The organism is Polaromonas sp. (assembly GCF_030689685.1).
In the GTDB taxonomy this organism is placed as follows: Bacteria; Pseudomonadota; Gammaproteobacteria; order Burkholderiales; family Burkholderiaceae_C; genus Polaromonas.
The window spans coordinates 1-50780 of the sequence record NZ_JAUYEY010000091.1; the positions used below are offsets into that span (position 1 = coordinate 1).

47 protein-coding genes and 1 pseudogene are annotated in these 50780 nt (G+C 60.5%); 26 read left to right on the forward strand and 22 right to left on the reverse strand.

Features of this window, described 5'->3' with window-relative positions; translation table 11 throughout:
* Positions 1 to 160 precede the first annotated feature (160 nt).
* Positions 161 to 496, forward strand: coding sequence for a thioredoxin family protein (locus tag Q8O29_RS18925; protein ID WP_305565650.1), 336 nt, complete (start codon positions 161 to 163; stop codon positions 494 to 496).
* A 313-nt stretch (positions 497 to 809) separates the two neighbouring features.
* Positions 810 to 1670 carry a PA4780 family RIO1-like protein kinase gene (locus Q8O29_RS18930; protein ID WP_305565651.1) on the forward strand — a complete coding sequence of 287 codons (861 nt, stop codon included), beginning with the start codon at positions 810 to 812 and terminating at the stop codon, positions 1668 to 1670.
* A 16-nt stretch (positions 1671 to 1686) separates the two neighbouring features.
* Here the strand turns inward: Q8O29_RS18930 and Q8O29_RS18935 are convergent.
* Positions 1687 to 1794: pseudogene (locus Q8O29_RS18935) on the reverse strand (EamA family transporter); the annotation flags it as partial.
* 103 nt (positions 1795 to 1897) lie between these two features.
* On the opposite strand from Q8O29_RS18935, the gene Q8O29_RS18940 reads away from it, so the two are divergent.
* Positions 1898 to 2893 (forward strand): quinone oxidoreductase, encoded by a 996-nt coding sequence (locus Q8O29_RS18940; RefSeq protein ID WP_305565653.1) that lies wholly within the window; start codon positions 1898 to 1900, stop codon positions 2891 to 2893.
* Positions 2894 to 2908: 15 nt separating this feature from the next.
* Complete coding sequence (locus Q8O29_RS18945; protein ID WP_371134281.1) at positions 2909 to 3706, forward strand: NUDIX domain-containing protein; 798 nt, start codon at positions 2909 to 2911, stop codon at positions 3704 to 3706.
* Between the two features lie 24 nt (positions 3707 to 3730).
* Here the strand turns inward: Q8O29_RS18945 and Q8O29_RS18950 are convergent, their stop codons facing one another.
* The 6 genes from Q8O29_RS18950 to Q8O29_RS18975 all read right to left on the reverse strand — a co-directional run bounded on the left by Q8O29_RS18950 (position 3731) and on the right by Q8O29_RS18975 (position 12537).
* Positions 3731 to 4957 (reverse strand): multidrug effflux MFS transporter, encoded by a 1227-nt coding sequence (locus Q8O29_RS18950; protein WP_305565656.1) that lies wholly within the window; start codon positions 4955 to 4957, stop codon positions 3731 to 3733.
* 18 nt (positions 4958 to 4975) lie between these two features.
* Positions 4976 to 6640 (reverse strand): Na/Pi cotransporter family protein, encoded by a 1665-nt coding sequence (locus Q8O29_RS18955; protein WP_305565658.1) that lies wholly within the window; start codon positions 6638 to 6640, stop codon positions 4976 to 4978.
* Between the two features lie 13 nt (positions 6641 to 6653).
* Entirely contained in the window at positions 6654 to 7931 is a 1278-nt protein-coding gene (locus tag Q8O29_RS18960; RefSeq protein ID WP_305565660.1) for an ATP-binding protein, read from the reverse strand.
* A 41-nt stretch (positions 7932 to 7972) separates the two neighbouring features.
* Positions 7973 to 8470, reverse strand: coding sequence for a signal peptidase II (lspA, locus tag Q8O29_RS18965; RefSeq protein ID WP_305565662.1), 498 nt, complete (start codon positions 8468 to 8470; stop codon positions 7973 to 7975).
* 11 nt (positions 8471 to 8481) lie between these two features.
* Positions 8482 to 11394 (reverse strand): isoleucine--tRNA ligase, encoded by a 2913-nt coding sequence (gene ileS / locus Q8O29_RS18970; protein ID WP_305565664.1) that lies wholly within the window; start codon positions 11392 to 11394, stop codon positions 8482 to 8484.
* 108 nt (positions 11395 to 11502) lie between these two features.
* Positions 11503 to 12537, reverse strand: coding sequence for a bifunctional riboflavin kinase/FAD synthetase (locus Q8O29_RS18975; RefSeq protein ID WP_305565665.1), 1035 nt, complete (start codon positions 12535 to 12537; stop codon positions 11503 to 11505).
* A 160-nt stretch (positions 12538 to 12697) separates the two neighbouring features.
* On the opposite strand from Q8O29_RS18975, the gene Q8O29_RS18980 reads away from it, so the two are divergent.
* The 4 genes from Q8O29_RS18980 to Q8O29_RS18995 all read left to right on the forward strand — a co-directional run bounded on the left by Q8O29_RS18980 (position 12698) and on the right by Q8O29_RS18995 (position 15030).
* Positions 12698 to 13255 (forward strand): HNH endonuclease, encoded by a 558-nt coding sequence (locus Q8O29_RS18980; protein WP_305565667.1) that lies wholly within the window; start codon positions 12698 to 12700, stop codon positions 13253 to 13255.
* 94 nt (positions 13256 to 13349) lie between these two features.
* On the forward strand, positions 13350 to 13817 hold the full coding sequence (locus Q8O29_RS18985; RefSeq protein WP_305565669.1) for a GNAT family N-acetyltransferase: 468 nt from the start codon (positions 13350 to 13352) through the stop codon (positions 13815 to 13817).
* Between the two features lie 544 nt (positions 13818 to 14361).
* Positions 14362 to 14559, forward strand: coding sequence for a hypothetical protein (locus Q8O29_RS18990; protein ID WP_305565671.1), 198 nt, complete (start codon positions 14362 to 14364; stop codon positions 14557 to 14559).
* An 87-nt stretch (positions 14560 to 14646) separates the two neighbouring features.
* The gene (locus tag Q8O29_RS18995) at positions 14647 to 15030 is read left to right on the forward strand and encodes a DUF302 domain-containing protein (protein ID WP_305565673.1); all 384 of its coding nucleotides are present in this window, start codon (positions 14647 to 14649) and stop codon (positions 15028 to 15030) included.
* A 224-nt stretch (positions 15031 to 15254) separates the two neighbouring features.
* On the opposite strand, the gene Q8O29_RS19000 is transcribed toward Q8O29_RS18995, so the two are convergent.
* The 3 genes from Q8O29_RS19000 to Q8O29_RS19010 form a co-directional block, all read right to left on the reverse strand.
* Positions 15255 to 16634: an alpha/beta fold hydrolase gene (locus Q8O29_RS19000; protein ID WP_371134283.1), complete on the reverse strand. Its 1380-nt coding sequence runs from the start codon at positions 16632 to 16634 to the stop codon at positions 15255 to 15257.
* Between the two features lie 203 nt (positions 16635 to 16837).
* The gene (locus tag Q8O29_RS19005; protein WP_305565677.1) at positions 16838 to 17953 is read right to left on the reverse strand and encodes an acyl-CoA dehydrogenase family protein; all 1116 of its coding nucleotides are present in this window, start codon (positions 17951 to 17953) and stop codon (positions 16838 to 16840) included.
* Positions 17954 to 18048: 95 nt separating this feature from the next.
* Positions 18049 to 19251 carry an acyl-CoA dehydrogenase family protein gene (locus tag Q8O29_RS19010; RefSeq protein ID WP_305565679.1) on the reverse strand — a complete coding sequence of 401 codons (1203 nt, stop codon included), beginning with the start codon at positions 19249 to 19251 and terminating at the stop codon, positions 18049 to 18051.
* 152 nt (positions 19252 to 19403) lie between these two features.
* Between Q8O29_RS19010 and Q8O29_RS19015 the strand changes: the two genes are divergently transcribed.
* The 3 genes from Q8O29_RS19015 (at position 19404) to Q8O29_RS19025 (ending at position 21909) form a co-directional block, all read left to right on the forward strand.
* On the forward strand, positions 19404 to 20591 hold the full coding sequence (locus tag Q8O29_RS19015; protein ID WP_305565681.1) for an MFS transporter: 1188 nt from the start codon (positions 19404 to 19406) through the stop codon (positions 20589 to 20591).
* Positions 20592 to 20622: 31 nt separating this feature from the next.
* The gene (gene purN / locus Q8O29_RS19020; RefSeq protein ID WP_305565684.1) at positions 20623 to 21216 is read left to right on the forward strand and encodes a phosphoribosylglycinamide formyltransferase; all 594 of its coding nucleotides are present in this window, start codon (positions 20623 to 20625) and stop codon (positions 21214 to 21216) included.
* 138 nt (positions 21217 to 21354) lie between these two features.
* Positions 21355 to 21909: a fasciclin domain-containing protein gene (locus Q8O29_RS19025; RefSeq protein ID WP_305565686.1), complete on the forward strand. Its 555-nt coding sequence runs from the start codon at positions 21355 to 21357 to the stop codon at positions 21907 to 21909.
* Between the two features lie 91 nt (positions 21910 to 22000).
* Here the strand turns inward: Q8O29_RS19025 and mdeB are convergent, their stop codons facing one another.
* Entirely contained in the window at positions 22001 to 24682 is a 2682-nt protein-coding gene (gene mdeB / locus Q8O29_RS19030) for an alpha-ketoglutarate dehydrogenase (protein ID WP_305565688.1), read from the reverse strand.
* 101 nt (positions 24683 to 24783) lie between these two features.
* On the opposite strand from mdeB, the gene Q8O29_RS19035 reads away from it, so the two are divergent.
* From Q8O29_RS19035 to Q8O29_RS19045, 3 genes are all read left to right on the forward strand, one after another.
* Positions 24784 to 25251, forward strand: coding sequence for an Lrp/AsnC family transcriptional regulator (locus Q8O29_RS19035; RefSeq protein ID WP_305565690.1), 468 nt, complete (start codon positions 24784 to 24786; stop codon positions 25249 to 25251).
* A 71-nt stretch (positions 25252 to 25322) separates the two neighbouring features.
* Complete coding sequence (locus tag Q8O29_RS19040) at positions 25323 to 26702, forward strand: esterase-like activity of phytase family protein (RefSeq protein ID WP_371134282.1); 1380 nt, start codon at positions 25323 to 25325, stop codon at positions 26700 to 26702.
* Positions 26703 to 26807: 105 nt separating this feature from the next.
* Positions 26808 to 27725 carry a DUF3616 domain-containing protein gene (locus tag Q8O29_RS19045; RefSeq protein ID WP_305565692.1) on the forward strand — a complete coding sequence of 306 codons (918 nt, stop codon included), beginning with the start codon at positions 26808 to 26810 and terminating at the stop codon, positions 27723 to 27725.
* A gap of 150 nt (positions 27726 to 27875) precedes the next feature.
* Here the strand turns inward: Q8O29_RS19045 and Q8O29_RS19050 are convergent, their stop codons facing one another.
* The gene (locus Q8O29_RS19050) at positions 27876 to 28310 is read right to left on the reverse strand and encodes a type II toxin-antitoxin system VapC family toxin (RefSeq protein ID WP_305565694.1); all 435 of its coding nucleotides are present in this window, start codon (positions 28308 to 28310) and stop codon (positions 27876 to 27878) included.
* Positions 28307 to 28561 carry a type II toxin-antitoxin system prevent-host-death family antitoxin gene (locus Q8O29_RS19055; protein WP_305565696.1) on the reverse strand — a complete coding sequence of 85 codons (255 nt, stop codon included), beginning with the start codon at positions 28559 to 28561 and terminating at the stop codon, positions 28307 to 28309. Before Q8O29_RS19055 ends, Q8O29_RS19050 begins: the two co-directional genes overlap by 4 nt.
* Positions 28562 to 29001: 440 nt before the next feature.
* Between Q8O29_RS19055 and Q8O29_RS19060 the strand changes: the two genes are divergently transcribed.
* The gene (locus Q8O29_RS19060; RefSeq protein ID WP_305565698.1) at positions 29002 to 29478 is read left to right on the forward strand and encodes a hypothetical protein; all 477 of its coding nucleotides are present in this window, start codon (positions 29002 to 29004) and stop codon (positions 29476 to 29478) included.
* A gap of 182 nt (positions 29479 to 29660) precedes the next feature.
* Here Q8O29_RS19060 and Q8O29_RS19065 read toward each other — a convergent pair whose 3' ends face one another.
* From Q8O29_RS19065 to Q8O29_RS19075, 3 genes are all read right to left on the reverse strand, one after another.
* The gene (locus Q8O29_RS19065; protein WP_305565700.1) at positions 29661 to 30119 is read right to left on the reverse strand and encodes a hypothetical protein; all 459 of its coding nucleotides are present in this window, start codon (positions 30117 to 30119) and stop codon (positions 29661 to 29663) included.
* 67 nt (positions 30120 to 30186) lie between these two features.
* Positions 30187 to 31812 (reverse strand): peptide chain release factor 3, encoded by a 1626-nt coding sequence (locus Q8O29_RS19070; protein ID WP_305565702.1) that lies wholly within the window; start codon positions 31810 to 31812, stop codon positions 30187 to 30189.
* A 25-nt stretch (positions 31813 to 31837) separates the two neighbouring features.
* Positions 31838 to 32086 (reverse strand): DUF1653 domain-containing protein, encoded by a 249-nt coding sequence (locus Q8O29_RS19075; protein WP_371134285.1) that lies wholly within the window; start codon positions 32084 to 32086, stop codon positions 31838 to 31840.
* Positions 32087 to 32138: 52 nt separating this feature from the next.
* Between Q8O29_RS19075 and Q8O29_RS19080 the strand changes: the two genes are divergently transcribed.
* Positions 32139 to 33392 (forward strand): RsmB/NOP family class I SAM-dependent RNA methyltransferase, encoded by a 1254-nt coding sequence (locus Q8O29_RS19080; RefSeq protein ID WP_305565704.1) that lies wholly within the window; start codon positions 32139 to 32141, stop codon positions 33390 to 33392.
* Positions 33393 to 33591: 199 nt separating this feature from the next.
* Positions 33592 to 34791, forward strand: a complete 1200-nt coding sequence (locus tag Q8O29_RS19085) for a fatty acid desaturase (protein WP_305565706.1) — start codon at positions 33592 to 33594, stop codon at positions 34789 to 34791.
* A 300-nt stretch (positions 34792 to 35091) separates the two neighbouring features.
* On the opposite strand, the gene rpmG is transcribed toward Q8O29_RS19085, so the two are convergent.
* From rpmG to trxB, 3 genes are all read right to left on the reverse strand, one after another.
* On the reverse strand, positions 35092 to 35259 hold the full coding sequence (gene rpmG, locus Q8O29_RS19090; RefSeq protein ID WP_305565708.1) for a 50S ribosomal protein L33: 168 nt from the start codon (positions 35257 to 35259) through the stop codon (positions 35092 to 35094).
* 20 nt (positions 35260 to 35279) lie between these two features.
* Positions 35280 to 35513, reverse strand: coding sequence for a 50S ribosomal protein L28 (gene rpmB, locus Q8O29_RS19095; RefSeq protein ID WP_077593832.1), 234 nt, complete (start codon positions 35511 to 35513; stop codon positions 35280 to 35282).
* A 337-nt stretch (positions 35514 to 35850) separates the two neighbouring features.
* Positions 35851 to 36792 (reverse strand): thioredoxin-disulfide reductase, encoded by a 942-nt coding sequence (gene trxB / locus Q8O29_RS19100; protein WP_305565711.1) that lies wholly within the window; start codon positions 36790 to 36792, stop codon positions 35851 to 35853.
* Positions 36793 to 36960: 168 nt separating this feature from the next.
* On the opposite strand from trxB, the gene Q8O29_RS19105 reads away from it, so the two are divergent.
* The 3 genes from Q8O29_RS19105 to lolA all read left to right on the forward strand — a co-directional run bounded on the left by Q8O29_RS19105 (position 36961) and on the right by lolA (position 40852).
* Positions 36961 to 37638, forward strand: coding sequence for a Crp/Fnr family transcriptional regulator (locus Q8O29_RS19105; protein WP_305565713.1), 678 nt, complete (start codon positions 36961 to 36963; stop codon positions 37636 to 37638).
* Positions 37639 to 37707: 69 nt separating this feature from the next.
* Positions 37708 to 40041 carry a DNA translocase FtsK gene (locus tag Q8O29_RS19110; protein ID WP_305565715.1) on the forward strand — a complete coding sequence of 778 codons (2334 nt, stop codon included), beginning with the start codon at positions 37708 to 37710 and terminating at the stop codon, positions 40039 to 40041.
* Positions 40042 to 40219: 178 nt separating this feature from the next.
* Positions 40220 to 40852: an outer membrane lipoprotein chaperone LolA gene (lolA, locus tag Q8O29_RS19115; RefSeq protein WP_305565740.1), complete on the forward strand. Its 633-nt coding sequence runs from the start codon at positions 40220 to 40222 to the stop codon at positions 40850 to 40852.
* Between the two features lie 3 nt (positions 40853 to 40855).
* Here the strand turns inward: lolA and Q8O29_RS19120 are convergent, their stop codons facing one another.
* The 3 genes from Q8O29_RS19120 to Q8O29_RS19130 all read right to left on the reverse strand — a co-directional run bounded on the left by Q8O29_RS19120 (position 40856) and on the right by Q8O29_RS19130 (position 43851).
* A complete protein-coding gene (locus Q8O29_RS19120; RefSeq protein WP_305565717.1) occupies positions 40856 to 41545 on the reverse strand; it encodes a response regulator transcription factor in 690 nt (229 codons plus the stop codon).
* Entirely contained in the window at positions 41542 to 43215 is a 1674-nt protein-coding gene (locus Q8O29_RS19125; RefSeq protein ID WP_305565719.1) for a cell wall metabolism sensor histidine kinase WalK, read from the reverse strand. The genes Q8O29_RS19120 and Q8O29_RS19125 overlap by 4 nt, the downstream gene beginning before the upstream one ends.
* A 63-nt stretch (positions 43216 to 43278) precedes the next feature.
* A complete protein-coding gene (locus Q8O29_RS19130; protein WP_305565721.1) occupies positions 43279 to 43851 on the reverse strand; it encodes a hypothetical protein in 573 nt (190 codons plus the stop codon).
* Between the two features lie 196 nt (positions 43852 to 44047).
* Between Q8O29_RS19130 and Q8O29_RS19135 the strand changes: the two genes are divergently transcribed.
* The 6 genes from Q8O29_RS19135 (at position 44048) to Q8O29_RS19160 (ending at position 50382) form a co-directional block, all read left to right on the forward strand.
* On the forward strand, positions 44048 to 45385 hold the full coding sequence (locus Q8O29_RS19135; protein WP_305565723.1) for a replication-associated recombination protein A: 1338 nt from the start codon (positions 44048 to 44050) through the stop codon (positions 45383 to 45385).
* A gap of 265 nt (positions 45386 to 45650) precedes the next feature.
* Positions 45651 to 46580: a branched-chain amino acid ABC transporter permease gene (locus tag Q8O29_RS19140; protein WP_305565725.1), complete on the forward strand. Its 930-nt coding sequence runs from the start codon at positions 45651 to 45653 to the stop codon at positions 46578 to 46580.
* A gap of 16 nt (positions 46581 to 46596) precedes the next feature.
* Positions 46597 to 47706, forward strand: a complete 1110-nt coding sequence (locus Q8O29_RS19145) for an ABC transporter ATP-binding protein (RefSeq protein ID WP_371134287.1) — start codon at positions 46597 to 46599, stop codon at positions 47704 to 47706.
* 9 nt (positions 47707 to 47715) lie between these two features.
* Positions 47716 to 48483: an ABC transporter ATP-binding protein gene (locus Q8O29_RS19150; protein ID WP_305565730.1), complete on the forward strand. Its 768-nt coding sequence runs from the start codon at positions 47716 to 47718 to the stop codon at positions 48481 to 48483.
* A 14-nt stretch (positions 48484 to 48497) separates the two neighbouring features.
* Positions 48498 to 49214 carry an ABC transporter ATP-binding protein gene (locus Q8O29_RS19155; RefSeq protein ID WP_305565732.1) on the forward strand — a complete coding sequence of 239 codons (717 nt, stop codon included), beginning with the start codon at positions 48498 to 48500 and terminating at the stop codon, positions 49212 to 49214.
* A gap of 160 nt (positions 49215 to 49374) precedes the next feature.
* Complete coding sequence (locus Q8O29_RS19160) at positions 49375 to 50382, forward strand: tripartite tricarboxylate transporter substrate binding protein (protein ID WP_305565734.1); 1008 nt, start codon at positions 49375 to 49377, stop codon at positions 50380 to 50382.
* The last annotated feature ends 398 nt before the right edge of the window (positions 50383 to 50780 follow it).

Genomic DNA, 50780 nt, shown 5'->3' on the forward strand with positions numbered 1-50780 from the left:
AGCATCGCTTCCTGCGCCTGAGAAAGAATCAGTGCCGCACGTCCAGATTTCCTTGCCATAATCCGCCTCCGTCAAGAGTTGCAAATGAATTATGGCAATTATCTGCTATTATGTAACTTTATTGTTGGAACGAACTACTAGGGGCCTGGGCGGTTCGTGCATGGCTTTCACAAGCGTGATCACCGAGCCAGAACCCACGCGGGCCGAGATCGACGCCTTGCCCGGCCCTGCGGTGCTGGAGTTCGGTACCCCGCAGTGCCAGTTTTGCCGCGCGGCGCAGCCGTTTGTCGCGGCGGCTTTCGCCGGCCATGCGCTGGTTCATCACATCAAGGTCGAGGACGGTAGCGGGCGGCGTCTGGGCCGCTCCTTTGGCGTCAGGCTGTGGCCGACGCTCGTGTTCCTGCGTGACGGCCGCGAGCTGGCACGACTGGTGCGCCCGGCCGGCGAGGCGGTCATTGTTCAGGCGCTGGCCAGCTTAGAACTTGTCCGTAAATAATTGAGGGCCGCGTTGGGGCGCAATCGGGATGAGTTGCTCGCCAACATCACGCAGCATGGGCTGGGTGCCCATGCAAGGGATTTGGTGGGCAAATCGCCCGATTTCGCCCCAACCCGAAGGGCAAACGGATTTTCGGGCGGTCTGCGGCGTTGCAAATTCAGGCAAGGCCACCAGCCTTGCCTTGGATTTTGCGCCTTGCATCCCATCCCGAATATCTATTTGCGCGACCCTCAATTATTTACGGACAAGTTCTTAGACCCGCCCGCCTGACCCTGCCGTCCCGGCGCCTGAGCGGCGGGGCACAATGAGAGCCATGAAAGCACCCCCCAGACTGCAGTCCCTGATCGAAGAAGGCCTGATCGATACCGTTGTGCGCCAGCTCATGAGCGGCAAGGAAGCCATGGTTTACGTGGTGCGCTGCGGCGACGAGACGCGCTGCGCCAAGATCTACAAGGAAGCCACGCAACGCAGCTTCCGCCAGGCGGTGGACTACACCGAAAACCGCAAGGTCAAGAACAGCCGCCAGGCGCGCGCCATGGCCAAAGGCACCAAATTCGGCCGGCAGGCGCAGGAGGCCGCCTGGCAAAGCGCCGAGGTCGATGCGCTGTACCGCCTGGCCGCCGCCGGCGTGCGGGTGCCCACGCCCTACAACTTTCACGACGGCGTGCTGCTGATGGAGCTGGTGACTGATGAACACGGCGATGCCGCGCCGCGCCTCAACGATGTGCTGCTCTCGCGCGAACAGGCGCTGGCCCACCATGCCATGCTGATCCGGCAGGTGGTGCGCATGCTCTGCGCCGGCGTCGTGCATGGCGACCTGTCCGAATTCAACATCTTGCTGGGCCACCAGGACGGCGTGGACGGACCGGTGATCATCGACCTGCCGCAGGCCATTGATGCGGCCGGCAACAACCATGCCGCACGCATGCTGCTGCGCGACGTGGACAACCTGCGCCACTTCTTCGGCCGGGTTGCGCCCGAACTGCTGCCGACCGATTACGGCCTGGAAATCTGGGACCTGTACCAGCGCGGCGCGCTGCAGGTGGACACGCCGCTGACCGGCCGCTTCGAACGCCGGACCGCACCGGTGGACATGGGCAGCGTGCTGCGCGAGATTGACGACGCGCGCGCTGAAGAGGCAGCGCGCCGGGTGCGCATGCAGGTGGCGGGGTAAGGGACGAAAAGCCCGTTTAGCGCCGTGACGACACCACCATCCCGCCGACGATCAACAAAAATGCGATGCCGTGGTGCAGCCGGGGCCATTCGCCGAGGAAGGCGGCTGACATCAGCGCTGCAAACTGCAGCAGCGCGGCGGCGCTGCGCACGCGGCCTGCAAGCGCTGCGGTTTCGTGGCAGGATGCAGGCCGCACCCCTCTTCAACCGTATTTCAAGGAATTCACCATGGCCATGATCCGCTCCAAAGCCGTCCGTATTGACCAGCACGGGGGGCCCGAAGCGCTGAAGCTGGTGGACGTGGAGGTTGGTGAACCCGGTCCCGGCGAGATCCGCATCCGCCACAAGGCGGTGGGTTTGAACTACATCGACGTCTACCAGCGCAGCGGCGTGTACAAGCTGCCCATGCCGCTACAGCTCGGCATGGAGGCGTCCGGCGTGGTCGAGGCCATCGGCGATGGCGTGACCCACCTGAAGGCCGGCGACCGCGCCGCCTACGCCAGCCAGCCACCCGGCAGCTACTGCGAAGTGCGCGTCCTGCCGGCCAAGTGTGTCTGCAAGCTGCCCGATGACATTTTCTTCGACACCGGCGCCGCCATGATGCTCAAGGGCCTGACCGTGCAGTACCTGCTGCGCCGCACCCAGCCCCAGGGCGGGTTGCAGGCCGGCGACCATGTGTTGTTCCATGCTGCCGCCGGCGGCGTTGGCCTGATCGCCTGCCAATGGGCCAAAGCCATGGGCCTGCAGCTCATCGGCACGGCCGGATCGGACGAAAAATGCGCGCTGGCCAAAGAGCACGGCGCAGCTTTCACCATCAATTACACGACGGAAGATTTTGTCGCCCGCGTGAAAGAGATCACCGCAGGCCAGGGGGTGAAGGTGGTTTACGACTCGGTCGGCAAGGACACCTTTCTCAAGTCGCTGGACTGCCTGCGGCCCTTTGGCCTGCTGGCCAATTTTGGCAACGCCTCGGGCAAGGTCGAGCCGCTGGACATCGGCCTGCTGGCGGCCAAAGGTTCGCTGTATGTGTCGCGTCCCACGCTGTTCACCCACCTGGCCACTCGCGAGAGCACGCAAGCCATGGCCGATGAGCTGTTCGCCATGGTCAGCAGCGGCAAGGTCAACATCCGCATCGACCAGCGTTTTGCGCTGGCCGACGTGGCTGACGCGCACCGCTCGCTGGAAGCGCGCAAGACCACCGGTTGCACCATTCTGACGCTGTAGTCGCGGATGGCCGGGATGGACCCGCAATGGCTTGAAGCCCTGCGCGCCAGCGGCAGGCGGGCGCCAGTGCGGCTGCGGGTGCCGCTGCTGGCCGGCGATACGGTGATCGGCTCGGTGGAACCCGATTTTCTAAGCAAAATCAGGCTCCAGCCCATATCGGACGGGCGTGAACAGCTATCAAAAACAGAGCATTTGGGTAGCTCGGCCTGGCGTTTGCTGGGTGAGCCGACTGCCGCGCTGGGCGCGCTGGCGCTGGCCCTGCGCGAGGCCGGCCTGGCCCACGCCTGGCGTGACGAGCAGCTCGCGGTGACGGATCACCAAGGCCTGCGTATCGGCAGCGTGGAGCGGGCCGTGGTCCGCGTGCTGGGTATCTCCACCCCAGCGGTGCACCTGGTCGGACGGGCCGAGGACGGCCGCTTCTGGGTGCAGCAGCGGGCCTGGAGCAAGTCCAACGATCCCGGCATGTGGGACACGCTGATGGGCGGCATGATCAGCGGCGCCGACACCCTGGCCAGCGCACTCGGGCGCGAGACCTGGGAAGAAGCCGGCTTGCGTCTTGAGGACCTGCGCAACATCGTTCACGGTGGTCATGTCGACATCCACCGCCCCTGCGACGACGGCCACGGTGCCGGCTACGTGATCGAGCGCATCGACTGGTACCACGGCACCGTGCCGGACGGGCAGGTACCGGTCAACCAGGACGGCGAGGTTGAACGCTTCGTGCTGATGGATGCCGGCGAGATGCTGCAGAAGATGCACGCCGGTGAATTCACCCGCGAGGCAGCGCTGATCCAGGCTGCGCTGCTGGCATAAGCGCCAACGCCTCGGGTGGGGGCCTTAAGACACCGCGCGGCCTATTTCCGGCCAGCGGTGGTGCAGGTAAAGCCAGGCCACCAGCCCGATCAGCATCATCAGCAGCGAAACCGCTGCCAGCGCCACCGTGGAATGCATGATCAAAGGCGCAATCACGCCGGCCACGATGCCGTTGGCGGTGGAGCCGATAAAGGCCTGCAGCGACGAGGCCATGCCGCGCCGCTCGGGGTAAAGATCCAGCACCAGCAAGGTCACCACCGGCACCATCAAGGCCCAGCCGAACGCAAAGACAGCAATCGGAAACAGCGCCCAGGACACATGCGCCTTGAACAGCAGGTTGGCCAGCAGGTTCAGCACGGCGACCACCAGCATGATCACAAAGCCGTGGCGGATTTGCTGCTTGGGCGCGATCTTGCCGGCCAGGCGTCCGCTGAGCCAGGCGCCGGCCATGATGCCGGCAATCGTCAGCACGAAGAACCAGAAGAACTCGGTGGGGGCGAGCCCGAGGTGCCCCTCGAGGAATTCGGGCGCCGCCAGCACATAGAGAAACATGCCGTTGAAGGGCACACCGCTGGCCAGCGCCAGCAGCAGAAAACGCGGGCTGGAGCCGAGCTGCCAGTAGCCGCGCATCAGGTGCCTGACGTTGAAAGGCTGGCGCTGCGTAATATGCAGCGTCTCCGGCAACAGCCGGTAGTTGGCGGTCCACAGCAACACGCCGACGCCGGTCAGGAACCAGAAAATCGCGTGCCAGTCCAGGTGCACAAACAGCCAGCCGCCGATGATGGGCGCAATGGCGGGCGCCACGCCGAAATAAATCGTCACCTGGCTCATCACCTTTTGCGCCTGCGCTGGCGGAAACATGTCGCGGATCACCGCGCGCGAGACCACAATGCCGGCGCCGGTGGACAGGCCCTGCAGCGCCCTGAAAAACACCAGATGCTCAATGCTTTGCGACAGCGCGCAGCCGGCCGACGCCACGGTGAACATCGCAATCCCCCACAGCACCACCGGACGGCGGCCAAAGCTGTCGGCCAGTGCCCCGTGGAACAGGTTCATGAAAGCAAAGCCGAACAGGTAGGCCGACAGCGTCTGCTGCATCTCGACCGGCGTGGCGCCGAGCGAACGCGCGATGCCGGCAAACGCCGGCAGGTAGGTGTCAATCGAAAAAGGCCCCAGCATGCCCAGCAGCGCCAGCAGCACCGCCAGCATCCAGCGCGGCGCGCGCCATAACTGGTCGGCGTTGGGGTTCATGCCGGGCCTTGCTGCAGCTCAGCGGGGCAGATCATCAGTCAGCACGCTCTGGCGCAGGCGGTTCGGCGCCAGAGCGCCGGCAGAATCGAGGATCGGGTAGGCGATGGAGCAGATGTGCGAGTTGATGCGCTTCAAGTCGCTGATCAAATCAATATGCAGCGAGCTGGTTTCTATGCTCTGCATGGTGTTGTCCGAGAGCCGGCCCAGGTGGGTGGTGGCGTAGGCGCGTTCGAGGTCGCGAAAGCGCGCTTTTTCTTCCAGCAGTTTTTGCGCATCGCGCACGCTGCCGTTCAAAAACACGCTCATGCTCAGGCGCAGGTTGTCGATCAGGCGCTGGTGCAGCTCGCAGATTTCGGCCATGCCGGCGTCCGAGAAACTGCGACCTGGCTTGATTTTCTTGTCTTCAATGTCAATCAGCACGCGCTCGACAATGTCACCGATCTGCTCCATGTTGATGGTGAAACTGATGATATCGGTCCAGCGCCGGCTTTCTTCTTCGCCCAGTGCCTCGCGCGAGATTTTGGTCAGGTAGTACTTGATGGCAGAGTACAGCTCGTCCACCGTGTCGTCCAACTTGCGCAAGTCTTCGGCCAGGCGCAGGTCGTTTTTACGGATGACCTCCAGCATGCCGATCAACATGCTTTCGACCACATCGGCCTGGTGCAGGGCTTCGCGCGCCGCGCAGGAGATTGCCAGTGACGGCGTGGCCAGCGCCGACGGGTCCAGGTGCTGAGGCCTGCCGCCGGCTTTGCCTTTGACAGGAAGCGGCAGGAGCTTTTCGACCCAGCGTGCCACCCAACGGGTAGCGCCGATAAAAGCCAGGCCGACCGCCAGGTTGAAGGCCAGGTGGAACAGCACCACCATCGTCGCGGTTGCGCCGAGGTAGGGCGACACATGGCGCAGCCACAGGCCGATGAAGGGCGCGGCGATCAGCACGCCAAGCAGCTTGAAGATCAGGTTGCCCAGCGGCACCTGCCGCACCTCGATGGCCGAACGGGCCGTGGTCAGCACCGCCAGCAGGCCGCTGCCCAGGTTGGCGCCCAGCACCAGTCCCAGCGCCACGTCTGGCGGAATCACGCCCGAGCTGGCCAGCGTGGCCGTCAGCAGCACGATGGACAGGCTGGAATACGACACCACCGCCAGCACCGCGCCCACCGTGATTTCAAGCAGCAAATCGCTGCTGAGTGTGCCCAGCAGGGCCTTGACGGCCGGGTTGGCGGTGAGCACGCCGGTCGAGTCGGTGACCAGCCGCAGCGCCAGCAGCATCAGCCCCAGGCCGATCAAAATGCGCCCGACGCGCCCGACGTTGGTGGCCTGGCGCGAGATGAACAGCACCACGCCGGTAAAAATGAACAGCGGCGACAGCCAGGACAAATCGAACGAAAACAGCACGGCCATCAGGCTGGTGCCGATGTCGGCGCCCAGCATGACCGCCAGCGCCAGGGGCAGCGCGATCAGCCCTTTGCCGACGAAGGAAGAAACAATCAGCGCAGTGGCTGTGCTGGATTGCACCAGTGCCGTCACGCCAATACCCGACAGTGCGGCGGTGAAGCGGTTGCCGATGCTGCGCGACAGCACCTGGCGCAAATTGGCCCCGAACACGCGCAGGATGCCGGTGCGGACCAGATGGGTGCCCCAAACCAGCAGCGCTATGGCTGCCAACAGATTCAACAAATGCTTCATGGCTTCTCAGTCACTATACGCCGGCGTTGTGTGCGATCTTTGGCTCTGCAGGGACCGTCATGTTGCGCTTTCCAAAACCGCGCCAGGACATGACACGATTGCCAAGCACCTCAAAACTTGAGTCACCGCCATACACCACAAGACCTGGCGCGCTGCGTGCGCCAGCGTGGCGGCGAAAGCGTTCGCAGCCGCTTAACCAGTCGGTCGTGAAGGTAGTGCCGGACTTGATTTCTACCGGATGCAACAAACCCTGGTCCGCGTACAGCAGGTCAACCTCGGTGCCATGGTTGTCGCGCCAGAAGTAAATGTCAGCACTCAAGCCCTGGTTGAAGCGGTGCTTGAGGGTTTCGGCCAGCACCCAGGTTTCAAAAATGGCGCCGCGCAGGGCGTGGGTTGCCAAAGCAAGTGGACTTTCCACGCGCAGCAGGTGGCACAACAAACCGCTGTCCAGAAAGTACAGTTTGGGCATTTTGACCAGGCGCTTGCCAAAATTTTCATGCCAGGGCTGCAACAGGCGAATCACATAACTGGCCTCCAGCACACTGAGCCATTGCCTGGCGGCACTGGTGCTGATGCCGCAGTCTGCGCCCAGCGCCTGAATATTGAGTAGCTGGCCTGAGCGTGCGGCGCACATCAGGATGAAGCGCTCAAAACTTGCCAGATCGCGGACCCCCAGCACCTGCCGCACATCGCGTTCAATGTAAGTGGACAGGTAGGCCCGGTGCCAGTCAGCGGGCTCAATGCCCCGGCTACTGAGGCTGCGCCTGCGCTGGTCGTAGAGCGCCGGGTAGCCGCCCCTGAACATCAAGTCGTTCAACAAGAAGTTGGGAAGGTTGGGGGCAGTCGTCATTTCAGCCAGTGAAAGTGGCAGAAGCTCTACCAAACCGACGCGCCCGGCCAGCGACTGTGAAATGGATTCGAGCAAGCCAAATTGTTGCGACCCGGTGATGATGAAATCGCCCATGATGCCCCGGTGATCCACCGCACCTTGCAGGTAAGACAGGAGTTCGGGCGCGCGTTGTATTTCGTCAAGCACGGCACCGTGGGTGAACTGCCCCAGAAAGGCGCGCGGATCGGCCTGTGCGATGCGTCGTGTATCGACGTCTTCCAGCGTCCAGTAGAGTTTGTTTGGAAAGACTTGGCGAGCCAGCGTGGTTTTGCCGGACTGGCGTGGGCCGGTGACTGCCAGCACCGGAAAGCCATGGGCCAGGCGCTGCACAGTTGAAAGGGCAAGTCTGGGAAGAACCGCCTCAGGCGATTGGGTAACTTGGCTCGTTTCGAGAATGTTCACTTGTACAATATGACTTTTAGAAAGCTATATTGTACAACTTGTCAGGTACGCCGCACTCTCATGAGCTCATCCAGTATCAGGCAGACGGCACCGATGGTGATGGCGCTGTCGGCAATGTTGAACGCCGGAAAGTGCCAGCCCGCATAGTGAAAGTCCAGAAAGTCCACCACGTAGCCGTGCAGCATGCGGTCCACCACGTTACCGACGGCACCACCCAGAATGCATGACAGGGCAAATGCAAACAGTTTTTGCCCGGGGTGCGACTTGAGCATCCAGACAATAAAGAGCGCGGCGGCAATACCTATGCCGGTAAAAAACCAACGCTGCCAACCGCCCGCATTGGCCAGAAAAGAAAACGCGGCGCCGCTGTTGTGCACCCGCACCACGTTGAAAAAGCTGGTCACGTAGGTCGCGTCACCGAGCTGGTAATAACCCAGGATCAGCACCTTGGTGAACTGGTCGGCGATAAAAAGAATCAGCGCCAGGCCGAGCCAGGGCAACATCGCGGCAGAGGTTCTGGAGAAGGTGGTTTTGGGCATGGTGAATCTGCTTAAACAAACTGGCGGTCTTCGCCGGTGCCGAACAAGTTGCTGGTGCAGCGGCCGCAAATGGTCGGGTGTGCCGGGTCATGCCCGACATCGACCCGGTAGTGCCAGCAGCGCTCACATTTTGTATAAAAACTGGCTTCGACCCTTATAGATTGTGCGTCGCCAGCTATTAATTTGATAGCAGATGTGATGAAGACAAACTTCAAATCAGCACCCAGGCTGGCCAGCAGCGTGTGGTCAGCCTGCGCCACTTCGAGCGCCACATTGGCTTGCAGTGAAGAGCCGACCTTGCCGTCGGCACGCAGGGCTTCGATGTCTTTGTTGACGGCATCACGCAGCTCGCGGATGCGGCTCCATTTCGCCAGCAGGGCGTCATCGGGCGCAGCCAGATCGGCATAGGTTTCCATGAAGATCGACTCGGAGCTGCCAAACACCGTCCACGCCTCTTCCGCCGTGAAGCTCAAAAACGGCGCCATCCAGCGCAGCATGGCGTGTGTGATCTGGTGCAGCGCGGTCTGCGCGCTGCGCCGGGCCAGCGACTTGGGAGCCGTGGTGTACAGCCTGTCTTTCAGGATGTCGAGGTAGAACGAGCCCAGGTCTTCGCTGCAATAGATTTGCAGTTTGGAGACCACCGGGTGAAACTCATACACCTCGTAGTGCGCCAGAATGTCGGCCTGCAGCTGCGCCGCACGGCTCAGCGCATAACGGTCGATCTCCAACATCTGCTCATACGGCACGGCGTCTTTCGCCGGGTCAAAGTCGCTGACATTGGCCAGCAGAAAACGCAGGGTGTTGCGGATGCGGCGGTAGGCGTCCACCACGCGCGCCAGGATTTTGTCGTCGATGGCCAGGTCCCCCGAGTAGTCGGTGGATGCGCACCACAGGCGGATGATCTCGGCGCCCAGCTTGCCAGACACCTCTTGCGGCGCCACCACATTGCCTTCGCTCTTGCTCATCTTGCGGCCCTTGCCGTCCACCGTGAAGCCGTGTGTCAGCAGCCCCTTGTAGGGCGCATGGTCGTACATCGCGCAGGAGGTGAGCAGCGAGGAATGAAACCAGCCGCGGTGCTGGTCGTGGCCTTCCAGGTACAGGTCAGCCGGCCATGTGGATTGCGCCGCATGGCTGTGCTTGAGCACATGGTCATGCGTGGTACCCGAGTCAAACCAGACGTCCAGGATGTCGGTGCTCTTGATGTAGTCGGGTGCATCGGCACCGATGATGGACTCGGCCGTGGCCTTGCTCCAGGCCTCCACGCCGCCGGCCTCCACCATGCGGGCTGCCTGGTCCATGATTTCCATGGTGCGTGGGTGCAGCTCGCCGGTGGCGGTGTGGATGAAAAACGGCAGGGGCACGCCCCAGTTGCGCTGGCGGCTGATGCACCAGTCGGGCCGGCCGGCGATCATGCCCTGCAGCCGGGTTTTGCCGTTTTCCGGGTAGAAGCTGGTTTCCTCGATGGCGTTCAGCGCGAGCTTGCGCAGGGTTTGCGCTGCCTTGTCTTTGGTGAACACGCCTTCGCCTTCGTCCATGCGCACAAACCACTGGGCCGCAGCGCGGTAGATCACGGGCGTCTTGTGGCGCCAGCAGTGCGGGTAGCTGTGCGTGATGTTCTCTGTGGCAAACAGGCGGCCGGCGTCGCGCAGGGCGTCGATCACCAGCGGCGCGGCCTTCCAGATGTTGAGGCTGCCAAACAGCGGCAGCTCATCAACATAACGGCCGTTGCCCTGCACCGGGTTCAGGATGTCATCGTAGGCAATGCCATTGGCCACGCAGGAGTTAAAGTCTTCCACCCCGTAGGCGGGGGACGAATGCACGATACCCGTGCCGTCGTCTGCGGTGGCGTAGTCGGCCAGAAACACCGGGCTCAGGCGGCGGTAACCGGCATCGACGTCATACAGCGGGTGTTTGAAGTTGAGTAGCGCCAGGTTTTTGCCGACCGTGGTGGCCAGCACGGTGCCGGTGAGTTGGTAACGCGCCATGCATTTTTCCACCAGCACAGCAGCCAGCAGCAAAATGCCGCGTTCGGTATCGACCAGTGCGTACTCGAGTTCAGGGTTCAGGTTGAGCGCCTGGTTGGCCGGGATGGTCCAGGCAGTGGTCGTCCAGATGACGGCGTAGATGGGTTTGGCGGCGCTGCCCCTCACCCCAGCCCTCTCCCCGGAGGGGCGAGGGAGCAGGTCGTCTCGACGCCCTCTCTCGCCTGCGGGAGAGGGCGGGGGTGAGGGCTCCCCTATTCCAAACGCCGCCAGCAACTTGTCCGGCTCAGCACATTCAAACCCCACATCCAGCGTCTGCGATTTCTTGTCGGCATATTCGATCTCGAACTCGGCCAGCGAAGAGCCGCAGTCGAAACACCAGTACACGGGTTTCAGGCCGCGGTACACAAAGCCGCGTTCCATGATGCGTTTGAGCGCACGGATTTCATCGGCTTCGTTGCCGGGGTTCATGGTCAGGTAGGGGTTGGCCCATTCACCGAGCACGCCCAGGCGCTTGAAGTCCTCTTTTTGCGCCGTGATCTGTTCGGTGGCAAAAGCGCGGCTTTTGGCCTGCACGTCGTCTCTTGAAAGATTGCGGCCATGAAGTTTTTCAATGGCGTTTTCGATCGGCAGGCCGTGGCAGTCCCAGCCGGGCACATACACCGCATCCAGCCCCTTGAGCTGGCGTGCTTTGACAATCATGTCCTTGAGGATCTTGTTGGCAGCGTGGCCGATGTGGATCTGGCCGTTGGCATAGGGCGGCCCGTCGTGCAGCACAAACTTCGGTTTGCCCGCACGCACGTCGCGCAGCTTTTTATAAATGCCCTTGTCGTCCCATTCCTTGACCCAGCCCGCTTCGCGTTTGGGCAGGTCGCCGCGCATGGGAAAAGGCGTGTCGGGCAGGTTCAGGGTGCTGCGGTAATCTGTTTTGCTGTCGGACATGGGATGCTTTTGTTGATGCGGCCTGATCAGGCAGGGCCGCCGGAATGCGGATCGGGAAGACAAGCCGTTTGCCCTGGAAGGGGCAGGGGCCAGAGGCGACGAGATCGTCTAAATTCGGTCGCGTGTGGTCTGGCGGCTGGTTTCCGTGTGCATGGACGCTGAAAACGACTTGGACGCCTGGGCAAAAAATGCCCGTGCGTCCTCGCAGTCCCTGGTGATGCCCGCCTGGAGGGCATCCAGACCGTCGTATTTCAGTTCGTCGTGCAGTTTGTGTAGCAGTTCCACACGGATGATTTTACCGTATGCCTCCTCGGGGCCGAGGCTGTCGGGCCAGGCCAGGCAATGGGTCTCCAGCAGCACCCGCCCGCCGTTGACGTCATCGGGGTCCAGCGAGGGCCGGATGCCGAGGTTGGCCACGCCGGGCAGGGGGTCGGGCCCCAGGCCGAAGACCTGCACCGCAAAAATCCCGCTGGCAGCCGGCTTCCAATGCGAAAAGCGCAGGTTCAGTGTGCGAAAACCCAGGTCGCGCCCGAGTTTGCGGCCATGCACCACATGGCCGGAGATGCTGTAGGGCCGGCCCAGCAGGCTGGTCACGCGGCTCATCTGGCCCTGGGCCAAGGCCTCGCGTACGGCCGAACTCGACACCCGCGTACTGCTCACTTCGTAGCTGTTCATGCGGGCGACATCGAAACCCAGGCGTTCGCCGGCGGCATCCAGCATGGCGTAATCGCCCGTGCGTTTGGCGCCGAAGCGAAAATCGTCGCCCACCAGCACGTAACGTACACCGAGGCCCTTGACCAGCACATCATCGATGAAGGCGTCGGCCGGCTGAGCCGCCAGCCGCGCATTGAAGGGCAGCACCACACACTGGTCAATACCGCAGCGCGCCAGCTCGGTGAGTTTGTCGCGCAGGGTGGCAATACGCGCCGGCGCCAGCTCGGGTTTGCGCGCAACGGCAGCAAAGTAGTCGCGCGGATGCGGCTCAAAGCTCATCACGCAGCTTGGCACGCTGCGGTGCTGGGCCTCGTTTTTCAGCAGCGCAAGCATGGCCTGATGGCCGCGGTGCACGCCATCGAAGTTGCCGATGGTCAGCGCGCAATGCGCCGCAAGCCGGGGATGGTGGTAACTGCGGAAGATTTCCATCCTCCCGATTATCGTTTTAATAGCGCCGCGAGTCGGTTTGGCGCGGGTTGAAGGGGCCAATGGCGCCTGCGGAAGAGCTTTGTCATGAAATCACGGTATATTGAGGCGTCAGACAGTTTGAGTCCGGTTTCCATGCGTTTTTACAATGTTGGAGGTTCGTTTGAAGGTCTTGAAGCTCTCAGCCCAGGGGTTGCCGCAATCGTGGATCAGCCTCGAACAAGCCGTGTTGCACTATGCCTCGGATGAAGTGCGCTGGGAGATGGGTGCGCGGGTGGCGACCTTTCATGGCGGGCACAACGCCATCACCGGTAACCAGTCCATCATCACGGTCAACAGCATCATCGGCACCAAGGGTGTGCCCAACATCAACCCCTTCAACCTCAAGCCCGGCCTGACCAACGGCAAGCTGTTTGCGCGTGACCGCAATGTGTGCGCCTACTGCGGCGACCATTTTCACGAAGAAGACCTGACGCGTGAACACATCATCCCGTTTGCACAAAACGGCATCGACACCTGGATGAACGTGGTCACCGCCTGCCGCGCCTGCAACCACCGCAAGAGTAGCCGCACACCCGAGCAAGCCAATATGCCGCTGCTGTACACGCCGTATGTGCCCAGCCTGTGGGAAGACTTCATTCTGCGCAACCGCCGCATCCTGGCCGACCAGATGGAGTTTTTGATGGCGCATGTGCCGAGGACTTCGCGGTTGTTGGTTTGATTTTTGACGGGCTGCTGCCCACACTCGCCTGCGACCGCTGCGGGCGTGCTGGTGATTGAAGTCCAGTTTGATAAAACGCTGAAACACATATCACATGAGCAAGATCACAGTTCGCCAGGCCGATATGTCTGATCTCGACGAACTTGCGGTGCTTTTCAGTCAATACCGGGAGTTTCAGGGCAAGGCCCCCGACCTGTTGGCGGCGCGCGATTTTCTTCAGGCCCGGCTCAACAATGACGAGTCCGCCATGTTCATTGCTCAGGAAGAACACTCTCCTGTCGGATTCGCGCAGGTGTATCCGAGCTTCTCATCGGTTGCCTTGGCGCGGATATTCATACTTAACGACCTCTTCGTGCCCGAATCAGGCAGGCGCAAGGGCGTCGCATCGCAGCTGCTGGCATTTGTCGAAAGTTATGCCTGGTCGCGTGACGCCGTACGGGTCACACTGAATGTCGACCGCAACAACGTGCAAGCGCAAGCGCTCTACGAGGCACGAGGCTGGAGTCTGGATCAGCAGTTCCGCATGTACCACTGCTTTCCCGGCGACCACCGCGTGGCCTGATCTTTTGCAGCGACCTTTTGAATAACCCAAGGCTCAATAGGTCAGCTCCAGCACCACCAAATGGTTCTCGGCCACAGGCCACGTCCGGCCGGTGATTTTTTCGCCGTTGAACTCTGCTGAAATCGGGCGCATGCCGTCAGTTGATGCTTGCACCGACTGGACACCACCACCGTTGATAGCGCACAACTACAGCCATCGTTCGTATCCTTGATCCGACTCGGGATGCCACGCTACAGATATTTCGTGACCGCGCCAGCAGGCCAAGGCGCCTTTACTCTGCCGTAGCAACGCGGTTTGGCCAATACGGGGCCGACCGCTGAAATAAGGCTGCGTGTGCTGCCGCACAGACGTCGGCAATATGCAGGCGTAATTTCAACGAGTCGAATTCCGAACTGTTGCGTCCGATGCGGCCGCAGCGTATCGTCCGATGGTGCCTGAGGGGTTTGGATTACGTAACCCCAATTCACTTGGACGAATGATGGCCTTTCGGCCTCATGCGCTCTTTGCCGAATAGTCCAATTCTCCATTTCACTAAGGAAAATCCATGAAAAATTTACTTGCCATCGCTGTTGGTACGGTGCCCCTGTTGACCACAGGCGTCTCTTTTGCACAGAGCGGAAACATGATGGGTGGCACGTGGGGCTACGGCTGGATGGGCGGCTACGGCGGCATATGGATGCCGATTTTGATGGTTGTCGTGGTTGCCGCTCTCGTGGTGTGGATCGTCAAGCAAAAGAAGTGATCGAGGTCGGGAAGTCGGCAGAGCACTGCAAAGCGTCTTCTCTGGGCCAAGGTATTGTTTGTCCATCACAAAGGTCAAGGTAACTTCATGTATTACATCGTTGAAACTGAAAAATCATTCGACCAAGCGTCAATAGACCTGGACTTAGCTGTTAAGGACCATGGCTTTGGGGTACTTCATGTTCACGACTTGGGGGCCACACTTCGCAGTAAGGGCATTGCATTTGATGAGGAGTGCAAGGTTTTTGAAGTCTGCAATCCGGCGCAAGCTGCCAAAGTTTTGGCCACCGATATGCGCCTGAACATGGCCTTGCCGTGTCGCATCTCGGTGTTTACCGACAAAGGCACAACGAAGATCGGTCTGATCAAACCAGTGCAAATGCTTTCGGCGCTGTCGCAGGATGCCGCGCTGGTTCAAGTGGCCAAAGAGGTTGAGGAAAAAACCATCCAGATGGTTGACGAGGCGAGGTAATCGCCGCCATCGCGAAAAGCGCCAAACCGCACCGCGAAGCGCGCTCAGTCCTGCCTATTGATCTTTTCCAAATACACGACAGTGATTTGGACGGCTCTCACCCTCGCCTTTGGGGAGAGGGGTGGGGTGAGGGATTGAGCGTTCCGACTGTCATGAGTTTTGAAACGCACAATAGCGCGCATCCTGCTTGATCAAGGTACGCCTGCGCCCGGCCAACCAAAATCTCAGTAAGTCAACTCCAGCACCACCACATGGTTGCTGGCGACAGGCCACGTCCGCCCGGTGATTTTTTCGCCGTTGAACTCTGCCGCAATCGGGCGCATGCCGTCTTGCGCGAGGTTGATCTTGGACGCTGAAACGCCGGCGCCTGAGGGCGGCACGCCGGGCAGCACGGTGTTTCCGTCAAAACGGAGGGTGTCGCGTTGCGCGTCGAAGTAGCCGCGTGGGCGGGTCAGGGTGATGCTGGATTTGGCGGTTTTGTCGGCCTCAGCCAGGCGTTCTGCGCGAAAGTTCACAAACTTGCTCGAGCGCGGGAAGGGGCTGCGGTAGATGTGGGTGGTGGCATAACCCGTGGCCTGAATCGCGAATTCGTATTGAACACCGGGCTGTGCGGTGAACGGGCCCCACAGGCCGTCGGTGCCCACGGTTTTGCTGTGGACGGCATTGCCGATGCGTGCGCCGGTGGCGGGGTCGGTGGCGAACACCATCAGTTGCGCGCCGGGCAGCGGCAGGTTGTTGGCATAGTTACCGGAGGCCGGATCGGTCGGGGTCAGGCCCAGACTGCTGATCTTGCCGTTGAGCACGATGGGCGCTTCCGGCTGGATGGCGAGGGTTTGCGGATTTTTGCCGGTGATGAAGCGGTAGGTGGCCTCAAAGGCGGCGGGCGAGAACGAGGTTTCGCGGTGATCGACGCGCGGCAGCACCATATTGGTAGCGCCCTTGAGCGCCGGGCCTTCGAAGGTCACATTGGTGGGTGTACCTTTCGCGCCTATCCACAGGCCATCCGGCTGGGCGAACTTGTCGTTGTTGTCCGAACGCAGGGTCAGCCATTTCACCGGGCCGGTGACTTCGTCGCCAGCCGCATTTTTCGGCGCATTGAGCGCGGTCAGGAAAGGCCCGGTGCCTGCAAACTCATTGACTTCGCGAAAGCCCTTGATGGCCCAGACGCCGTGATTCGGCGTGCCGCCCAGGATGGCGTGGCTCACCCGAGCCGCGCCGCCGCCATTGTAGATGTAGTTGCGAATCGCATTGCCGCCGCGCGAGTTGCCGACCAGCACGACCTGGCGGGCGCCGGTGGCCTGCAGCACCTTGTCCACCTCGGACTTGAGGAAGGCCATGTGGTCTGCCGTGGAGGTGCGGCCGGGCTGGGCCTTGCCGTCGTCGTCGCGCGCCAGCGGGTAGGGCAGGTCGATGGCGTGCAGGCGCGCGCGCGGCCACCCGTTGGACTCAAAGCGCCAGATGCTGGTCTGCCACAGCGCGGCGGTGTCGCCGTTGCCGTGCACAAAAACAATCGGCGGGTGCTGTTCGGGCGCGGGCGCGGTGGCGCAACCGGCGAGCGTCAGGCCGGCGGCAGCAATCACGAGAAGAAGGCGGCGTTGCATCATCATGGTTTTGTCTCCCAACAGTTGTAACAGTGACTAGTGACTATGCGGCATGTCCTTCGACAAGCTCAGGATAAACGGAGGTGCTCGCGGAGGCATCTCACTTCAAACAGGGGCTGCGGATCTGGCTCTGCCAGTCCGCAGGCGCAGCGGCCCCCTTGGGGGGCAGCGTAGTACGCGAAGCGACAAGCGTGGGGGCCACATCTCTAGGCGAAGACGCCCGCAGTGTCCTGCATGCGGGCCGAAACCTCGCCGAGGTGATGCAGCGAGTCGCCGAAACTCATCTCCATCTGCGTCAGTTTCTTGAAGTAGTGGCTGACGATGTATTCATCCGTCACGCCAATGCCGCCGTGCAGTTGCACCGCCTGCTGGCCGACAAAACGCATGGAGTTGCCCAACTGGTATTTGGCGCGCGCCATCGCGGCGCGGCGCTCTGCAGCCGGTGCGTTGAGCTTGAGCGAGGCGTAATAACTCATGGAGCGGGCCAGCTCCAGCTGCATCTTCATGTCGGCCACGCGGTGCCGCAGGGCCTGGAAGCTGCTGATCACCACACCAAACTGTTTGCGCGTGTTCATGTACTCGACGGTGATGGCCAGGGTCTTGTCCATCACGCCCACGGCTTCGGCGCAGGTGGCGGCGATGCCGATGTCTACCGCATGTTCGAGCGCGGTCAGGCCGTCCAGCGTGATCAGCGTGGCGGGTGCGTCCTGGAGCACCACGTCGGCGGCGCGGCCACCGTCCTGCGTGCCGTAGCCGCGGGTGCTGACACCGGTGGCCGTGTGTTCCACCAGAAACAGCGCGATCTTGCCCTTGGCCTGCGCCGGCACGATGAAGGCGTCGGCGTTGTCACCAGCGGGTACTACGGTTTTTGTAGCAGACAATGTCCAGCCAGCATGGGCTGAGGCCGCTTTTGCTTCGCAAACATCGAGCTGGTAGCGGGCAGCGCGCTCCTGCGACGCGAGCACCACCAGCGCGTCGCCGCTGGCAATTTTCGGCAACCAGGCGGCCTTGACATCTCCCGGCGCGTAGCTGGACAACACGCCGCTGGCGATCAGGGTCTGGGCAAAAGGCTCGGCCACAATGCCGCGGCCCAGTTCTTCCATCACCACCATGCCCTCAACCGGGCCCATGCCCAGGCCGTCGTTGGCTTCGGGAATGTAGAGGCCGCACAGGCCGAGTTCGGCGAGCTGGCCGTAGGCTTCGCGCGAAAAACCGCCGGCTTTGGCGATGCCGCGGCGGCGCTCCAAGTCATAGGCCTTGTCGACCCATTTGCGTACCGCGTCGCGCAACTGTTCCTGGTCGTCAGTGAAATCAAAATCCATGCGTACTCTCCAAAATGTGGCCGTTCACCCTGAGCTTGTCGAAGGGTATGTGATGTACGTGCAGGGCTTGGACAGGCTCAGCCCGAACGGCTCCGTTAACCCAGAACAAACTGCGACACAATGTTGCGCTGCACTTCATTGCTGCCACCATAAATTGTGGTCTTGCGCAGGTTGAAATAAGTCGAGGCCAGCGGCGCATTGGCAGCCACGCCGCCGGGGAAGTCGCCTTGCCAGCCGGCTTCCATGGCTTCTTCGATAAACGGCAGGCTGAAGGGGCCGGCCGCCAGCATCATGAGCTCGCTGTAGCGCTGCTGGATTTCGCTGCCGCGGATTTTCAGCAGGCCAGCGATGTCCAGCGAGTTCTTGCCGGATTTCTCTGCCGACAACACACGCAGCACCAACATTTCCAGGGCCATCACATCGACTTCGAGCTTGGCAATCTCGTCGCGGAAACGCCCGGCCGATGGGCCGTCCACAGCAGGGTCGTACACGCCTTCGGCTTTGGCGATGCGCTTGAGGCGCTCGAGCTCGCGCTTGGCACGGTTCACATCGGCAATGTTGGTGCGTTCGTGGCTGAGCAGGTGTTTGGCGTAGGTCCAGCCCTTGTTTTCTTCACCCACCAGGTTGTCCGCCGGCACTTCGACGTTGTCGAACCACACCTCATTGACCTCGGCCTCGCCGTCCAGCAGCACGATGGGCCGGACGGTGACGCCGGGCGACTTCATGTCGATCAGCAAAAAGGAAATGCCGGTTTGCGGCTTGCCTTCGGTACTGGTGCGCACCAGGCAGAAAATCCATTCGCCGTACTGGCCCAGCGTGGTCCAGGTTTTCTGGCCATTGACAATGTATTTGTCGCCCTGGCGTTCAGCCTTGCACTTCACGGATGCCAGATCCGAGCCTGAACCCGGCTCGCTGTAGCCCTGGCTCCACCACACCTCGCCGCTGGCAATGCCGGGCAGGAAACGTTTCTGCTGCTCGGGGCTGCCGAAAGCCATGATCACCGGCGCCACCATCACCGGGCCAAAGGGCACGACACGCGGCGCACCGGCCAGTGCACATTCTTCTTCAAACAAATGTTTTTGCACCGCGTTCCAGCCCGGGCCGCCAAACTCCTTGGGCCAGCCATGACCGAGCCAGCCTTTTTTGCCGAGGATTCTGGCCCAGCGCTGCATGTCGTCACGCGACAGGCGCAGGGCGTTGTGCACCTTGTGCGAGATGTCGGCCGGAAGGTTGGCACCCACCCAGGCGCGTATGTCTTCGCGGAATTTCTGTTCTTCAGGGGTGAAAGCTAGATCCATAAACGGCATGTCTCCAATCGGTTCGGTAACGTCGCATTTTTAGCACGGTCGTTCGGAATCTTATGTCCCAGTTGGGACAAATAGCGAGCGATTCCGCCTTGCAGAACCCCGACACGAAGTCGTCCTGGCCGTGCCGGGATAATCAGCACATCTTGCCGTCTTACCGCACCATCATCAGCGCCCTCAGTGTCGGCCAGATTCTTGTCTGGGCGGTTTTGTATTACGGTTTTTCCTCGTTTGTGCTGCCGATGCAGCGCGACATGGGCTGGAGCCAGCCCGACATCATGGGCGCCTTCACACTGGGCCTGATGGTCTGGGGCCTGGCCACCTATGCGGTCGGCGCAGCGATTGACTGCGGGCGTGGGCGCGATGTGCTGACCGGGGGGGCACTGCTGGGCGCGGCCGGCTGCGCGCTCTGGTCGCAGGCGCACAACCTGCCGCTGCTGTACCTGGCCTGGGCCCTGCTGGGGCTGGCCATGGCCATGACGCTGTACGAGCCGGCTTTCATGGAGATCACCAAACGCTTCCCCGAGCGTTACCGCCAGGGCATCACCACCATCACGTTGGTCGGTGGTTTTGCCAGCACGCTGTCGTTTCCGGCTGTGGCCTGGCTACAGGCTCGCCTGGGCTGGCGCCCTGCGCTGCTGGTGATGGCGCTGGCCCTGCTGTTGGTTGCGCCGCTGCATGCCTGGGTGTTGCGCGGAGCCTGGAAACGGCCACTGCCCCCCGGCGCCCCGCCAGTGGAAGCGGCGCAGGACCAGGCGACGCTGCGCCAGGCCATGCAGGGCAGCACCTTCTGGCTGCTGACCGCCGCCTTCACCTTCTATATCTTTGCGATTTCGACCATTTGGGCACACTTGATGCCGGCGTTTGAATCGCGCGGGCTGACACAGGCCGAGGCGGTGGCCGTGATGATCTGGTTCGGCCCGGCGCAGGTCGCAGGGCGATTTGCCTTTCTGTGGCTGGGCCGTTCGCTGAACCAGCGCGCGCTCGGGCTCACGGTGCTGGCGTTGTTTCCGGTGTCGCTGGCGCTGTTTGCGCTGGGCCGCCAGCCCATGGTGCTGCTTGCTTTTGCGGTGCTGTTCGGTGTGGCCAACGGCCTGATCACCATCGTGCGCAGCAACATCGTCCCCGACTTTTACGGCCGTGAAAACGTGGGCCGTATCGGCGGCGCCATGTCGGGCATCGCGCTGTGCACACGCGCGGCCGCGCCTTTCCTGACAGCCTGGGCGCTGTTCGGGCTGGGCGGCTACACCGGTCTGCTCTGGGGGCTGGTGGGCATGGGCGTGGCCTCCTTTGCGCTGTTTGCGCTGGCGCGGCGGCCAGCGCCTCGGTTGTGACCGCGACAATTCATCGCACGCTTTCCGCCCTATGCCCAACCCAAAAAACATCGTCATCCTGATTTCAGGCAGCGGCTCCAACATGGCCGCCATCGCCCAGGCCGCACAGCAGCAGGACTGGAAAAACCAGTTCGGCGCCAGCATCGCCGCCGTGATCAGCAACCGGCCCGACGCTCCGGGGCTGCGGCTGGCACAAGCGCTGGGCATAGCTACGCAGGTTCTCAGCCACAAGGATTTTGACTCGCGCGAAGCCTTTGATGCTGCGCTAATGCGGCTGATTGACGGCTACCAGCCCGCGCTGGTGGTGCTGGCCGGTTTCATGCGCATTCTCACGCCGGGTTTTGTCGGCCACTATGCCGGGCGATTGATCAACATCCATCCCTCGCTGCTGCCGGCCTTCACCGGGCTGAACACGCACCAGCGTGCCATCGAAGCCGGTTGCAAGCAGGCCGGTTGTACGGTGCACCAGGTGACGGCCGAACTTGACCACGGCCCCATTCTTGCGCAGGCGGCGGTGCCGGTGCTGCCAGATGACACGGCCGAGACGCTGGCCGCGCGGGTGCTGGTGCAGGAGCACCTGCTGTATCCGCTGGCCGTGCGCGGCTGGCTGCAAACTCAAGCTTGAACTGCTGAAGATACAAAAAGATACCCGAGTCGAGCGAACGGTTGAATCCAATCCCGGATGGGGTTCGTATTCAACACAGCCGTTGATATCCCCTCCTGGATGTCGGCTGATTGTTCAACTTCATCAAAAGGTATTCACATGCAAACGAAACACAAACTCGCTTCCATCGGTCTCGCGGTCATGCTGTCCATGACAGCGGCTTCTTCCTTCGCCCAGGTGATGGTCGGCGGCGCGCCCATGCTGGCTTCCAAAGACATCATCGACAACGCCGTCAACTCCAAGGACCACACCACCCTGGTTGCTGCCGTCAAGGCCGCCGGCTTGGTTGATACCCTGAAAAGCGCCGGTCCCTTCACCGTGTTTGCACCGGTCAACGCCGCCTTCGCAGCGCTGCCTGCTGGCACCGTGGACACGCTGCTCAAGCCTGAAAACAAGGGCATGCTGACTGGCATCCTGACCTACCACGTGGTGGCGGGCAAGATGGACGCCGCCGCGCTGACCAAAGCGATTGCCGACGGCAAGGGCTCTGCATCCCTGAAAACCGTGGCCGGCGGTACGCTGACGGCCAAGGCCATGGGCGGCAAGGTCATGGTGACGGATGAAAAAGGCGGCTCGTCTACCGTGACGATTGCTGATGTGTACCAGTCCAACGGCGTGATCCACGTGGTTGACAAGGTGCTGCTGCCTAAATAATTTCTGGTGGCCTCACGGGTTGAGGCCAGCCTGAAATAAAAAAGCCCCCGCTCGGTTTGCGCCGCGCGGGGGCTTTTGTTTGCCTGCCGGACTACCGCAACTGGAGTTGGTGCAGCGCCGCCTTGACGATGCTGGCCGCATCCACGCCAAAAAATCCACGCAGTGCGGCGCGCGTGTCGCTGCGGCCAAAGCCGTCGGTGCCCAGCGTCAGGTAGCTGCGGCCGGGCGGCAGGAAGGCGCGAATGCTTTCGGGCACGGCGCGCACGTAGTCGGTGGCGGCGATGATGGGGCCTTCGCTGGCGTTCAGTTGTTGCGCGATGAAGGTTTCCGGCGCAGTTTCACCGGCGAGCGCGCGCTGCTGGCAGGCCGCGCCGTCACGTGCGAGTTCGCTCCAGCTTGTCACGCTGAAAACCGTCGCTTCAATCCCTTGTGCGGCCAGTTGCTGCGCCGCCTTGATCACCTCGGTCAAAATGGCGCCCGAACCCATCAGTGTGATTTTTTCAAGCTTTTTAGGGCGTTGGCCCATATCCAGTGGACGTAAGTAGCTATTAAATTGATAGCATCCACGAATGATGTCGGCCTCCGTACCGGGCCGCAAATCCGGCTGGGCGTAGTTCTCGTTCATCAGCGTGACGTAGTAAAACACGTCCTGCTGCGCCACCATCATCTCGCGTATGCCCTGGTCGATGATGACCGCCAGTTCGCAGGCAAACGCAGGGTCGTAAGCCTTGCAGTTCGGAATCGTCGCGGCCACCAGGTGGCTGGAGCCGTCCTGGTGCTGCAGGCCTTCGCCGCCCAGCGTGGTGCGGCCCGAGGTGGCGCCCAGCAAAAAGCCGCGTGCGCGCTGGTCGGCGGCGGCCCAGATCTGGTCGCCGACACGCTGGAAGCCGAACATGGAGTAGTAAATGTAGAAGGGCAGCATCGCCAGCCCGTGCACGCTGTAGCTGGTGGCGGCCGCCGTCCAACTCGCCAGCGCGCCGGCTTCGCTGATGCCTTCTTCCAGGATCTGGCCGTCCAGCGCCTCGCGGTAGCTGAGCACCGACCCAATGTCTTCAGGTGCGTACTTCTGGCCGACGCTGGAATAAATGCCCACCTGCTTGAACAGATTGGCCATGCCGAAGGTGCGCGCTTCGTCAGCGACGATGGGCACGATCTTCGGCCCCAGCGCCGGGTCTTTGAGCAGACCGCCTAGCATGCGCACAAAAGCCATGGTGGTGCTCATCTCCTTGCCGTCGGCCGTCAGCGCGAACTGCGCGTAGGCGGGCAGGGCGGGTACGGCCACCACATCGGCCAGCGTTTCGCGTTTGGGCAGGTAGCCGCCGAGTGCCTGGCGCCGGGCATGCAGGTACTGCATCTCTGCGCTGTCGGCAGCGGGTTTGTAGAAGCTGAGGCTGGTCGCCTGCTCGTCGGACAGCGGCAGGTTGAAGCGGTTGCGGAATTCGATCAGGTCACCGCCGTCGAACTTCTTCTGCGAATGCGTGGTCATCTTGCCCTGGCCGGCGCTGCCCATGCCATAGCCTTTTTTGGTGTGCGCCAGGATCACTGTCGGCTGGCCGCTATGGTTCGCTGCTGCGGCATAGGCGGCGTGAATTTTTACCAGGTCATGGCCGCCGCGTTTGAGCCGGTCGATCTGTTCGTCGCTCATGCCCTGCGCCAGCCGTGCGAGTTCTTCGTTCTGGCCGAAGAAGTTGTCGCGGTTGAAGCGACCGTCTTTCGCGGCAAAGGTCTGCATCTGGCCATCGACCGTGTGGGCAAAGGCCTGCGTCAAGGCGCCGGTCAAGTCGCGTGCAAACAGGCCGTCCCAGTCGCTGCCCCAGACCAGTTTGATGACCTTCCAGCCGGCGCCCGCGAACAGTTTTTCCAGCTCGTCGATGATGCGGCCGTTGCCGCGCACCGGGCCATCAAGACGCTGCAGGTTGCAGTTGACGACCCAGACCAGGTTGTCCAGGCCTTCACGCGCGGCCAGGGTCAATGCGCTCATCGATTCCGGCTCGTCCATCTCGCCGTCGCCGAACACGCCCCATACTTTTCGTCCGGTGCAGTCGAGCAAGCGCCGGTGCGTGAGGTAGTGCATGAAACGCGCGTGGTAAATCGAGCTGATGGGACCGATCCCCATGGAGCCGGTCGGGAACTGCCAGAAGTCAGGCATCAGGTAGGGGTGCGGGTAGCTGGACAGACCTTGCGCGCCTTGACCGGGCGCCGACAGTTCCTGCCGGTAAAAGCCCAGATCCTTCTCGTCGAGCCGGCCTTCCAGGTAAGCGCGGGCATACACGCCGGGTGCACTGTGTGGCTGGAAAAACACCAGGTCGCCGCGGTGCTGGCCCGCGCCGAGACCTTCGCGGGCACGGAAAAAATGGTTGAAGCCGGTTTCGAACAGGTCGGCCGCGCTGGCATAACTGGCGATGTGGCCGCCGAGCTCGGCCGAGCCGCCGGATTCCGCCTGGTTGGCGCGCACCACCATGGCCAGTGCGTTCCAGCGCATCAGCGAGGCCAGGCGTTCCTCGATGGCCAGGTCGCCGGGGAACACCGGCTGCTCGTTGACGCTGATGCTGTTGACGTAGGGCGTGGACAGCTCGGGCCTCCAGCCCACCCGCTGCTCGCGTGCGAGCCGCGCGAGTTCGTCGAGAACAAAACGTGCGCGCTCAGGGCCCTGCGCCGCCGTCAGCGCGGTGAAGGCTTCGCGCCATTCAGCGGTTTCCTGGGGGTCGGTGTCGGGCTGTGAGGGAGTGGGCATGTCGTGCAGAAGGGTGTGCAGTGGCAGGGGTGCGTTCATGGCCTCAATATACGGACGGAGCTGCAGCATGAGTGACCGAGATGCGTCATTTTTATCATCTATGAAGCATAAAATGCTTCAAATAGGGGATTTCGCAAACCATGAAGCTGGATGTGATTGATTTACGGATTCTTGACGAATTGCAACGTGACGGTGCGCTGTCCAATGTTGAACTGGCCCGGCGCGTGCACCTGAGCCCGTCGCCCTGTTTGGCCCGCGTCAAGGCGCTGGAAGCTGCGCGGGTGATCGACCGTTATGTTGCCATCACCAATGCAGCCGCACTCGGGTTGGGCCTGACGGTGTTCATCTCGATCAGCCTGCGTTCGCAGAGCAAGGCGTCGCTGGCTGAGTTCGAGCGGCGTATTGCCGAGCACGACGAAGTGATGGAGTGTTACCTGATGACGGGCGACAGCGACTACCTGATCCGCGTGGCGGTGGCCGACATGGGCGCACTGGAAAAATTCATCCTTGAGCAGCTCACGCCGATTCCGGGCATCGACAAGATACGGTCCAGTTTTGCGCTCAAGCAGGTGCGTTACAAGACCGCCTTGCCCTTGCCTCAGCTGTGAGCGCAGCGGCGTCATGGCGCCGTCACATTGCCTGCGCACCATGTACCTTCTTGCAACAGGGAGGAATACACATGTTTTCGTCGAAGCCCATCCGCTCAGCGCGCTCACTTCAACGGCCTGCTGCGCTTGCTGCGGTGCTCGCCATGCTGGCGGCACCTCTTCAAGCGCAGACCGCTTTCCCTGCCACCCTGGCAGGTCATGTGGTGATGCCAGCCCAGTCCTTCATCGCGGCGCCCAAAGACGCGCCTGAAGACTTGAAGGTCAGTGGAAAATTCACGACCGGCAAACGGGTCGAAGCCTTCGGTACGGTTGAAGGCCTGTCCGCAGGCCGACCCACGGGCGTGTTCCTGCCCTTCAAGGGTCAGCCGATTCAGGGGCACTCGGGCATCAAGAAAATGCCCGACGGCAGCTTCTGGATACTGACCGATAACGGTTTTGGCTCCAAAGCCAACTCGCCCGACACCATGCTGTACCTGAATCGCTACGACATCGATTTCAAAAGCGGCGCGATGAAGCGGCTGGAAACCATTTTTCTGCACGACCCCGACAAGAAGGTGCCGTTTCGCATCGTTCAGGAAGGCACAAAACAGCGCTACCTGACAGGCAGTGACTTTGATACCGAGAGCTTTCAGCTGGCGGGTGGCGCGCTGTGGATAGGCGACGAGCTCGGCCCCTGGCTGATCAAGGCTGACATGAAGGGCAAGGTGCTGGCGGTGTTTGAGACCATGGTCGACGGAAAAGCTGTGCGTTCACCCGATCACCCGGCTGTGACAACCCCGGCCGCACCCGGCGGCGTGGTCGATTTCCAGGTACGCCGATCACGGGGTTTTGAAGGCATGGCCGCTTCCAAAGACGGCAGCAAGCTGTATGCCCTGCTGGAAGGCGCGTTGTGGGACTCTGCCACCAAGGCCAACGAAAAACTCGACGGCAAAGACTACCTGCGCGTGCTGGAGTTTGATGTGAAAAGCGAATCATGGACCGGTCGTCACTGGAAGTATGTGCTGGAAGGCAACGGCAATGCTATTGGTGACTTCAATATGATCGACGGCACCACCGGCCTGATCATCGAGCGAGACAACGGCGAAGGCACGGCCGACAAGGCTTGTCCTGAAGGTCAGAAACGCACCGATTGTTTTCACGATCTCGCTAAATTCAAGCGCGTGTACAAGGTCGAATTGAACGATGCCAATGCCGGTGGCGCGCTGCGCAAGATCGCTTACATCGACCTGATGGCCATTGCCGACCCGAACAAACTGGCACGCAAACCGCTGAACAATGGCGTGCTGACTTTTCCCTTCTTCACCATCGAAAACGTCGATGTGGTGGACGCCAGGCACATCATTGTTGGCAACGACAACAACCTGCCGTTCTCCAGCAGCCGAGAGCCGAACAAGGCCGACGACAACGAGCTGATTCTGCTGGAAGTCGGGGACTTTCTGAACGCGAACTAATGAGCGGTGGGCGCGGTTGTGTCGCTGACACGCCTGCGGCTTACACCCACACCCGCCGCCCGTTTGCCGATACAGTGGAGGCCTGACACGCTCCGGATAAACACCATGCCAGTCCCGCCTCAGTTTCTGCCGCTGACAGATCTTTACGAGCCATCGGCTATCCAGCAACTGGCCGATGGGCGTTTCCTGGTGGTGGAAGATGAAAAAGAGCATCCTTTCAGCCTGGTCACGCTGAGCGCCGACGGTACAGTCAAGAGCAAGGCCATGCGCCCCGGCTGGTTTGAGGGTAACAACCCGTTCTGGAAGCTTGATGATCTCGAAGGATTGACGGCCGACTCCTTGGGCTACCTTTATGCAGTCACATCGCATTCGCGCAGCGACGATGGGGATGAGAAGAAATCGCGCGACAAGCTGGTGCGTTTCCAGATTGAGGGCGACCGGGTTCGCTCCCCCATGGTGGTCACCGGGCTCAAGCTGGCCTTGGTTGCAACGCACCCGGTGCTGGCAGCCGCAGCGCAGATTGAAGACGTGAAGTCAGACGGCGGCCTGAACATTGAGGCGCTGGAGATCACGCCCGACCGGCAGTGGTTACTGGTGGGGTTTCGCAGCCCGCTGGTCGGTGGCGCAGCCATCATTGCCAGCATCGACAACCCGTCTGCTATTTTTGAAGCTGGCGAGGTACCGCACGTGTCGGCCAGCTTGCAGACGCTTGACCTGGGTGGGCAGGGCATTCGCGGCATGTCCTGGATCGCGTCGCTTGATGGCTACCTCATCATCAGCGGACCTGCATCGTTGGCGGACCAGGCATTTGGACTCTGGTTCTGGAGCGGCCAGGCTCTTTCGCCCGCGCGCCGTGTGACGGTTCCAGGTCTGCAGCACTTTGAGCGTGCGGAAGGGGTGAGTGCAGCAGTGATCGATGGTCAGGCCCGCATCGTCATCGTCAGCGATGACGGCAAGCGTGAGAAAGGGCGCTTTGCCCGTTTTGTGCTGCTGGCGCCCGGGCAACTGCAAATAGCGCCTTGAGGGGAAAGTCGGACTCTGGTGTGAACAAGATGCGCTATCAAAATAATAGCTGTACGCGCAAGTCAGGTATGGGCCAGAGGCCTAAAACGCTATATTTTTGACTGAAACACCAGTCCTGCGTGCTCACGCAGCGCCCGCCCATTCAGCGGTTCAAGCGGCACTCTGGCTAACCCACGGGTTGAGAATTTTCGCGCCGGTTGGCTCAAAATCTGCCACGTTGCGCGTCACAACCGTCATGCCGTGTACCAGCGCCGTCGCGGCGATGAGTCCATCGCGGACCGGGCGCGGGTCGGGCACATGCAGCCGGGCGCTGCGCTGCGCCACTGCGGTATCCACCGAGAGAACGCGGCCATCGAAAGCCGGCAAGACATGGCCATTGAGCCACGCTCTGAAGATGGCGCCCTGGGTCGGGTCCCGGCGTTCGGCCAGCAACACACCTATTTCCAACTCCTGGAGCGTGATCGCTGACAGGTAGAGGTCGGCAGCTTCTACGCTGTCGGCCCACGCTGCAACCTGCAGGTCTGCTTTGCCCAGCCGGATTTTGCGCAGTTCGGAGACGACGTTGGTGTCCAGCAGGTACATCAAGTCAAATCCGCCGCCTGCGCCAAGTCACGAGGCGTCGCAATTTCAAGCTCAAGGCTCTCAGCGCCGGGCATGGCCAGCAAATCGGCAATCTTGGTATTGACGCGGGTAATTTTTTTGTACGCCTCAAAGGTCAACAGCACATGGGCAGGCTGGCCGCGGTCTGTGATGATGACCGGCCCCGTCTGCGCCGCTTTTTTGGCATGGCTGGAGTCTTGATTGAACTGACGGCTTGACAGGGTGGTGATGGGCATGCGCACACTCCTTGGCTTCTGAATTGTAGATATGTTACCTCAAACAAGAGGATTTTCCAAAATTGTAGAAACATATATACAATTTGCGAGCCAGAGAAAAGTGATTTCTCCGCCTGCGAATTGCTACGAAATTTATAGCTGCTCGCGCACGGCTAATAAGGGGCGGAGGCCAAAAAACGCTAAATTTTTGCCTGAAACACCAGTCCGGCGTGCTCACGCAGCGCGTGGAACCTGATCTTGGGCCACTGCTGTTCCGAGTTTCTTGAAATTCACCTGGCGGCAACTGAAGGCCCAAAGGAGCCGTTCAGAGGGTCGGCCTTGCACGACAGAAAATGGTTCCAGCGAGGCGCTTGAGTTGATCACAGAGAGCGGCCTGGATGCTTTTTTCAATGGCAGAATGCGGTGCGAGGCGGCTGTGTGCAACGAACAAGGAGTGGTGAATGCTTAAAAGACTAATCGGCGCAGTTGGGCTATGTCTTGCTATGACTGGCGTTTGCGCAGGAGATGGCTATCCACTGAAGGGGTTTGAACCCGGCGCCGAGATGATCCGCTGCCCGGCAGGCTACCAGTCAGAACATAGGGTCCCACCGGTACTAAATTCGTTTAATTGCGTAGCCATCATTCCGAATTTTGGCGGGCGTCCAGTTAAATCCATCGTAGCCACGGTACACGAAGCTCGCGTCGTCAGCGTTGTAGTGCACGGTTTCGAAACTCGCAGCCATTTGCTCCGAGTCGTCGATGAGCTTTCGAATGTATATGGACTAGCGAACGTGAACGCCGAAGGCTACTCATGGAGACGGGGCAATTTTTACTTCATGCGCGCGACAGTTGAAGGCAATGACGCGGGAATCGTCAGTGGTCATTTGCCGTCTCTCCAGCGAATGCTTGCTAAAGACAAGATGTCGGACGGTCGGTAGGCTCGAACAACGTCGAGATAAGCATCTTCGCTGCAATCTGGGCCATAAAGGGGTTGGCAGCGAAAGTCTGCGAAGGGCTGCAAGGAGTCAGATGTCGACGGCGCGAAAGTAACCCGTTTGGACTCAAAGCCGTCTTTCACTTTCCGAATTTCAAGATCGAAGTAAAAGTTAGCAAGTTGCATTCATGGTTGGATGGGCCCCAACTTGCCCTGCAGCCGCTTAAGTATCTCGGCTTGCATCGCTGCATCGATGCGTTGAAAGTTTTCGCTGAAGGATTCCAGTGAAGCGTCCGAATGCTCTTTCTTAACATGCGGAAAATTTGCAATGAGTGGGTTCGGAGCATCGCAAACGAAAGGCTCGCTCGCCGTTTCGAACTGATACGCCGTCGGGTCGATGACCTTGCCATTAACTTCAACCCAGAAGTGGTGTTGGTCATTGGTTGGATTCGTGCCATGCACTTGCAGGACTGTTGCGCTTGGATACTTGACCGACAGCGCGTGGGCGAGCAGCGCGCTCACAACCTGACAGCAGTTCATTGGAAAATTGTGCATGAACGGGAGAAGGGCCGCGAGTTCATCGTGCTTGAAATACTCAACCGCTACTGCCAAGTCGGCCTCAAGCTCTAGCGTGGATGGATTCATGAGGCGATGTTCGAGTTGAGTGTCGGCTCTTGGCCGACCGTATTCATCGGGCTGGAGCGCTAAATCGTTAAATTTTTGATTGAAACACCAAGCCCGCGTGCTCACGCAGCGAGTGGAACTTGATTTTGGGCCATTGCTGCTCCACCGCACGCAGTGTGGCGCTATGGTCCACCAGCAGGGTCGGCGCATCGACCGCATCCAGTGCCACGCGGTGCGAATTGGCATCCATGAATTTTTTCAACTCGTTCGGGTCATCACAGGTGACCCAGCGTGCCAGATTGAACTGGCTGCCCAGGATGCGCGCCTTGACGCCGTACTCATGCTCCAGCCGGTGTGCCACCACTTCAAACTGCAGCTGACCGACGGCACCAAGCAGTAACAGAGAACCAGCAATTGGCCGGAACACCTGAATCGCGCCTTCTTCGCCGAGCTGTGTCAGGCCGGCGCGCAACTGCTTGCTGCGCAGTGGGTCAGCCACTTCGACCGCGCGGAACATCTCCGGCGCAAAAAAGGGCAGACCGGTGAACTGCAGGGCCTCGCCTTCGGTCAGCGTATCGCCGAGTTGCAACACGCCGTGGTTGGGAATACCGATGATGTCGCCGGCAAAGGCGGTGTCCAGCAGCTCGCGGCGCTGGCTCATGAAACTCACCACCGTGTTGGGCCGCAACTCTTTGCCGCTGCGCACAACCTTCAGGCGCATGCCGCGTGTGAACTCGCCACTGGCCACGCGCAAAAACGCAATGCGGTCGCGGTGCGCCGGGTCCATGTTCGCCTGGATCTTGAAGACGACACCCGAGAATTTTTTTTCTTCGGGGTGAACGACGCGCTGCATGGCAGTGCGGTCGCCAGGCGCGGGGGCCAGGTCCACCAGCGCGTCCAGCACCTCCTGAACGCCAAAGTTGTTGATCGCCGAGCCGAAGAACATCGGCGTCTGTTTGCCGGCCAGAAAGGCGGCGCGGTCAAATTCCGGCGAGGCGCCTTCCAGCAGTTCCAGCTCGCCCTGCGCCTGGGTGAACTCGGCACCGAAACGTTTGGCAGCTTCGGCGTTGTCCAGGCCTGCCAAAATTTCATCGTCGCCGCCGGCCTTGTCTTCGCCGGGGCTGAAGACCCGCATGCGTTTTTCGCGCCGGTCATACACGCCGTGGAACAGCTTGCCCATACCGACCGGCCAAGTAAAGGGCACCACCGTCATGCCGAGCTCCTGCTCGATCTCGTCCATCACACTCATCGGGTCCTGCACCTCGCGGTCCATCTTGTTGACAAAGGTCAGGATGGGTGTGTTGCGGGCGCGGCAGACCTGCAGCAGGCGGCGGGTTTGCGGTTCGACACCGTTGGCCGCATCGATCACCATCAACGCGGCATCGACGGCGGTCAACACGCGGTAGGTGTCTTCGGAAAAATCCTGGTGACCGGGCGTGTCGAGCAGGTTGATCACGCAACCCCGGTATTCCATCTGCATGACCGATGAGGCCACCGAGATACCGCGCTGCTTTTCAATTTCCATCCAGTCGCTGGTGGCATGGCGCGCGGCCTTGCGTGCCTTCACGCTGCCGGCAATCTGGATTGCGCCCGAGAACAGCAGCAGCTTTTCAGTCAGCGTGGTTTTGCCTGCGTCGGGGTGGGAAATGATGGCAAACGTGCGGCGGCGTTTGACCTGTTTTTCTATTTCGGAGAATTCGTGCGGTGAGGACATAACCCACGATTATCGGTGACGCAGGCTATTGCCCGGTCGAGCCGGGTTGCCGTGCGAAACGTGGCTGCTGCACGCCGTTGATCACAACTTCTTCATTGAACATCGCGGTGGGTCGCACCCACAGCCCTTTGTCGCCATACAGTGCACGGTACAGCGTCATCGGCTCCAGGCTTTCGCTATGGCGCACCGTGCCCACCACCTCGTACATCAGGCCCTTGTAGTGGCGGTACAGGCCTGGCGGGGTTTCTATCAGGGGTGCAAGCGCGTCGGGCATGGTCATCCAGGTTCTTGAGGCGGCTTGCGCGCCTGCGGTGGGACAATGGGGCATGCATCCTAACGCCTTACTCGATAGTTGTACTGTTCTCCTCAAGCAGGTTCTCCGTTTCGACCACCCCGCCGACATGGTGGTGTCGCGCCATTTTCGAGAGCAACGCCTGGGCCCGCGCGAGCGCGCCACGGTGGCCGAGACGATTTACGGGGTGTTGCGCAAGAAAAACCTCTTCACCTACCTGGCCCAGCATGGCAGCGGCCCGACCGAACGGCGTCTGGCCATCCTCGGTTTCGCTGCAGAGCGTGATTTTCTGCTGGGTGCGCTCACAGACCAGGAGAAAGACTGGCTGTCGCGTTGCGACCAGGTTCAGCCTGCGGACCTGATGGAGTTGCACCGGCACAACCTGCCGGCCTGGCTGGTTGAGCCGCTGAAAGCCCAGCTCGGTGACGACTTCTGGCCGCTGGTGGAGAGCCTCAATGCGCCCGCTGGCCTGGATCTGCGCGTTAACACACTCAAGGACAAGCGGGCTGAAGTTCAGAAAGAGCTTGCGAAAGCAGCTATTAAAACAGTAGCAACGCCATATTCGCCCTGGGGCCTGCGCATGACGACCAAACCGGCCCTGAACAAGCTGGACGCCTTCACCCGCGGCGCCATCGAGGTGCAGGACGAAGGCTCGCAGTTGCTGGCCCTGCTGGTCGATGCCAAACGCGGCGAAATGGTGGTGGACTTCTGCGCCGGCGCCGGCGGCAAGACCCTGGCTCTGGGCGCCAGCATGCGCAACACCGGGCGCCTGTATGCCTTTGACACCTCGGGCCACCGGCTCGATGCGTTGAAGCCTCGACTGGCGCGCAGCGGCCTGTCCAATGTCCATCCCGTGGCGATTGCCCATGAGCGCGACGACCGCATCAAGCGCCTGGCCGGCAAGATCGACCGCGTGCTGATCGATGCCCCATGTTCCGGACTGGGGACGCTGAGGCGCAATCCCGACCTGAAGTGGCGGCAGACGCCCAAGGCCATCGAAGAACTGACGGTCAAGCAGGCCGCCATCCTTCAAAGCGCTGCGCGCCTGCTGAAACCTGGCGGACGACTGGTGTACGCCACCTGCAGTGTGTTGCGCGATGAAAATGAAGCCATTGTCCAAGCCTTCAGCGACGCGAATAAAGATTTCACGCCTCTTGAAAGCAGCGATGTTTTGACGCATCTCGGAGTGGAGGGGGCTGCAAAATTATGCAGCGGGCCTTATCTGCGCCTGTGGCCTTATCTGCATCAGACAGACGGTTTTTTCGCCGCTGTTTGGCAAAAGGTTTGAAACAGTTAGCAGCATGAAGCCGTTAAATGTCACATTCTCAGCGATTTTTCAGGATTTACCGTAGTTTTACCGGAAACGCAGGTTTCTTCACTGCTGCGGTTCGGTGATTCGGTCAGCCCCAGCCTACAATAGTTGAGTTGTCCAGCACGGTTGTAGTACGGTATGCAGGGCACTGTTACAAATTGTTTAAAGGACCCCCATGATTTTGTTTGACGCCGCCCTTGACTGGCTGGCCCATGGCCTGATTGCCGCTAGCTGGTGGCAAATTGTGCTGTACACGCTGGTGACGACGCATATCACGATTGCCAGCGTGACGATTTACCTGCACCGTCATCAGGCGCATCGCGCCATGGACCTGCACGCGATCCCGTCACACTTCTTCCGTTTCTGGCTCTGGCTGGGTACCGGCCAGGTCACCAAGGAGTGGGTGTCGATTCACCGCAAGCACCACGCCAAATGCGAGACCATTGACGACCCGCACAGCCCTCAGGCCCTTGGCATCAAGAAGGTGTTCTGGCAAGGCGCCGAGCTGTACCGCGCCGAAAGCAAAAACAAGGAAACCATGGTCAAGTACGGTCATGGCACGCCGAACGACTGGCTCGAACGCAATTTGTATACACGTTATAGCTGGCAGGGCGTGGGCCTGATGATGATCATCAACCTGGCATTGTTCGGCGCAGCCGGTCTGGCCGTGTGGGCGGTGCAAATGGTATGGATTCCCGTGACAGCGGCCGGCATCATCAACGGTATTGGCCACTACTGGGGGTACCGCAACTTTGAGGCGCCTGACGCCAGCACCAATATTTCGCCTTGGGGCATCATGATTGGCGGTGAAGAGTTGCACAACAACCACCACACCTACCCGACTTCGGCCAAGTTCTCGGTCAAGCCGTATGAGTTCGACATTGGCTGGACCTATATTCGTGGCCTGGAGAAGATTGGTCTGGCGACCGTCAAAAAGGTGCCGCCCAAGCTGACGCTCGGTTCCATCCAGCCGGTGGCTGACGAGAAAACGCTGGAAGCCCTGATCGCCCACCGCTACGAGGTGATGGCCGGGTTCGCGCGTGAACTTCGCCGCGCCGGCCAGTTGGAAATCGAGGCGCTCAAGGCCCGCAAGGCCGACATCTCGGTGCTGAAGGCTGCCAACCGCTGGCTGCATCGTGATGACGACAAGGTTCCTGCGGCCGCCAAGCCCCAGATTGCCCAGGCCCGTGCCGAGCACCCGGTGCTCGACAAGATGGTCACCATGCGTGAAGAATTGCGCCAGATGTGGTTGTCAACCTCAGCCTCGCGCGAGCAACTGGCCAGCGACCTGCAGGCCTGGTGCCGCCGTGCTGAAGAAAGCGGTATTACGGCGCTGCGTGATTTTTCGATGAATCTGCGCGCCGCACGCGCCTGAAGTTTCAGTCGGTCCCGCGTCATCGGGCTGCACCAGCTTTACCGCTGCTGCAGCCTTTTTCACGCCCCTTGTTCGCCGCTGGGGACTTCCGTCACGGGGCCCAATGCTCAGCAGTTGATCGGACAGGGCCCCGTTGCGAAGGGCCTTGAGACAGAAGACAGAAGAGAAAAGAGAGAGAGAGAGGACGGGACCTGTCTGCCGAAGGAAGGGCTCCGCGAGATTCACATTGGCATAAAAAAACCCGCCGGAAGCCAGCGGGTTTTTTGAAAACGCTGTCAGGCAGCGCAGAAACAGTCTGAATTACTTCAGTTTGATTTCCTTGTAGTCCACATGCTTGCGTGCCTTGGGATCAAACTTCATGATCAGCATCTTGTCAGGTGTGGTCTTTTTGTTTTTGGTGGTCGTGTAGAAGTGACCGGTGCCGGCGGTTGATTCCAGCTTGATTTTTTCGCGTGCGCCTTTAGCCATGATCTTTTTCCTTGACTTGCTTAGATTTCACCGCGGGCACGAAGGTCCACCAGGACCGCGTCAATACCGAGCTTGTCAACGAGGCGCAAACCGGCGCTGGTGACGCGCAGGCGCACCCAACGGTTTTCAGTTTCAACCCAGAAGCGGCGGTATTGCAGATTAGGCAAAAACCGGCGCTTGGTTTTGTTGTTGGCGTGAGAAACATTGTTCCCCACCATCGGGCCTTTGCCCGTTACCTGACAGACGCGTGCCATGAGCACTCTCCGTAAAAAATAGAAATCGGATGCCGGCCCCCGGAGGATGCTCAGCTAAGCCATAGATTATAGCCTAAAAATCAAACGCCTTCAAGTCGCAAGTTCCCCGCAGCGTGCACGCAGTGAGCGACGGGGGCGGACTATGCGGCGCTCTCCCCTTCAAGCAGGGGCCGCAGGACTGGCTTCGCCAGACCGCCGGCGCAGCGGGCGCCGAGGGGCTGGAGCCTGCGGCTCCAAAGCTGCTTGAGCAGCTTTGGACAGGCGACAGAGGCGAAGCGTCTCGCGAACCGCAGCCTGCAAGGCCTCGGGAGCTACACGAGTGAGCGACCGTGGGGCCCTAACTCTGTTCGAGAAAGCGCTGGGCGTCCAGGGCCGCCATGCAACCCGTACCCGCGCTGGTGATGGCCTGGCGGTAGACATGGTCCTGCACGTCGCCGGCGGCAAACACGCCGGGGACACTTGTCATGGTGGCAAAGCCCTGGAGCCCGGTTTTGGTGATGATATAGCCGTCCTTCATCTCCAGTTGCTCCGAAAAAATGTCGGTGTTGGGCTGGTGGCCGATGGCGATAAAACAGCCTTGTAAGGCGATGTCTTCGGTGGCGCCGGTTTCGGTGCTCTTGAGACGCACGCCATTGACGCCGGAGGCGTCCCCCAAAACCTCGTCCAGGGTTTGGTGCAATTTCAGCTCGATCTTGCCTGCGGCGACTTTCTCGTGGAGCTTGTCGATCAGGATGGCCTCGGCCTTGAACTTGTCGCGCCGGTGCACCAGCACCACCTTGCTGGCGATGTTCGAGAGGTAAAGCGCTTCCTCGACGGCAGTGTTGCCGCCCCCCACCACACAGACCTTCTGGTCGCGGTAGAAAAAACCGTCGCAAGTGGCGCAGCCCGATACACCCCGGCCCATGAAAGCGGTTTCCGAAGGCAAGCCCAGGTACTTCGCCGAGGCCCCGGTGGCGATGATCAGTGTGTCGCAGGTATAGGTGCCGCTGTCACCTGTCAGTGTGAAGGGGCGCTGGCTGAAGTCGACCTTGTTGATGTGGTCAAAAATGATCTGCGTCTTGAAACGCTCCGCGTGCTCAAGGAAACGCTGCATCAAATCAGGGCCTTGTACGCCCATGGCGTCAGCAGGCCAGTTGTCGACGTCGGTGGTTGTCATGAGCTGCCCGCCCTGTGCAATGCCGGTGATCAGCACTGGGTTGAGGTTGGCGCGGGCTGCATAAACTGCGGCGGTATAACCGGCGGGGCCTGAACCCAGAATGAGTACTTTAGAGTGGTTCATAGTGAAAAATCTGATTCGGAAAACATTAGAACTCAGTTAGAGTCCCAAATAGCTGGGGCTGGCTTGAGGGTTTAAAACCCTGAAGCCTGAAAATTTGGCGGGTACAACGCATGCATTGTAAGAACTCGGTGAAGCCCCCTTTGGCGGCGCATTTCGGAGAAGTTTGATATGTCCACGATGGTGTCCAACCTGGAGCTGATTCGCCGGGTGCCCCTGTTTTCGATGTTGACCTCTCCGCAGGCTGAGGCGATTGCTGCGGCTGTGATCAAGCGACGCTACAAGCGCGGCGAAGCCATTGTCGAGCAAGGCAAGCAGTCCAATGCCCTGGCGATTTTGCTGACCGGGCGCGCGCGCGTCGTGACCACTGATGCCCGCGGTCGGGAAGTGATTCTCGCCACGCTGCATCCCGGCGACTACGTCGGTGAAATGAGCCTGATTGACAGCGAACCGCATTCGGCCACGGTCCGGACCGAAGTTCAAACCGATGTATTGGTGGTCGGCCGACCGGAGTTTGCCCGTTGCCTGCCCGAAAACAGCTCCATGGCGTATGCGGTCATGAAAGGCCTGGTGCAGCGTCTGCGCCATGCCGACCGCAAGATCGAATCGCTGGCCCTGATGGACGTGTACGGCCGGGTTGCCAGGGCCTTGCTGGAGTCTGCCGTTCCTGATCGCGAAGGTAACACTGTTATCCGAGAAAGGGTGTCGCGCCAGGATCTGGCCAAGATGGTTGGCGCCTCGCGCGAAATGGTCAGCCGCGTGATGAAAGACCTGGAAGAACGCGGTTACATCGAGACACGTGCGGATGGGTCGATGTGGGTCAAGGATCGGCTCAATACACTGGGTTGACCGGCAGATTTCCACCGCGTATACGGTCATGGGGGCCTGTTCAACTGAGGTAAGCTCAGCACTGGTTTTATGACTTACTCCCTCGACACATTGAACACCAGAACCTCTGCTGCGGCGCCTGCTGCGGGCGGCGTGAAACGCTTTGCCCATGAAGTCAGTCTGATTCTCGGCCTGCTGGCGCTGGCCTTCTGGCTTGGCGCGCTGATCAGCTACTCACCGCAGGACGCGGCGTGGTCCACCACCGGCAGCCGGGAAGGGGCTGAAGCTGCTGCCCGCAACTGGGGCGGACGTTTGGGCGCGCATCTGGCTGACGCCAGCTACTTTTTGTGCGGATTTTCCGTGTGGTGGGCACTCGCTGCGGGGGTGCGCGCCTGGCTGGGCTCGCTCGCGCGGGGGCTGCGCAGCCAGCCAGCGGCCGCCTCGGCCATCGGACGCATCAGGTTTTGGTCCAGCCTGCTGCTGCTGCTGCTGGCCAGTGCGGGGCTGGAATGGTCGCGCCTTTACCGCTTTGAATCCATGTTGCCAGGGGGTCAAGCGGGCGGGGTGCTGGGCTACCTGGTTGGTCCAACCAGCGTGAAGTGGCTGGGTTTTACCGGCTCGGGTCTGGTCTGGATTGCCATCGGCGTGATCGCGGTTTCGGGGGTGTTCTCTTTTTCATGGGCCCATACCGCTCAGCGCATAGGCGCCTGGATCGATGAACTGATTGAATCGCGCCGGGAAAAACGCGAAATTGCCGAAGACCTGGCCGTGGGCCGGGCCGCCGCCCGCCAGCGCGAAGCAACGCTGCATGAAGAACGGATCGAAATTGAAGAGCATCGCCCGGTTCCGGTGCTGATCGAACCGACGCTGGCCGATATTCCCAAGAGTGAACGTGTGGCCAAGGAGCGGCAAAAACCGCTGTTCAGCGAGATGCCGGACTCCAAGCTGCCGCAGGTGGATCTGTTAGACGGTGCCTTGACGCGGCAGGAAACGGTGGCGCCCGAGACACTGGAGATGACCTCGCGCCTGATCGAGAAAAAGCTCAGGGACTTCGGCGTCGAGGTGCGTGTGGTGGCGGCAGCGCCCGGCCCGGTGATAACGCGATATGAGATCGAACCCGCCACGGGGGTCAAAGGTGCACAGATCGTCAACCTGGCCAAGGACCTGGCGCGCGCGCTGAGCCTGGTATCGATCCGGGTGATCGAAACCATCCCCGGCAAAAACTACATGGCACTCGAACTGCCCAACGCCAAACGCCAGTCCATCAAGCTCAGTGAGATCCTCGGCTCGCAGGTCTACAACGAAGCCAAGTCCATGCTGACCATCGGCCTGGGCAAGGACATCAGCGGTGCGCCGGTGGTGGCTGACCTCGCCAAGATGCCGCACTGCCTGGTGGCCGGCACCACCGGTTCGGGCAAATCGGTCGGCATCAACGCGATGATTCTGAGCCTGCTGTACAAGGCCGACGCGCGCGATGTACGCCTGTTGCTGATTGACCCGAAGATGCTGGAGATGAGTGTCTACGAAGGCATCCCGCACCTGCTCGCTCCCGTGGTCACCGACATGCGCCAGGCCGCGCACGGCCTGAACTGGTGTGTGGCCGAGATGGAAAAGCGCTACAAACTGATGAGCAAGATGGGCGTGCGCAACCTGGCGGGTTACAACGTCAAGATTGATGATGCCAAGGCGCGCGGCGAGTTCATTTACAACCCCTTCAGCCTGACCCCCGAGCAGCCCGAACCGCTGGAGCGCCTGCCCTACATCGTGGTTGTCATTGACGAGCTCGCCGACCTGATGATGGTGGTCGGCAAGAAGATCGAGGAACTGATTGCACGGCTGGCGCAGAAGGCGCGCGCCGCTGGTATCCACCTGGTGCTGGCCACGCAGCGGCCCAGTGTCGATGTGATCACGGGCCTGATCAAGGCCAACATCCCGACGCGGCTGAGCTTCCAGGTCAGCAGCAAGATCGACAGCCGCACCATTCTTGACCAGATGGGCGCGGAGGCTTTGCTGGGCATGGGCGACATGCTCTACATGCCCAGCGGCACCGGTTTTCCGATCCGCGTGCATGGTGCTTTTGTGAGTGACGACGAAGTACACCGCGTGGTGGCTTACCTCAAGCAGCAGGGCGAGCCCAACTACATCGACGGCGTGCTTGAAGGCGGCACCGTTGACGGCGAAGGCGACCTGCTGGGTGATGGTAACGGCGGCAGCGAGGGCGACAAGGACCCGATGTTCGACCAGGCGGTCGAGATTGTGCTGAAAAACCGCAAGGCCTCGATTTCGCTGGTGCAGCGGCATTTGAAGATTGGCTACAACCGGGCCGCGCGCATGCTCGAAGAGATGGAAAAATCCGGAATGATCAGCGCCATGTCGGGCAGCGGTCAGCGCGAAATTCTGGTGCCCGCGCGCGCCGAAGGATGACAGGCCAGCCTTTACGGCTGCTATACATTGTTCTGGCAACCAATCCGGCGCAGCGGTGTCTCAAAGACATGTGGATCGCCCGCCGCCTGACATCACCTGGAACACCATGAAGCACACTTTCTCATCTCCCGTCGCCCCTGTTATCTCCCGCGCGCTGCGGGCCGCATTGGCTGGCCTGATGGCCTTTGTCGCCATGGCTGCCAGCGCCCAGGTTTCCACAGTCAGCGGTCTGGAAAGCCTTGAAGCTTTTGTCAAAAACACCAAAAACGGCCGCGCCGCCTTCACCCAGGTGGTGACCAGCCCGGCGCGTGATGGGCAGGTTGCAAAGACCAAAACCTCCAGCGGCAGTTTCGAGTTCCTGCGGCCCAATCGCTTCAAGTTTGTCTACACCAAGCCGTTTGAACAAAGCATCGTCTCCGATGGCCAAACCTTGTGGCTGCACGACGTGGACCTGAACCAGGTCACGGCGCGCAAACTCAGCCAGGTGCTGGGCGGCACGCCCGCCGCTGTGATTGCCGCCGCCGCTGACATCAAGGCGCTGCAGAACGATTTCACGCTGGTGCCGCAACCCGACAAGGACGGCCTCGAATGGATCCAGGCCACGCCGAAAACCAAGGACGGCCAGGTGCAGAGCATCACCGTCGGCTTCAAAGAAAGCGCCAGGGGTAGCGAGCTGGCCCGGCTGGAAATCCTTGACAGCTTCGGCCAGCGTTCGGTCATGACGTTTGGCGCGTTTGAGGTCAATCCGGCTTTGAGCATTGCCAACTTTGTTTTCAAGCCGCCTCTCGGTGCAGACATATCAAGGCAATAGTTTTTACGCTGCTTCTTGAATCTTGTAGCCTAAACCGCGTACTGTTTGAATCAAAGACGGAACGCCTTGTTCGTCAATTTTTGCTCGTAAGCGGCGAATGTACACATCCACCACATTGGTCAGTGGGTCTTCGTGGCTGCCCCAAACGTTTGACAAAATTCGCTCCCGGCTGAAAAGTCGGCCCGGCGCACTCATCAAAAGTTCTAGCAGGGCCAGCTCTTTGGCTGTGAGGGAAATGTCTTGACTGTCTCGGTTCACTCGCATTTTTTCGCGGTTAAACACCAAAGCACCGACCTTCAATTGCGCTATAGCCGCGTGGCGTGGGTGTATTTCGGCAGGTCGGCGCATCAAGGACTCAATGCGGGCCAGTAATTCGTCGAAAGCAAAAGGTTTGATCAAATAGTCGTCAGCGCCGCAGCGCAAACCCGTCACGCGGTCTTGCACCGTGCCCATGGCGGTCAGCATCAAAATGGGGACGGGATTGCGGTCAGCCCGCAGCTGTTGACACACTTCAATGCCGCTCATTTTTGGCAGCATCACATCGAGTAAAACAATTGAAAAAGCTTCGGCTCGGGCGACGGCCAAGGCTTGCTGACCATCACTGGCCAAGCTCACCCGATAGCCCTCAGCGCGCAAACCACGCTGTAAAAAATCGGCCACTCTTGGGTCGTCTTCCACGATCAGCAAGTTCATGCCAAGGCGCCCGCTTGAATGTCCCTTTGAGCCACCTGCGAAGCTGCGTCAGCTTGCATCAGTGGCAGTGTGAGCGTGGCACAAGCACCGCACGAGTTATTTGCATCGACTGAGCTGCCTTGTTGGGCTGGGTGATTGTTTCGCAAATCAATCTCGCCGCAGTGCGCGCTGATGATGGCTTGAGCAATCGACAAGCCCAGCCCAGCGCCGTCTGGCCGCATTTCCCTGGCCCGGTCACCTCGGAAATGGCGCTCAAAAGCGCCTTGTGATTCGCCTTCTGTCAAGCCAATGCCTTGATCAGTCACCCTGATGCTCACGGTGCCTACAGCAGCGTCAACGCTCACGCCAACACTTACTTGTCCTGGTGACTCGCTGTAACGAACCGCGTTGTCCAGCACAATCGTCAAGGCTTGTTGTAAGCGGTCTTTGTCAGCGTGAATCACGACGTTTTCAACCTCGGGGGTGATCACCTGATTGACCTGCGTGATTGCGATGTTTCGGTTGGCGGCAACGGCGGCCGTTTGCGAAAGCGCTGCCTTGATCACCACACTCAACGGCGTGGGTTGAAGTTTTAAGGGGTAGTGCTCAGCATCGGAGTTGGCCAAATGCAGCAGGTCTTCTACCCGACGGCTTAAATCGGCGGTGGCATCGACGATTCGGCTCAAACTGGCGCGGTAGTCTTGCGCATCACGCTGAGCGCCGCGCAAGGCGATTTCTGCTTCACCGCGAATTACCGTGACGGGCGTGCGCAGTTCATGGCTTACTTCAGCAAAGAACTGTCTGCGCCGACTGTCTATGCGCAGTAGCGCCTCGTGACTACGGGTCACGTCGGCGGTTTTGGCTGCTATCGCATCATCTAACCCTTGGCGAACGCTTTGGCTTTGAACGCGTGCAGCTTCTAATTGAATAGCCGCTGTGTTCAACTGGCGGGCAACTTTACCAAACTCATCTGCTGCGCCTTCACGCCCACGGTATTCATAATTTCCTTGGGCAATGGCCGTGGTGGCTTGTACCAGTGCATCAAACGGCTGGTGCATGCGCTTGACGAAATACACCACCGCAAACACACCAAGCGCTACAGAGAAAAATGCCAGCATCAAGCTGGCCGTTCTCATCCGGGCCAAAGCATCGGCCAGTTTTGTTTTCGCCAAGTCGCTGGTCGCTCGCTGCCGAACCACAGCTTCCTCTAAAACGCTACGCATGTCGCGACCATCAGAGCGGTCAAAAATGCTGATCAACTTTTTCCAGGCGTTGGATTGGTCGCCTGAGCCGACTGGAAATCCACCCGCTTCCACCGAAGCTTTTAAAACTGAAAAATTGTGCCCCAATAGCTGTATGGCAGCGTATTCGCTGCCGCCGTTTTCGCGGTTCAAGGCGGCATCGCGCGGCGCGAGCTTTTGCAACTCACCCAAGCTACGCGACATTTTCTCCAGCAATACGGTTTTTGTGTCTTCTGCTGCATCGCCTGCCAGGGCCGATTGCGCAAACCAAACTTTCAAGCGCTGCTTGTTAGCGCCCAATTCCAAATAATGATTGAGCATGCTGGTGGCGACCACGCTGCGCTCGGCATGTTGAGCGGCAGAGCGGGTTGCCCACAGCGTAAAAAGCCCTTGCGCGATGGCCAAGAAAACCAGCGCGGCAAAGGTAATGCTCAATCGGGTGCGGATCATGCAGCTAGCTTAATTGAAAAAATTAAGCAAAGTCGCATCTCGAATTGACCTGATGAATCAGACTCACGAACCTGAAAAGGGCAGCGAAGAGTGGTGCACCACAATGCGTATTTTGCCCATGTCGTCTTTCTTGAAGGCCCAGGTTTTATCCACGGTGGTTTTTTTACCATCTTTGTCGGTAAAAATCACATTACCTATGGTCGAGGCTACATCGCCGTTGATGTGAATGGCCGCATTTTCAATTTCCACTTTTTTCCAGCCTTTGAGTGCAAAGCCCGTGTCTTTGGGGTAATTGCTGTTACCGCCCACAAAGTAGGCCAATGCGCCTTCTTTGGTCACCCGAAATGTTTGCGGTGCCACCGTCAACGTGGGTTTGAACAGCACGGGCCCCATGTTGTAGCCGTAAGCGGCGTCCAGCACAGCGCTGGCGGTGGCTTTGGCCTTGGCGTAGCCGCCTGTGGTGTAGTCGTTGCCGATTTGGATCAAGGCATCGCCCCAGCCTTTTTGGACCGCTAAAACTTCGGATTCTGTGATGTTGGCGCTGTAAACCTGCGTAGGGCCTTTGGCCAAGGCGCTGCCTGCCAATGCGATGCTGCCCAACAGGGCGGTGGTGCGTGCGAGTTGTTTCAATATCATGATGCGTCCTTTATTTAATGTAAAAAATCAAGTGGAATAATTGAAGTCCTAACATTTTTGAACTTTCAATAGCAACGGTTGTTTTAACCGTTGAAAGAATTAAAAACTTGCATGCTGAACGCTTCATGATTTAAAAATGAACCGCACCTTAACAAAAAATGAACAACAGATGAACGCGCCGCCTAAAATTTGAGATATGTCCAGCAACCCCAAGCCTCTCACGCCGCTGACCGCTAGAACGCCTAATACCCCCTTGGCCGAGCGCCTGCGCCCCAAAAATCTTGGCGAGGTGATTGGCCAGCAGCATCTGCTGGGGGCCGACATGCCGCTGCGTATTGCGTTTGAGTCGGGCCAGCCGCATAGCTGCATTTTGTGGGGCCCGCCCGGTGTTGGCAAAACCACGCTGGCGCGACTGATGGCCCACAGTTTTGATGCCCACTTCATCACCATTTCGGCGGTGCTGGGCGGTGTCAAGGACATCCGCGAGGCGGTCGAACAAGCCACTATCTGGCAGGCTCAAGGTGGCAGGCGCACCATCGTGTTTGTCGATGAGGTGCACCGCTTCAACAAATCGCAGCAGGACGCTTTTTTGCCGTATGTCGAAAGCGGGCTGTTCACCTTCATAGGTGCGACCACCGAGAACCCGTCGTTTGAGGTCAACTCGGCGCTGCTGTCGCGCGCGGCCGTGTATGTGCTGCAGCCTCTGACGACTGAAGATTTGAAGCAAATAGTGGCCAAGGCCCTTGCGGAGCGTGCGCTACCAGCTATCAAAACCATAGTGCCTGACGCGCTGGAGCAACTCGTGGCCTATGCCGACGGCGATGCGCGGCGCCTGCTCAACACGCTGGAGTCGCTGGCGGTTGCGGCCCAGCGTGAAAAAAAGGCCGGTGGTGTGGATGTCACCGGGGCCTGGTTGCTCAAGGTGCTGGGCCAGCAGATGCGCCGCTACGACAAAGGCGGCGAGCAGTTTTACGACACCATCTCGGCGTTGCACAAATCGGTGCGCGGCTCTGACCCTGACGCCGCGCTGTACTGGCTGGTGCGCATGCTCGACGGCGGGGCCGAACCCAGGTACATGGCGCGCCGGCTGATACGCATGGCCAGCGAGGACATTGGCCTGGCCGATCCGCGCGCCTTGCGGCTGGCGCTTGACGCCGCCGAGGTCTATGAGCGCCTGGGCTCGCCAGAGGGCGAGCTGGCGCTGGCGCAATGTGTGGTGTATCTGGCGATGGCGCCCAAATCCAACGCTGTCTACAAAGCTTTCAATGAAGCCAAAGCCTTTGTGAAGAAAGACGGCACCCAGCCGGTGCCGCTGCACCTGCGCAACGCACCGACCCAACTCATGAAAGAGCTGGACTACGGCAAAAACTACCGGTATGCGCATGACGAGGAGGACGGGTTTGCCGCCGGTGCTTCTTATTTGCCCCAGGGCATGGCGGCGCCGGGTTTCTACCGGCCAGTGAACCGCGGCCTTGAAATCCGTATTGCGGACAAGCTCAATGAGCTGAAGTCAAAAAACGACAAAAAGACCTGACCAGAACGAATGGTTACCGATCAGTTCGTCCGCCAGGAACATAAAATTCCTCAAGGGTAAACCCCGCAAAAACGGCTGCCTTGGCCCGATTCTCGCTAGAGGGCCATGGCTACAATTTGCGCATTAGCTCGCCACCCAATCCAGTCATCTGGTTTTGATAGGCGGGCTTTTTGTTAACTCGCGCGATTTCCTGGTGATCCCAGGTGAGGCGGCCTCGCATGGTGCGGGGCGGAGCTGGCAACTGAATTAAAACGGGAGAGCGAGTATGGAAGTTTTGCTTCAGCAAATCATCAACGGGCTGGTGCTGGGCAGCATGTATGCCCTGATCGCCCTGGGTTACACCATGGTGTACGGCATCATCAATTTGATCAATTTCGCGCATGGCGAGGTGTTGATGGTGGGGGCACTGACCAGCTGGACCATCATTGTCTGGATGCAGGAGGCCATGCCCGGCACGCCAGGCTGGCTGATTTTGCTGATCTCGCTGCTGATTGCGTTTGTGGTCTGTGGCGCGCTCAATTTTGCGATTGAAAAGGTCGCCTACCGGCCGCTGCGCAACTCGCCCAAGCTGGCGCCGCTGATCACTGCCATCGGCATGTCCATCCTGCTGCAGACGCTGGCCATGATCATCTGGAAGCCCAACTACAAACCGTACCCGACGCTGCTGCCGGCCGAGCCGCTGCATATTGGCGGCGCAGTGATCACCGTCACGCAAATTTTCATTCTGGCTGCCACGGCGGTGTCGCTGGCCATCCTGATGTACCTGGTCAACTACACCAAGCTGGGTCGCGCGATGCGCGCCACGGCCGAAAACCCGCGCGTGGCAGCGCTGATGGGCGTCAAACCCGACACCGTGATCTCAGCGACTTTCATCATAGGCGCGGTGCTGGCGGCACTGGCCGGCGTGATGTACGCGTCCAACTACGGCACAGTGCAACACACCATGGGCTTTCTGCCGGGTCTGAAGGCTTTTACTGCGGCAGTCTTCGGTGGCATCGGCAACCTCGGCGGCGCAGTGCTGGGCGGCATTTTGCTGGGGCTGATCGAAGCCATTGGCGGCGGCTACCTCGGCACCTGGACTGGCGGCGTGCTGGGCAGCCAGTACTCGGACATCTTTGCCTTTGTGGTGCTGATTTTTGTGCTCACCTTGCGTCCTTCAGGACTGCTCGGTGAACGTGTGGCGGACCGGGCCTAGAAGAAGGAGCACCATGATGAAAAAACACAGACTCCTTTCGTTTCTTGTCGTTGCGGTCGCCATGCTGATCCTGCCGCTGCTGCTGCAGCAGGGCGGCAACGCCTGGGTGCGTATTGTCGACATGGCGCTGCTGTATGTGCTGCTGGCACTCGGCCTGAACATCGTCGTCGGTTACGCCGGCTTGCTGGACCTGGGCTACGTCGCCTTTTTTGCCGTCGGCGCCTACCTGTTTGCGCTGCTGGGCTCGCCGCATCTGGCCGACGCTTTTCCGGCTGTGAAGGCGGCATTTCCGAACGGCCTGCACCTGCCGATCTGGGCCGTGATCCCGCTCGCGGCTGCGCTGGCCGGGCTGTTTGGCGTCCTTCTGGGCGCGCCCACGCTCAAGCTGCGCGGCGACTACCTGGCCATTGTCACGCTGGGTTTTGGCGAGATCATCCGCGTCTTCCTGAACAATCTGGACCGCCCGATCAACCTGACCAACGGGCCCAAAGGCATCAGCCAGATCGACTCGATCACGGTTTTTGGCTTCGACCTTGGCGAGACACACAGCTTCTTCGGCATCGAGGTGACCTCGGTGACCATGTATTACTACCTGTTCCTGGCGCTGGTGATTGTGTCGGTGGTGATCTGCCACCGGCTTGAAAACTCGCGCATAGGCCGTGCCTGGATGGCGATCCGCGAAGACGAGATCGCTGCCAAGGCCATGGGCATCAACACCCGCAACCTCAAGCTGCTGGCTTTCGGCATGGGCGCGACTTTCGGTGGCGTGTCGGGTTCGATGTTTGCGGCCTTCCAGGGTTTTGTATCGCCCGAGTCCTTCAGCCTGATGGAGTCGGTGATGATTGTGGCCATGGTGGTGCTCGGCGGCATCGGCCACTTGCCGGGTGTGATTCTCGGCGCACTGCTGCTGGCCGCGCTGCCCGAGGTGCTGCGCCATGTGGCTGGGCCGCTGCAGGCCATGACGGGCGGGCGCCTCGACGCTGCCATCTTGCGCCAGCTCTTGATTGCGCTGGCCATGATCGTGATCATGCTGTCGCGGCCGCGCGGTTTGTGGCCGGCGCCGGAGCACGGCAAGTCGCTGAACAAGGCCGCCGGCAAAGACCCCATTCAGTCCATCAACCCTTAAGGAATGGCCATGAGCGACACCATTCTCAAAGTCACCGGCGTTTCCAAACGCTTTGGCGGCTTGCAGGCACTCAGCGATGTCGGCATCCACATCGAACGCGGCCAGGTCTATGGCCTGATCGGCCCCAACGGCGCCGGCAAGACCACCTTCTTCAACGTGCTGACCGGCCTGTACACGCCCGACAGCGGCAGCTTCGAGCTGGCCGGCAAGCCCTACAAGCCGTCGGCGGTGCATGAAGTGGCCAAGGCCGGGATTGCCCGTACCTTCCAGAACATCCGTCTGTTCGCCGACATGACGGCACTCGAAAACGTCATGGTCGGGCGCCACATCCGCACCAAGTCCGGGTTGATCGGCGCAGTGCTGCGCACGCCCGGCTTCAAGGCTGAAGAGGCGGCGATTGCCAAACGCTCGCAGGAGTTGCTCGACTATGTGGGCATCGGCAAATACGCCGACTTCAAGGCGCGCACCCTGAGTTACGGCGACCAGCGCCGTCTGGAGATCGCCCGCGCGCTGGCGACCGACCCGCAACTGATTGCGCTCGACGAGCCCGCTGCCGGCATGAACGCCACCGAGAAGGTGCAGTTGCGCGAACTGATCGACCAGATCCGCAAGGACAACCGCACGATTTTGCTGATCGAGCACGACGTCAAGCTGGTGATGGGCCTGTGTGACCGCGTCACGGTGCTTGACTACGGCAAGCAGATTGCCGAAGGCCTGCCTTCCGAGGTGCAAAAAAACGAAAAAGTGATCACCGCCTATCTGGGCACAGGTCATTGAAGGGAAACAGCAGCATGGCAAACACACTTCTTAAAGTCACGGGGCTCAAGGTCGCTTACGGCGGCATCAAGGCCGTCAAGGGAGTTGACTTTGAAGTCAACGAGGGCGAACTCGTCACCCTGATCGGCTCCAACGGCGCCGGCAAGACCACCACCATGAAAGCCATCACCGGCACCTTGCCGATGGCCGACGGCGACATCGAGTACCTGGGCAAAAGCATCAAGGGCAAGGGCGCCTGGGACCTCGTCAAAGATGGTCTGGCCATGGTGCCCGAAGGCCGCGGCGTGTTCGCCCGCATGACCATCACCGAGAACCTGCAGATGGGCGCCTACATCCGCGACGACAAGGCCGGCATTGCCGAAGACATCGAAAAGATGTTCACGATTTTTCCGCGCCTGCGCGAGCGCAAGGACCAGCTCGCCGGCACCATGAGCGGCGGCGAGCAGCAGATGCTGGCCATGGCCCGTGCGCTGATGAGCCGCCCCAAGGTGCTGCTGCTCGACGAACCGTCGATGGGCCTCTCCCCCATCATGGTCGACAAGATTTTCGCGGTCGTTAAAGACGTGTCGGCGCGCGGTGTCACGGTGCTGCTGGTTGAGCAGAACGCCAGCCGTGCGCTGGGCATTGCCGACCGCGGCTATGTGATGGAGTCAGGTGTGGTCACGATGAACGGGGATGCCAAGGCGCTGCTGGACGATCCTCGGGTGCGGGCGGCCTACCTCGGCGAGTAATTGCAAGACTTTTTTGCCTCCAGCCCATACGTGGTGGGTGTGAGTAGCTATTAAATCTATAGCAAATTGATGGCCCGTTGCGGGGTCTTCGTTGAGCCCGCCCAGGCTCCTAGGGAATCCCACGGTGACGCCGCCGCCAGTTTTTTGCACAATTGACGCCATGAAAACAATCTCTTTCCCCCTCTTTCCTCTGGCGGCAGCCCGTCGGCTGGCCATCTCGTCGGCTGCGGTCCTGGCCTTTTGTTTCACCGCATCGGCGGTGCAGGCCCAGCCCAAAGTCATGCGCATCGTGGTGCCTTATGCCCCCGGTGGCCCGATCGACGTGACCGCACGCCTGATGGCCGAACGCGTCAAGGACACGCTGGGCACCGTCATCATTGAAAATCGCCCCGGCGGCGGCGGCAACATCGGCGCCGATGTGGTGGCCAAGGCCGCGCCCGACGGCCTGACCATCGGTATCGCTGCCGTGGCCACCCACGCCATCAACCCCTGGCTGTACAGCAAGATGCCGTACAACGCGGCGACCGATTTCGCACCGATCACGCAGATGCTGCGTGTGCCCAATGTGCTGGTGATGAACGCCGACACCGCCCAACGCCTGAACATCAACAGCCTGGCCGACTTGGTCCGCTACGCCAAAGCCAACCCCGCCAAGCTCAACTACGGCAGCGGCGGCAACGGCAGCGCCGGCCACCTGGCGGGTGAGATGTTCAAGGCACAGGCTGGCATCTTCGCGCTGCACATCCCCTACAACGGCGGCAACCCGGCGCAACTGGCCTTGCTGAGCGGGCAGGTCGATTTCAACTTTGACAACCTTGCCACCGCCTCGGCCAACATCAAGGCCGGCAAGCTCAAGGCCCTGGCCGTCACCAGCGCCACGCGCAGCGCAGCCCTGCCCGAAGTACCGGCCGTGGCCGAGACGCTCAAGGGTTTCGCCATCGACACCTGGTGGGGCCTGGTGGCGCCCGCCGCAACACCCAAGGACGTGGTCGCCAAACTCAACCAGGCCTTTGTCGCGGCGCTCAATTCGCCCGAGGCCAAGACCCGCTTTGCTGCATTGATGGCCGAGCCGGTGGCCAACACGCCGGAGCAGTTCAGCGCCTTCATGAAAGCCGAGCTGGCCAAGTATGAAAAGGTGGTGAAGGCCTCCGGGGCCAGGGTGGATTGATTTTTTTGGTAACTGCTCGGCTCGCTGCATACAACACGCTGCTCTTGCCCCCTCGCCCTCTGGGAGAGGGTGAGGGTCAGCAAGCCACTACAAACGATAACTCTATGCACAGACCGCCAGCCCTGTCTTGCAGACCGCAGCCCGGCCAGAGTCCGGCCCTCTTCACGCTGTCCAGATGCGCTCAAGCGCCTCTGGAGCCGCAGCGTTCAGCCCCCGCCCTCTCCCAAGGGGAGAGGGCGTAAAACCAGCCCAGACCACCTGATTCCATTTCCACAACATTAGTGCAATAATATCCTCCATCATACTTGATGGAGAAAGTCATGGCACGTCCAGTTACCGGGGATGATGAGACGATCGAAATTGCGCAAATAGCGATCTCGCAAGCCACAACGATGGAT

Coding starts and splice junctions, on each gene's coding strand:
- Q8O29_RS18925 (WP_305565650.1), top strand. CDS start 161: ATGGCTTTCACAAGCGTGATCACCGAGCCAGAACCCACGCGGGCCGAG.
- Q8O29_RS18930 (WP_305565651.1), top strand. CDS start 810: ATGAAAGCACCCCCCAGACTGCAGTCCCTGATCGAAGAAGGCCTGATC.
- Q8O29_RS18940 (WP_305565653.1), top strand. CDS start 1,898: ATGGCCATGATCCGCTCCAAAGCCGTCCGTATTGACCAGCACGGGGGG.
- Q8O29_RS18945 (WP_371134281.1), top strand. CDS start 2,909: ATGGACCCGCAATGGCTTGAAGCCCTGCGCGCCAGCGGCAGGCGGGCG.
- Q8O29_RS18950 (WP_305565656.1), bottom strand. CDS start 4,957: ATGAACCCCAACGCCGACCAGTTATGGCGCGCGCCGCGCTGGATGCTG.
- Q8O29_RS18955 (WP_305565658.1), bottom strand. CDS start 6,640: ATGAAGCATTTGTTGAATCTGTTGGCAGCCATAGCGCTGCTGGTTTGG.
- lspA (WP_305565662.1), bottom strand. CDS start 8,470: ATGCCCAAAACCACCTTCTCCAGAACCTCTGCCGCGATGTTGCCCTGG.
- ileS (WP_305565664.1), bottom strand. CDS start 11,394: ATGTCCGACAGCAAAACAGATTACCGCAGCACCCTGAACCTGCCCGAC.
- Q8O29_RS18975 (WP_305565665.1), bottom strand. CDS start 12,537: ATGGAAATCTTCCGCAGTTACCACCATCCCCGGCTTGCGGCGCATTGC.
- Q8O29_RS18985 (WP_305565669.1), top strand. CDS start 13,350: ATGAGCAAGATCACAGTTCGCCAGGCCGATATGTCTGATCTCGACGAA.
- Q8O29_RS18990 (WP_305565671.1), top strand. CDS start 14,362: ATGAAAAATTTACTTGCCATCGCTGTTGGTACGGTGCCCCTGTTGACC.
- Q8O29_RS18995 (WP_305565673.1), top strand. CDS start 14,647: ATGTATTACATCGTTGAAACTGAAAAATCATTCGACCAAGCGTCAATA.
- Q8O29_RS19000 (WP_371134283.1), bottom strand. CDS start 16,634: ATGATGCAACGCCGCCTTCTTCTCGTGATTGCTGCCGCCGGCCTGACG.
- Q8O29_RS19005 (WP_305565677.1), bottom strand. CDS start 17,953: ATGGATTTTGATTTCACTGACGACCAGGAACAGTTGCGCGACGCGGTA.
- Q8O29_RS19010 (WP_305565679.1), bottom strand. CDS start 19,251: ATGGATCTAGCTTTCACCCCTGAAGAACAGAAATTCCGCGAAGACATA.
- purN (WP_305565684.1), top strand. CDS start 20,623: ATGCCCAACCCAAAAAACATCGTCATCCTGATTTCAGGCAGCGGCTCC.
- Q8O29_RS19025 (WP_305565686.1), top strand. CDS start 21,355: ATGCAAACGAAACACAAACTCGCTTCCATCGGTCTCGCGGTCATGCTG.
- mdeB (WP_305565688.1), bottom strand. CDS start 24,682: ATGAACGCACCCCTGCCACTGCACACCCTTCTGCACGACATGCCCACT.
- Q8O29_RS19035 (WP_305565690.1), top strand. CDS start 24,784: ATGAAGCTGGATGTGATTGATTTACGGATTCTTGACGAATTGCAACGT.
- Q8O29_RS19040 (WP_371134282.1), top strand. CDS start 25,323: ATGTTTTCGTCGAAGCCCATCCGCTCAGCGCGCTCACTTCAACGGCCT.
- Q8O29_RS19045 (WP_305565692.1), top strand. CDS start 26,808: ATGCCAGTCCCGCCTCAGTTTCTGCCGCTGACAGATCTTTACGAGCCA.
- Q8O29_RS19055 (WP_305565696.1), bottom strand. CDS start 28,561: ATGCCCATCACCACCCTGTCAAGCCGTCAGTTCAATCAAGACTCCAGC.
- Q8O29_RS19060 (WP_305565698.1), top strand. CDS start 29,002: ATGCTTAAAAGACTAATCGGCGCAGTTGGGCTATGTCTTGCTATGACT.
- Q8O29_RS19065 (WP_305565700.1), bottom strand. CDS start 30,119: ATGAATCCATCCACGCTAGAGCTTGAGGCCGACTTGGCAGTAGCGGTT.
- Q8O29_RS19070 (WP_305565702.1), bottom strand. CDS start 31,812: ATGTCCTCACCGCACGAATTCTCCGAAATAGAAAAACAGGTCAAACGC.
- Q8O29_RS19075 (WP_371134285.1), bottom strand. CDS start 32,086: ATGCCCGACGCGCTTGCACCCCTGATAGAAACCCCGCCAGGCCTGTAC.
- Q8O29_RS19080 (WP_305565704.1), top strand. CDS start 32,139: ATGCATCCTAACGCCTTACTCGATAGTTGTACTGTTCTCCTCAAGCAG.
- Q8O29_RS19085 (WP_305565706.1), top strand. CDS start 33,592: ATGATTTTGTTTGACGCCGCCCTTGACTGGCTGGCCCATGGCCTGATT.
- rpmG (WP_305565708.1), bottom strand. CDS start 35,259: ATGGCTAAAGGCGCACGCGAAAAAATCAAGCTGGAATCAACCGCCGGC.
- rpmB (WP_077593832.1), bottom strand. CDS start 35,513: ATGGCACGCGTCTGTCAGGTAACGGGCAAAGGCCCGATGGTGGGGAAC.
- trxB (WP_305565711.1), bottom strand. CDS start 36,792: ATGAACCACTCTAAAGTACTCATTCTGGGTTCAGGCCCCGCCGGTTAT.
- Q8O29_RS19105 (WP_305565713.1), top strand. CDS start 36,961: ATGTCCACGATGGTGTCCAACCTGGAGCTGATTCGCCGGGTGCCCCTG.
- Q8O29_RS19110 (WP_305565715.1), top strand. CDS start 37,708: ATGACTTACTCCCTCGACACATTGAACACCAGAACCTCTGCTGCGGCG.
- lolA (WP_305565740.1), top strand. CDS start 40,220: ATGGCCTTTGTCGCCATGGCTGCCAGCGCCCAGGTTTCCACAGTCAGC.
- Q8O29_RS19120 (WP_305565717.1), bottom strand. CDS start 41,545: ATGAACTTGCTGATCGTGGAAGACGACCCAAGAGTGGCCGATTTTTTA.
- Q8O29_RS19125 (WP_305565719.1), bottom strand. CDS start 43,215: ATGATCCGCACCCGATTGAGCATTACCTTTGCCGCGCTGGTTTTCTTG.
- Q8O29_RS19130 (WP_305565721.1), bottom strand. CDS start 43,851: ATGATATTGAAACAACTCGCACGCACCACCGCCCTGTTGGGCAGCATC.
- Q8O29_RS19135 (WP_305565723.1), top strand. CDS start 44,048: ATGTCCAGCAACCCCAAGCCTCTCACGCCGCTGACCGCTAGAACGCCT.
- Q8O29_RS19140 (WP_305565725.1), top strand. CDS start 45,651: ATGGAAGTTTTGCTTCAGCAAATCATCAACGGGCTGGTGCTGGGCAGC.
- Q8O29_RS19145 (WP_371134287.1), top strand. CDS start 46,597: ATGAAAAAACACAGACTCCTTTCGTTTCTTGTCGTTGCGGTCGCCATG.
- Q8O29_RS19150 (WP_305565730.1), top strand. CDS start 47,716: ATGAGCGACACCATTCTCAAAGTCACCGGCGTTTCCAAACGCTTTGGC.
- Q8O29_RS19155 (WP_305565732.1), top strand. CDS start 48,498: ATGGCAAACACACTTCTTAAAGTCACGGGGCTCAAGGTCGCTTACGGC.
- Q8O29_RS19160 (WP_305565734.1), top strand. CDS start 49,375: ATGAAAACAATCTCTTTCCCCCTCTTTCCTCTGGCGGCAGCCCGTCGG.